Source organism: Pseudomonas sp. 43(2021) (assembly GCF_017490805.1).
GTDB lineage: Bacteria > Pseudomonadota > Gammaproteobacteria > Pseudomonadales > Pseudomonadaceae > Aquipseudomonas.
The window spans coordinates 171,792-229,462 of record NZ_JAFGYJ010000004.1 but is presented as its reverse complement, the minus strand read 5'-3'; the positions used below and the strand labels follow the sequence as shown (position 1 = coordinate 229,462).

Here is a 57,671-nt window from a genome sequence, read left to right as displayed (position 1 = left end):
TGGCAAGACCCGATCCCGAAAGTCGACCACCCGTTGGTGGGCGAGCAGGACATTGCCGCGCTCAAGGCCAAGGTGCTGGCGTCGGGCCTGAGCGTTGGCGAGCTGGTGGCCACTGCCTGGGCGGCGGCGTCGACTTTCCGCGGTTCGGACAAGCGTGGCGGGGCCAACGGTGGTCGCCTGCGCCTGGCGCCGCAGAAGGACTGGCCGGCGAACCAGGGCACGGGCAAGGTGCTGGCGGCCCTGGAGAAGATCCAGGCCGAGTTCAATGCCGGTGGCAAGAAAATCTCCCTGGCCGACCTGATCGTTCTCGCCGGCGCCGCCGCAGTGGAAAAGGCTGCCAAGGACGCCGGGCACGACGTCAGCGTGGCGTTCCGCCCGGGGCGTACCGATGCCTCTCAGGCGCAGACCGACGTCGAGTCGTTCGCCGTGCTGGAGCCGCTGGCCGATGGCTTCCGCAACTTCACCAAGGCCCGCTACAGCGTCAAGGCCGAGAAGCTGCTGCTGGACAAGGCCCAGTTGTTGACCCTCACCGCGCCTGAAATGACCGTGCTGATCGGCGGCCTGCGTGTGCTCGGCGCCAACCATGGCGGCAGCCAGCAGGGCGTGTTCACCGACAAGGTCGGTACCCTGAGCAACGACTTCTTCCGCAACCTGCTGGACATGGGCGTGGAATGGAAGCCGACCTCGGCGGATAACGAAACCTTCGAAGGCCGCGACCGCAAGACCGGGCAGGTGAAGTGGACCGGTAGCCGGGTTGACCTGGTGTTCGGTTCCCATGCCCAGTTGCGGGCGTTGAGCGAGGTGTATGGCAGCGCTGATGGCGGTGACAAGTTCGTGCGGGACTTTGTGGCAGCCTGGCAGAAAGTAATGGAGCTGGATCGGTTTGATTTGAAGTAGCGGTGTTTTCGGGGGCGCTCTACCCAGGTACAGCGCAGGTTTTGAGTGCATGCTGTACCTGTGGTGGCAGCGCTCATTTACCATGGCGGCTGTTTTTAGCCATTGCCAAGGAAACCTGCCATGAGCGCCCCTCAGTTCCGCACCCCCACAACCGCCGACGCCGAACGTTGCTACGCCATCGAAATCGGTGCCTATGAAGGCGATGAGGCGGCCACGCTGGAGAAGATCCGTACCCGCATCGCGCAGTATCCGCAAGGCTTCCTGGTGTTGGAGAGCGCGGGCGAGATCGTCGGTTTCATCAACAGCGGCTGTGCCCACGACGTGGTGATGTCCGACGAGGCATTCAAGGAGCTGGTCGGGCATGACCCGGCAGCGCCAAACGTGGTGATCATGTCGGTGGTGGTGGACCCGGCGCACCAGGGCAAAGGCTACGCCAAGCGGTTGATGGATGAATTCATCGCCCGCATGAAGGCGGCGGGCAAGCTGACCATTCACCTGATGTGCAAGGAACAGCATGTGGCGTTGTACCAGAAGCTGGGGTATCAGTACGTGAGACCGTCGCCGTCGGACCACGGCGGTATGGCCTGGCATGAAATGGTCATGGTCCTCTGATTTCGCAAGATTGCCTGGCCCTTTGGGCTGCGCTGTCGCGTAGCGAATTGAATTCTGTGTGAGCCGGCTTGCCGGCGATGGGCCGCAAGGCGGCCCGAATGGCTGCTTATTCGCCGCTGACCAACTGGCGGGCCAGCTGGTTGTGACGCTCCAGCACCCGTGGCAGGTCGACCGTGGCCAGCTGGCCGTCCTTCACTACCACACGGCCATTGATGACGCTGGTGTGTACCTGGGTCGGGGTGCAGAACACCAATGCTGCCAGCGGGTCGTGGTGACCACCGGCATAGGCCACGTGGCCGAGGTCGAAGGCAACGAAGTCGGCCACCATGCCTGGGGCCAGGGCGCCGATGTCATTGCGGTTGAGCACCTTCGCGCCGCCGAGCGTTGCAATTTCCAGCGCCTCGCGTGCGGTCATCGCGTCGGGGCCGAAGCCCACCCGTTGCAGCAACAGGGCCTGGCGCACTTCACCGATCATGCTGGCGCCGTCGTTGGATGCCGAACCGTCGACCCCCAGGCCCACCGGGACTCCATGGTCGCGCATCTTGCGCACCGGGGCGATGCCCGAGGCCAGGCGCATGTTCGAGCAGGGGCAGTGGGCGACACCGGTGCCGGTGCGGGCGAACAGCTCGATGCCATGCTGGTCGAGCTGCACGCAGTGGGCGTGCCACACGTCGTGGCCGACCCAGCCGAGGTCTTCGGCATATTCGGCAGGGGTCATGCCGAATTTTTCGCGGCTGTAGGCGATGTCGTTGACGTTCTCGGCCAGGTGGGTGTGCAACGACACCCCGTACTGGCGCGCCAGCATGGCTGCTTCGCGCATCAGGTCGCGGCTGACCGAGAACGGCGAGCAGGGCGCCACCACGATGCGGCGCATCGAGCCGTGGCTGGCATCGTGGTAGTCCTCGATCAGGCGCTGGGATTCCTTGAGGATGTCGGCTTCCTTCTCCACCACCGAATCAGGCGGCAGACCACCCTGGCTGCGGCCCACGCTCATGCTGCCGCGTGCGGCGTGGAAGCGCATGCCGATCTCGTCGGCGGCATGGATGCTGTCGTCGAGCTTGCAGCCGTTGGGGTAGATGTACAGGTGGTCGCTGGAGGTGGTGCAGCCGGACAGGATCAGTTCGGCCATGGCGGTCTGGGTCGACACCGCGATCATCTCGGGGGTCAGGCGCGCCCAGATCGGGTACAGGTTGGTCAGCCAGTTGAACAGCTCGCCATCCTGGGCCGCCGGCACCACGCGGGTGAGGCTCTGGTACATGTGGTGGTGGGTGTTGACCAGGCCAGGGATGACCACTTTGCCGGCCATGTCCAGCACCACGTCGGCGTGCTGCGGCAGGGTATCGCTGGGGCCGACCTGACGGATCAGGTTGCCTTCGATGAACATTCCGCCGTTCTTGATCTCGCGGCGTTCGCCGTCCATGGTGACCAGCAGTTCGGCGTTTTTGAGCAGTAGCGTTTTTGGAGCATTTGTAGATGACATGGCTTAAGCCTGTCGCAATACGCATCGGCGATTACCGATGTCATAGGCGCAGGGCATTGTAAGCAAGGTATTTGCAGATTGTATACAGGGCTGGTGATCCTGTACTGGCCTCTTCGCGGGTAAACCCGCTCCCACAGCTACTGCACAGCTCATGAATTCTGTGTAGTACCTGTGGGAGCGGGCGTGCCCGCGAAGAGGCCGGTGCAGGTTACCTCAACAGCAGATCACGCCGCCCCGCGGCTGGCGACACCATCCACCAACCGCGCAATCCCCAGCGGGTTGGCACTTTTCAACGCATCCGGCAGCAGCGCATCCGGGTAGTTCTGGAAGCACACCGGGCGCAGGAAGCGGTCGATGGCCAATGTGCCGACCGAAGTGCCACGGGCATCGGAGGTGGCCGGGTATGGCCCACCATGCACCATCGCATCGGCTACCTCGACGCCGGTCGGGTAGGCGTTTAGCAGCAGGCGCCCGGCCTTGCGCTCCAGCAGCGGCACCAGCGTGGCAAAGGCGCGCAGGTCGTCCGGCTCGGCAATCAGGGTGGCGGTCAACTGGCCTTGCAGGTGGCGCAGCGCTTCGACCAGTTGCTGGGCATCGGCCACCTCCACCAGCACGGTGGTTGGGCCGAACACTTCTTCCTGCAGCAGCGGGTCGCTGTTCAGCAGCAGGCTCACGTCCGCCTTGAACAGCTGCGGCTGGGCCTGGTTGCCGGTTTGTGGCTGCCCGGCCAGGTGCTGGATGCCCGGGTGCGCCAGCAGGTGCTGTACACCGTTCTGATAGCTGCGCAGGGTGCCAGCGTTGAGCATGGTCTGCGGCCCCTGGTCGGCCATGCGCGCCACCAGCGTGTGCACGAACCGTTCGAACTGCGGCGACTTGATGCCCACCACCAGGCCCGGGTTGGTACAGAACTGCCCGCAACCCAGCACTACCGAGGCGGCCAGCTCGCCGGCTACTTGCTCGCCACGGGCTTGCAGGGCCTGGGGCAGGACGATTACCGGGTTGATGCTGCTCATTTCGGCGAACACCGGGATCGGTTGCGGGCGTGCAGCAGCCATGTCGCACAGGGCGCGGCCACCACGCAGCGAACCGGTGAAGCCGACCGCCTGGATGGCCGGGTGCTTGACCAGTGCCTCGCCCACGCCGGCGCCATAGATCATGTTGAACACGCCTGCTGGCATGCCGCTGCCGGCCACCGCGCGGTCAATGGCCGTGGCCACGTGGGCGGCGGTCAGCATGTGCCCGCTGTGGGCCTTGAACACCACCGGACAGCCGGCGGCCAGCGCCGAGGCGGTGTCACCGCCGGCGGTGGAGAACGCCAGCGGGAAGTTGCTGGCGCCGAATACGGCCACCGGGCCGACGCCGATGCGATACTGGCGCAGGTCCGGGCGCGGCAGCGGGGTGCGCTCGGGCAGGGCACGGTCGATGCGCGCGCCGAGGAAGTCGCCACGGCGCACCACATCGGCGAACAGGCGCAGCTGGTTGCTGGTACGGGCGCGCTCACCGCGGATGCGTGCTTCGGGCAGCGCGGTTTCGCGCATCACATGCTGGACGAAGTCATCGCCCAGTGCGTCGAGTTCGTTGGCGATGGCGTCGAGGAAGGCGGCGCGCTGTGCCGGGCTGGTGCTGCGGTAGGCCGGGTAAGCGGCCTCGGCGGCCTGCACGGCGGCTTCGACTTCGTCGCCGGTCGCCTGATGGAAGGCGTATGGCAATGGCTCGCCGGTGTGGGCGTCGACGCTGTTCAGGAGCACGTCACCGTTGCCGCTGAGCTGGCCGGCGATGTGGTTCAGGCGATGTTCGATGGACATTTCGTTTCCCGTTGGCAATGACAGTCGTTGGGCTGGGACTGTAGGGGGCGAAATGCGTGCTGAATAATGATTAATGCGGATCAGGTGATAACGGATCGTTATCGCAACGGCCTTCTCCAAAAAGTTTCCATCGTATGCACGGCCCCCTGTGGGAGCGGGTTCACCCGCGAAGCAGGCGACTCGGTGTATGGCACCGGCTTCGGCGGTATTCGCGGGTAAACCCGCTCCCACAGGGACCGCGCAAATGCTACAGCGCGTGTGTCACTCGGCCATCTGCAACTCCGGCAGCTTCACCCGGAACGCCCGGGTCAGCCCCAGCAGCACCACAAGGCCCATGCCCATCCAGCACAAACCGATGGTGAACGACAGGCTGGTCAGGCTGCTCCACAGCCACAGCGTGCTGAGGAAGCCCAGGCCGGGAATGGCGCCATACAGCAGGTAGTTGCGAGCACCACGCAGCTTGTGGTCGATCAGGTAGTGTTTGACCACGGCCAGGTTCACCGCCGAGAAGGCGAACAGCGCGCCAAAGCTGATCATGTTGGCCACCGTGTCGAGGGTGATCACCAGGGCAATCAGCGACAGCAGGCTGACCAGCAGGATGGCCGTGGCCGGGACGCGCTTTTTCGTCACCAGTTGGCCGAACGCACGGGGCAACGCACCGTCGCGCCCCATGGCAAACAGCACCCGCGACACGCTGGCCTGGGACACCATGGCCGAGGCGAAGCAGCCGGCCACATAGGTGGCGGTGAAGGCGGTCACCAGCAACTCGCCGCCAACCCGGCGCATCACGTCCACCGACGCCGAGTCCGGGTCGGCGAAGCTGCCCCAGTCAGGGAACACCATCTGTGCGCAGTACGACACCACCAGGAACAACATGCCGCCGATCAGCGACACGGCAAGGATCGCCACAGGAATGCGGTAGGTCGGGTTGCTGGTTTCCTCGGCCATGGTCGAGACCGCATCGAAGCCCAGGAACGACAGGCACAGTACGGCGGCGCCGGTCATGATCAACGGCACGCTGAAGCCTTCGTGGTGGAAGGGCGCCAGCAGCGACACCGGCTGCGCCTGGCCGCTGAGGTTGTGGATGGACAGGGCGACGAACACGATGATGAACACCAGTTGCACCACCACCAGGATCCAGTTGACCCGGGTAATCGACTCGATGCCGATCAGGTTGAGGAAGGTGACCAGGGCAATGGAGCCCGCCACCCACACCCAGGCGTGGATGGCCGGGAAGTATTCCGACATGTAGATGCCGATCAGCAGGTAGCTGAGCAGCGGCAGGAAGATGTAGTCGAGCAGCAGGGTCCAGCCGGCGATGAAGCCGATGTGGCTGCCGAAGGCCTTGCGTGTGTAGGTGTAGACCGAGCCGGAGTAGGGGTGGGCCTGGACCATGCGTCCGTAGCTGTAGGCGGTCAGCAGCATGGCGGCGAGGGTCAGCAGGTAGGCGGTGGGCAGGTGCCCTTTGGTCATCTGGGTGACCAGTCCGTAGGTGGTGAATACTGCAAGGGGGACCATGTAGGCCAGGCCGAACAGCACCAGGGCGGTCATCCCCATGGACTTGCGGAAACGGCCGTTGCTGGCGGTGGGGTGCGACGGGGCATGCTCGGGGCTATTCGAAGGGCTATGTGCAGGGCTATGGGCTGTACTTGTTGTTGTATGCATTGCTAACTCCTGGAAAGGGATGCAGGACGCCGCGGTATGCGAGCGGGGCTCGATACCGGTGGGTGTTGTGCAAGGAGGTCGAGCGGTTGGCTCGCAGCGCTGGGGCGGGGTGATGCTCCCACACCCCGCAAGTAGCCGGAATCACCCTTTGGGGTGAGCCGGGAGGCGGCTGTACCTGCTCACCCCAAAGGGTGATTTCGGTGTTTGCAGTGCCATGGGAGTATCTGGCCAACAACGCACCGCACTGGCAGCGGAGCCTTTACTTGATACGGCAGGCCCACAGTGACTAATCAATTGCTTTCGCAACAGTGGTTCGAGCACCTGGCCAAGGTCACCGAGGCGATCGGCCGGCCGGGCTTTGCCGCCACCCTGTTTGCTGCACTTGGCGTGATCCGGCCGATCCAGGCGACCACGGTGTACCTGTACCCGCACGACGGCATGCCGTGCGCGCTGTTCGAGCAGGACGACAAGGCGCCCTGGCAGCCCGAGGGCAATGTCAGCCGCTACCTGTCCGGCTTCTACCTGCTCGACCCGTTCTACGGTGCCTGTGTGGAGCAGGTCGAGTCCGGTTGCTACGGCCTGTTCGAGGTGGCCCCCGACCATTTCGAGGTCAGCGAGTACTACCAGTCGTTCTATCGGCACTCGCACCTGGAGGATGAGCTCAACTACATCCTGCAGGTCGCACCTGGGCAGAGCCTGGCGGTATCGCTGGCGTTCACCGACAAGCTCGATGGTCAAACCCGCGCGTTGTTCGGGCGTATCACACCCTGGGTGCTGGCGGTGCTCAGCAAGCACTTTGCCGGGCTGGACAGCCGCGCCGGGCGCTTCGAGAACATCCTCGAGCAGCGCATCCACGCGGCCCTGAACAACTTCGGCAGCTCGCTGCTGACCGAGCGTGAATGCCGTATCGCCCAGCTGATCCTGCGTGGCCACTCGACCAAGTCGCTGGCCGAGCGCCTGGGGGTGTCGGAGGACACCATCAAGTCTCACCGCAAGAACGTCTACGCCAAGCTCGACATCGGCACCCAGTCCGAGCTGTTCTCCCTGTTCATCGACGCGCTGGCCAATGCCCAAGGCGTGCTGGGCAAGGACCCGCTGGAAAGCTACATGGGCAAGCTGCGCTGAATGCCAGCAGCCCTGCAACCCACCGCAAAGGAAAACCAACAATGAATGCGCCTTTCGCCCCGCAACGCCAGACCCGCGACTATCAGGCCTCCGATGCCGCGCACCACATCCATGCCTTCCTCGACCAGAAGGCGCTGAACGCCGAAGGGCCGCGGGTGATCGTCGGTGGCGAACGCCTGCACCTGTGGGACAGCGAGGGCAAGCGCTACCTGGACGGCATGTCCGGCCTGTGGTGCACCCAGCTCGGCTACGGCCGCCGCGACCTGACCGCTGCCGCTGCCGCGCAGATGGACCAGCTGGCCTACTACAACATGTTCTTCCACACCACCCACCCGGCGGTGATCGAACTGTCCGAGCTGCTGTTCAGCCTGCTGCCGGGGCACTACAGCCACGCGATCTACACCAACTCCGGCTCCGAGGCCAACGAGGTGCTGATCCGTACCGTGCGCCGCTACTGGCAGGTGGTCGGCCAGCCGAGCAAGAAGGTCATGATCGGCCGCTGGAACGGTTACCACGGCTCGACCCTGGCGGCCACGGCGTTGGGTGGCATGAAGTTCATGCACGAAATGGGCGGGCTGATCCCGGATGTGGCGCACATCGACGAACCTTACTGGTACGCCGAAGGCGGTGAGTTGACCCCGGCCGAGTTTGGCCGCCGCTGCGCCCTGCAATTGGAGGAAAAGATCCTCGAACTGGGTGCCGAGAACGTCGCCGGCTTTATCGCCGAGCCGTTCCAGGGCGCGGGTGGCATGATCTTCCCGCCGGAAAGCTACTGGCCCGAGATCCAGCGCATCTGCCGCCAGTACGACGTGCTGCTGTGTGCCGATGAAGTGATCGGCGGCTTTGGCCGCACTGGCGAATGGTTCGCCCACGAATACTTCGGCTTCGAGCCCGACACCCTGTCGATCGCCAAGGGCCTGACCAGCGGCTACGTGCCCATGGGCGGGCTGGTGCTGAGCAAGCGCATTGCCGAGGCGCTGGTGGAGCGGGGCGGGGTGTTCGCCCACGGCCTGACCTATTCCGGCCACCCGGTGGCGGCGGCGGTGGCCATCGCCAACCTGAAGGCGCTGCGTGACGAAGGTATCGTGCGCCAGGTGAAGGACGACACCGGGCCGTACCTGCAGCGCATCCTGCGCGAGGTGTTCGCCGACCACCCGTTGATCGGCCAGGTGCAGGGCGCCGGGCTGGTGGCGGCGCTGCAGTTTGCCGAGCACAAGCCGACGCGCAAGCGCTTCGCCAACGAGAACGACCTGGCCTGGCAGTGCCGCACCTTCGGTTTCGAGGAAGGGGTGATCATTCGCTCCACCCTGGGCCGGATGATCATGGCGCCGGCGCTGATCGCCAACCACAGCGAGCTGGATGAGCTGGTGGAGAAGACCCGCATTGCCGTGGACCGCACGGCGCGCCTGGTCGGCAAACTCTGAACCGCCGACAAGGGTAACGCATTTCCCTGTGGGAGCGGGCACGCCCGCGAACACCGGCGAAGCCGGTGCCATCCACCGTGTCGCCTGATTCGCGGGCACGCGCTCCCACAGGAACCGCATAGCCCCTATGAAAATTGCTCCAACAGCCACCAGGAGTACAAATGTACACCCTCGAATTCTGGCAACAACGTGCCTCGGACCTCTACCTCCCGGCCAATGCACTGATCGACGGCAAACCCGTCAACGCCCAGGACGGCGCCACCTTCGCCGCCATCAACCCCGCCACCAACGGCGTATTGGCCCAGGTCACCGCCTGCGGCCAGGCCGAGGTCGACCTGGCCGTCGCCAGCGCCCGCAAGGCCTTCGAGCATGGCCCGTGGCCGCGCATGGCCCCGGGCGAGCGCAAGAAAGTGCTGCTGCGCCTGGCCGAGCTGATCACGGCCCATCGCGAAGAACTGGCCCTGCTGGACTCGCTGAACATGGGCAAGCCGGTCATGGATGCCTACAACATCGACGTGCCAGGCTCGGCGCAGGTGTTCGCCTGGTATGGCGAGGCACTGGACAAGTTGTACGACCAGGTGGCGCCCACCGCGCCCAACGCGCTGGCCACCATCACCCGCGAAGCCCTGGGCGTGGTCGCCGCCGTAGTGCCGTGGAACTTCCCGCTCGACATGGCTGCCTGGAAGCTCGCCCCGGCGCTGGCTGCCGGCAACAGCGTGGTGCTCAAGCCCGCCGAGCAATCACCGTTCTCGGCCCTGCGCCTGGCCCAGCTGGCGCTGCAGGCCGGTGTGCCGGAAGGTGTGCTGAACGTGGTGCCGGGCCTGGGCGACCAGGCCGGGCAGGCGTTGGGCCTGCACCCGGACGTGGATTGCCTGGTGTTCACCGGCTCCACCCAGGTAGGCAAGTACTTCATGCAGTACTCGGCACAGTCCAACCTCAAGCAGGTATGGCTGGAGTGTGGTGGCAAGAGCCCCAACCTGGTGTTCGAAAACTGCCAGGACCTGGACCTGGCTGCGGAAAAGGCGGCATTCGGCATCTTCTTCAACCAGGGCGAGGTGTGCTCGGCCAACTCACGGCTGTACGTGCAACGCTCCATCCATGACGAGTTCATCGAGCGCCTGCAGGCCAAGGCCCGCCAGTGGCTGCCAGGCAACCCGCTGGACCCGGCGAGCCGGGCCGGTGCGATTGTCGATGCCGGGCAGACTGGCCGGATCGAAGCCGCCATCGCCCGTGCCGGGCAGGACGGGGCGCGGTTGGTGTGTGGTGGTCGGCGCCTGACTATCGACGGTTCGGACAATTACATCGAGCCGACCATTTTCGCCGGTGTCGATGGCCGAATGAGCCTGGCGCAGGAGGAGGTGTTCGGGCCGGTGCTGGCGGTCAGCGCCTTCGACAGTGAAGAGCAGGCCGTGCGCCTGGCCAACGACAGTATCTATGGGCTGGCGGCATCGGTGTGGAGCGATGACTTCAACCAGGTGCACCGCGTGGCGCGGGCGTTGAAGGCCGGTACCGTGTCGGTGAACACGGTCGATGCGCTGGACGTCACGGTGCCGTTCGGCGGTGGCAGGCAGTCGGGGTTTGGCCGTGACCTGTCGCTGCATTCGTTCGACAAGTATTCGCAGCTCAAGACCACCTGGTACCAGTTGCGCGCCTGATACATCCGATCTTGTACCGCGTCGCCTGTTTCGCGGGCTTGCCCGCTCCCACAGGTACTGCACTGCCTCAGGTGCTGCGCGGTCCCTGTGGGAGCGGGCAAGCCCGCGAAACAGGCGAGGCGGTAGCCGGATCATTCATGGCGTTCCGTTAATTTTCTTCGCCAACCCGGCAGAACGCTCGGGCCCGCTCTACACTGCTGCCAAGATGGGGCAGGGCTATGCGCTACCCGGCGTCCCATCTTGCTGCCTGCGAATGGCTTCGGCCTGCATGATCGTCCTGGCTGCCCCGTCAAACCGCCATGCATGGAGTACCTGGAATGGGCTGCGTGTCGAATGGTCGTGCTGCTGGCAACGCCGGACGTGGCATTTCGCTGCAGTGGCTGGTGGCGCTGGCCATCGTGCTGGGCATGCTGCTGCTCGGTGCCGCCTTGGCCTGGCAGGGCTATCGCGGCATTCGCCAGACCCTGGTGGCTGCGGCGGGTGATTCTGCCCAGCAAATTGGCAAGACCATCGACGAGCGCGCCCGGCGCCTGATCGATCCGGTGCACAGCAGCATCCGCCTGCTCGCCCACAACCCGGCCGCGCAAACCCCCGCGCAGCGCCTGGAGCGGCTGCCGCAACTGGTCGAGACGCTAGATGCCAACCGCATGCTCAGCGCTGCCTACATGGGTTACCCCAACGGTGAGTTCCTGCTGGTGCGCCGCTTGCGCGAGCCGCAGTTGCTGCAACGCTTCGCCGCGCCGCCGGGCACGGCGTTCCTGGTGCAGAGCGTCAGCCGTGAGGGCGGTGCGGTGCAGGGTGAGTGGCGCTTCTATGACCGCGCGCTGAACCTGCTGCAGGTCCAGGCCAGACCCAAGTACCGCTACGATCCGCGCACACGCCCGTGGTTTATCGAGGCCAGCGCCCAGCCCACCACCGTGCTGACCCACCCCTATGTGTTCTTCACTACCCGTGAGATCGGCCTGACCATGGCCCAGCGCAGCGTTGACGGTGGGGCGGTGATCGGCATGGACGTTTCGGTCGACGACCTGGCCAGCGAGACCCAGGACCTGCGCATGACCCCCGGCACCGAGATCGTCGTGGTCGACGACCAGGGCAATGTGGTGGGCTACCCGGACCCGCAGCGGATGATCGTGCACGAAGGGCAGGCCGTGCGCCTGTCGCGCATCGACGAACTGGGCATTCCCAGCCTGGAGCACCTTTACGCTGACTTGCCGCAAGGCACCCGGCCGCAGCCTTATCAGGTGGACGGCCAGACCTGGTATGGCATGCGTGTGCAACTGACCAACCTGGCCGGGCAGGACCTGCAGGTGCTGATTGCCGTGCCAGGCCACGAATTGCTGAGCGGCGCGCGCAATGTACTGTTCGAGCAGTTGCTCTGGACCGCAGCGCTGATGGCCGTGCTGCTGGTGCTCGGTGGTGTGCTCGGGCGGCGTATCGGCCGCCCGCTGCGGCTGCTGGCCGAACAGGTGCAAGGTCTGGCCGGCTTTGATTTCAGCCGAGACGTCGGGGTGCGCTCGCGGGTGTCCGAGGTGCGTGAATTGAGCCGCGTATTGCGCCGAATGTCCGGCACCATCCACAGCTTCCAGGCGATTACCCTCACACTCAGCCGCGAGCGCAACCTGGAGCGCATGCTCGACAGTGTGCTGACCCATCTGGTGGAGGCTGCCGGGGTCAATGCCGGCGTGGTGTACCTGTTCGATGCCGAGCACGCCTTGCTGCGCCTGGCCGCTGCCTGCCGCGGCGAGCAGTACCCGGGCGAGCTAGCCGTGGATGAGACGGCCCGGCAGCAGTTGGCTGCGGCGGTGATTCAGACCCTTGGCCTGGACGAGCGCAGCCTGGCCGTGGTGTTGAATGACCGTAGCCAGGCGCTGTTGGGCATCCTGGTTCTGCAACTGGACGATGAATATGCAAACGAGCAGGTGGGCCAACCGTTCCGGCGCTTTGTCGAGGAACTGTCCGGGGCGGCGGCGGTGGCTATCGAGACGCGTCAGCTGGCCGAAGCCCAGCAACACCTGCTGGATGCCATGATCAAGCTGCTGGCCGACGCCATCGATGCCAAGAGCCCCTATACCGGCGGCCACTGCGAGCGGGTGCCACAACTGGCGCAGATGCTGCTGGACCAGGCGGTGGCGGCCGAAACCGGCCCGTACGCCAGCTTCAGCATGAGTGCGGCTGAACGCTACGAGTTCCGCGTGGCGGCCTGGCTACACGATTGTGGCAAGGTCACCAGCCCCGAGTATGTGGTGGACAAGGCGACCAAGCTGGAAACCTTGTACAACCGTATCCACGAGGTACGCATGCGCTTCGAAGTGCTGTGGCGCGATGCCGAGCTGGCCTATTGGCAAGGCCTGGCCAGCGGTGCCGACCCGCAGGCGCTGCAAGCCACCCTGGCGCGCAGCCAGGCTCGGTTGCAGGACGACTTTGCCTTCGTGGCCCAGGCCAACATCGGCGGCGAGTTCATGCAGGACGCCGACATCGAGCGCCTGCGGCAGATTGGCCAGCAACGCTGGCAGCGCCACTTCGACAACCGCCTGGGCATTTCCCGCAACGAGGCGGAGCGTTTTGCCGACCTGCCAGCGCCTGCGCTGCCGGTTGACGAACCACTGCTGGCGGACCGGCCTGAGCATTGCGTGCCCTGGGGCCCCCGCAAGCCACCGGTGGCCAAGGACGACCCACGCAACCGCTGGGGCTTCGACATGCGCCTGCCGGCCTACGCCAGCAATTACGGCGAGCTGTACAACCTGGCGATCCGTCGCGGCACGCTGAATGATGAGGAGCGCTTCAAGATCAACGAACACATCGTGCAGACCATCATCATGCTCAGTTCCTTGCCGTTCCCGCGCCAGCTCAAGCGGGTTCCGGACATCGCCGGCAACCACCACGAGAAAATGGACGGCAGCGGCTACCCGCGCCGGCTGGGCGAGCAGGACCTGGGCATTGCCGAACGGGTGATGGCGATTGCCGACATCTTCGAGGCGCTGACCGCGGCCGACCGGCCTTACAAGGCGCCGAAGACTTTGTCCGAGTCGGTGAAGATCCTGGTGGGCATGGCCCGCGACGGGCACATCGACGGGCAGCTGCTGCAGCTGTTTCTCAGCAGCGGGGTGTATCGCCAGTATGCCGAGCGGTTCCTGCGTGCCGAGCAGATCGACGAGGTGGATGTGGCCTACTGGTTGGAACAGATGCGTTGCCCGGCCTGAACGAAAAATCAGATTTAGCCCCTTCCTTGTAGGCCGTTTCCGGCCTCTTCGCGGGTGAACCCGCTCCTACAGGTTCATCACAAGCTTCAAGACTTGCACAGTACCTGTGGGAGCGGGCTTGCCGCGCGGGCGGCGCGCGGTCCTACAGGCGCTGCATTCCTTTCGGCATACAGGACCAATCACTCATACTCCCGCACCCCGGCAATATGCCGCCCGGCCACATAGCCAAAGGTCAGCGCCGGGCCCAGGTTGATGCCACCCGACGGGTACCAGCCGCCAAACACGCTGGCCATGTCGGTACCCGCCGCATACAGGCCAGCAATCGGCTGCCCGGCCTCATCCAGCACCCGGGCACTGCCGTCGGTGCGCAACCCGGCAAAGGTGCCAAAGCAACCGGGCTGTACCTTCACCGCATAGAACGGCCCATGCTCGATGGGCGCCACACAAGGGTTGGGCCCTTTGTGCTGCGGGTCGCCCTGCTTGCGGTTGAACGGTGTGGAGCCACGGCCAAACGCCGGGTCCTGGCCGTTGCGGGCATGGCTGTTGAAGTCGCTGATCGTGGCGCGCAACCCTACTGGGTCGATGCCGCAGGCCAAGGCCAGCTGTTCCAGGGTGGCGCCTTGCTTGAGATAGCCGCTGCGCACGTGCGGCCACACCGGCAGCGGCGCCGGGCGGGCATGGCCCAGGCCATAGCGACGCAGGAAACGATGGTCGCAGATCAGCCACGAGCACACCTCTTCATTCTGTGGCACCGCTGCGATCATGGCTGACACATAGTCGTAGTAGCCGTGTGCTTCGTTGACGAAACGCTTGCCGTTGGCCAATACACCGATGATGCCCGGTTTGCCGCGTTCGATGATGTGCGGAAAGTGGCCAACACTGCCGTCGCGGTGCGGCACTTGCGAAACCGGCGCCCAGGCCACCGGTGACTTCAGGTCGGTGGCGACCACGCCGCCGGCCGATTCGCCCAGGCGCAGGCCGTCGCCCGAACAGCCCTTGGGGGGCAGGGCCAGGTTGTCATGGCCGCTGGCATCACGCGGGAACAGTTGCCGGCGCCGGGCGTTGTCGTTGGGGAAGCCACCCGCCGCGAGCACCACGGCCTTGGCACGGATCAGTTGCTCGCCCTGCGGCGTTGCTACCAGTGCCCCACGTACCTGGCCATTGTCGAGCAGCAGGCGTTTGGCCGGCGCCGATTCCTGCAGGCGCACGCCCAGGTCCTGGGCCGATTTGGCCAGGCGGGCCACCAGCGCCACACCGTTGACCAGGTGCATCGCCCGGCCATACCGGGCCAGGTGGTACAAGTGGCGGCCAAAGCGTTTGCACACATGCAGCAGGGCCGCGGGCGAACGGGTCATGTTGAGGAAGGCGGCAAGGTCGGCACCGGCCATGATCGGCATACCCATGAACGAAGTTTCGCGCAGGGTCTTGCGCAGGCGTGGCAACAGTGCGCCGACCTCACGGGCATCATAGGGGGCGGCGATCACCTGATGCCCGCCCTCGGCAGCGCCCGGTGTGTCGCCATGCATGTCGGGAATGCCGTTGCCGTCGGCAAACTGCAGCGCCGTGTGCTTTTCGAAAAACGCCACCATGTGCGGGCACGCTTCGAGAAAGGCGTCGACGCGTTCGGCGTTGTAATAGGCCCCCAGTTCATTGCGCAGGTAGCTGCGCGGCTGGTCGATGTCTTCCTCGATGCCGGCCCGGCGTGCCAGCGGATTGCGCGGCACCCAGGCCCAACCGCCGGACCAGGCGGTGGCACCGCCGAACACTGGCTCCTTCTCCACCACGATCACCTTCTGCCCATGCCAGGCAGCCGTCACCGCAGCAGCCAGCCCGGCGGCACCAGAGCCTATGACCAGTACATCGCATTCGGTTTCGAAGGGAGCGGAAGGCATTGCGGGATTCCTGTATTGTTATTGGAACAAGGTTCCATATTCTTATTGGCAGCGAATCGTCCCGCAAGGGTGTGGCGACCACGCCGGGCAAGTAATGGGCGATAACCGGACAGTTCGCGAAGCTGAGGCTGCGGCGTCTATCGGCGATGTGGAATCATCTTCTAGAATTCGCAAAAAATTTTCAGGGACCTGTGTCATGGCTGGTAGTCAGATCGAACGCGCCTTCAGTCTTGTAGAAAGCCTTACCGGCGAGCCACAGGGGCTGCCGTTGCAAACCCTGGCCGAGCGCCTGGACATCCCCAAAAGCGCCGCCCATCGCATGCTCACCGAGCTGGTGCGGCTGGGCTATGTGCGGCAGAACCGTGACAACAACCGCTACCAGCTGTCGGCCAAGCTGGTGGCGCTGGGCTTTCGTTACCTGGCCAGCAGCGGTGCCGACATCATCCAGCCGATACTCGACCGCCTGGCCCAGGACAGCGGCGAACTGGTGCGCCTTGGCGTAATCGACGGTACCCGCCAGACCTGGATCGCCAAGTCCCAGGGCGCTCGCTCCGGTTTGCGCTACGACCCGGACATGGGCCGCGACGCACCGCTGTTCTATACCGCGTCCGGGCATGCCTGGCTGGCCAGCCTGGACGATGAGCAGGCGCTGCAGATGGTGTTGCGCCAGGGCATTGCCGACCCGGCGCAGTTCGGCCCGAATGCGCCACGCTCCACCGACGAGCTGCTCACTTACCTGCACCGCGCCCGCGAGCGCGGCTATGCCTGGGTCGAGGAAACCTCGGCCATTGGCACCTCGGCCTTGGCTGCGGTGGTGCGCCGCCCGCAAAGTGACGAGGTGATCGGTGTACTGAGCATCGCCGGGCCCAGTGCCCGCCTGGCGCAAACCCGTCTGGCAGAGCTGGCGCCGCTGTTGCTGGCGGCGGCAGAAGAGCTGTCGGCGGCCAGTCGGGCCAGCGAGCTGTTCGCCTGACGGTGCATTTCCGGTCGATTACCGCACAGTCTGTTCTGCCGGTTCTTCTGAAAAGCTGAACATGGTTCTAAATTGTCGAGTGTGGATTGTGGAACCTCGTTTCAGAATTCATATGACAACAATGACAAGAGGACAGGCTGTTGAACGCACCCCTTCGTATTGCCTTGATCGGCGCCGGCAACATGGGCCGCCAGCATTACCAGCATCTGCTCAATGTGCCGCAGGCCCAGTTGTGCGCCGTGGCCGACCCGGGCCCGCAGGCCGAGGCCTTCGCGGCCGAATGCGGCGTGCCCTGTTTTGCCGACCACCGCCAGATGCTGGAGCACGTGCGCCCCGAGGCAGTGATCGTCGCCAACCCGAACAACCTGCATGTCGCCACCGCCCTGGATTGCGTCGAGGCGGGCGTACCGGTGCTGGTCGAAAAACCGGTGGGCGTGCATCTGGATGAAGTCCGCGCGCTGGTGGAGGCCTCGCGACGCCGGGGGGTACCTGTGCTGGTTGGCCACCACCGTCGGCACAACCCGCTTATCGCCAAGGCCCACCAGGTGATTGCCGACGGCAAGCTGGGCCGGCTGATCAACGTCACCGCGCTCTGGCAGTTGCAAAAGCCCGACAGCTATTTCGAAACCCCCTGGCGCCGCGAGCCGGGCGCTGGCTTCTTGCTGACCAACCTGATCCATGACCTCGACCTGCTGCGCCACCTGTGCGGCGAAGTGGTGCAGGTGCAGGCGTTCACCCGCAACGATGTGCGCGGTTTTGCCAACGAAGACAGCGCAGCGGTGCTACTGCAATTCGCCAATGGTGCATTGGGCAGCCTGACCGGCTCCGACGCGGTGGCCGCACCGTGGAGCTGGGAGCTGGATTCCGGCGAAAGCCCGGTGTACCCACGCCAGGATGGCCAGCCGTGCTACCTGCTGGCCGGCACCCAAGGGGCGCTGAGCATTCCGCAACTCAAGCGCTGGCACTATGCCGAGGCCGGATCGGGCTGGCACACGCCGTTGTTGCAGAGCGAGGAAAGCATCCCTGTCGGCGAAGCATTGACCTTGCAGCTGCAACACTTCGTGCGGGTTGCCCGGGGTGAACAGGCGCCGCTGATCGATGCCGCCGACGGTGGTCGTACCCTGGCGCTGATCGAGGCGATCCGCAAGGCAGCGGAAACTGGCCGGGCCTGTGCGCCCGAGCACATTGCTTAACGTGTTTGGTGACGATAATGACTGATCGAATTTTCTCCCTGGCAGCCCTGACGGTGCTCGAGCTGTCCCCGCCGGACATGGTCGAGGCAGCAGCCCGCGCCGGTTACAGCCATGTAGGCCTGCGCCTGGTGCCCGCCACCGAGCAGGAACAGCATTTCCCGCTGGTGGCCGATGCCGGCCTGCGCCGACAAACCCAGGCGCGCCTGCGCGACACCGGTATCAAGGTGCTCGACCTGGAAATCCTGCGGCTGAAGCCGGAAACCTGCGTGGCCGATTTCGAGCCGATTCTGGCGGTGGGTGCCGAGTTGGGCGGTACGGAGCTGCTGGTGGCTGGCAACGACCCGGATGAAGCGCGGCTGACCGAGCGCTTTGCCGCGTTGTGTGACCTGGCGATAGGGTTTGGCATTTATCCGCATCTGGAGTTCATGCCCTGGACCGAGGTGCGTGACCTGCGCCAGGCCATGCGGGTGGTGGCCAACGCCGACCGCGCCAATGGCTGTGTGCTGGTGGATGCCTTCCACTTCAACCGCTCCGGCGCCTCACTGGACGACCTGGCGCAACTGGCGCCGCAGCGCATGCGTTATGCCCAGTTGTGCGACGTTGCTGGCCCGGTACCGGCCGACATGGACGAGATCCTGCGCCAGGCGCGCAATGAACGGCGCTTCCCGGGCGAGGGCGATGCCGACCTGGTCGGCTTGCTGCGCGGCTTGCCGCCAAGTGTGCCGTTGAGTCTGGAGATCCCCACGCGGCAGTTGCTGGAGCAGGGCATAAGTGGCGAACAGCGTGCGCGCATGGCGTTGGAGAAGGCCATGGCAGTGCTGGCCAGAGTCTGATTGATAGAACGCGGCGCATGGCACGGGCTATCGCCCGTGTTTGCGGGCGCGCCCGCTCCCACAGGGTGGACTGCGCAAGCCGCTGCCCCTGTGGGAGCTGGCTTGCCGGCGATGTGGCCGAGGCAGGCAAGAATTGCTGTTTGCCGACTGGCCAAAAAAAGGGCCCGCAAGGGCCCCGTAGAGGAAAGTGGCTAGCGCGCTCAGGCGCGCTCGACCTTGCGCGGCGCCATGAAGTACATCCAAACCAGCGCCAGGAAGTACATCGCCGGTATCATGGTGAACAACACGGCATAGTTGTTATTGGTAGCGGTCAGTACGCTACCGACGATCTGCGTCATGAACATCCCGCCAATCGCCGCGCACATGCTGCCGAAACCGAACACGGTACTCACCAGGTGCTTGGGCGTGTAGTCCATCACCAGGCTCCAGATATTCGCCGTCCACGCCTGATGTGCACCCACTGCCAGCGAGATGGCCGCCACCGCGACCCACAGGCCACTGGCGTTGGCGGCAAGCGTGACGCTGACCATGGTGCAGGCGAAGATCAACATCGACACCAGCCGCGCCGTGGTGGCGCGCACGCCGCGGCCGATCAGCCAGGAAGACAGGATGCCGCCGCCGATGCTACCGAAGTCCGCCGTCAGCCAGATGATGATCAGCGGGATGCCCATCTGGGTCACGTTGATGCCCAGGCTGTACTGCTGGTTGAGGAACGGTGGTAGCCAGTACAGGTAGAACCAGAACACCGGCGCGGTTATCGCGTAAGCCACCGCGAACGCCCAGGTGCCACGCAGGCGCAGGATGCGGCTGAACGGGACGCGGGTCGGCTCGGGCTCGTCGTCCTGCTGGATGTATGCCACCTCGCTCTGGCGTACGCGTGGGTGATCTTCAGGGTTGTAGTACTTCAGCAGCCACAGCACCACCCACACCAGGCCAAGGCTGCCCATGGCGATGAACGCGGCCTGCCAGCCCCATACGGCCAGAATCAGCGGCAGCAGGGCCGGCGTGACCATGGCGCCGACGTTGGTGCCGGCATTGAACAGGCCGGTGGCGATGGCCCGCTCGCCAGCCGGGAACCACAGGCGCACGGTCTTCACGCAGGCCGGGTAGTTGGCGGCCTCGGTCAGGCCGAGGATGAAGCGGCAGACCATGAAGCCGGCGGCCGAAGTGGCCAGGCCATGGGCGCCGGTGGCCAGGCTCCACAGCAGCACGGCGAAGAAGAACGCGCGTTTTACCCCGACCTTGTCGATCAGCCGGCCCTGCAGCAGGAAGCCGACCGCATAGCCGACCTGGAACCAGAAGTTGATGTTGGCGTAGTCCATCGCCGTCCAGCTCATTTCCTTGGCCAGAACGGGCTGCATGATGCCGAGCGCGGCACGGTCGATGTAGTTCAGGGTGGTGGCGAAGAACACCAGGGCAAGCATGCCCCAACGGGTCTTGCCGACGCCGAAGGCGCCGCGAAGCTTGTCGCCGATCGAGCCCTGGGGCATCCGGGGGGCGGCGGGGGTGATCCTGGAGTGGTTCATAAACTGCTCGTTTCTTGAAATTGTATTCAGCTGCGGTGCTACGGGTGCGTGACCGGTTCCCAGGCAGGGGGACACGCAAGGCCGGTGCATGGTGAGCAGTGAAGGCGGCAGCGTCAATTCAAGGGAGGGGCTAGTGTTCGGTTATCGAACGGTTGCGTTGGCCTGCGGATGAGGCAACGGGTCAACGTATATTGAGGGTAGACGGCGTGGCCACTCGTTGCTCAATACCGCAGGCTGGTGAGGTGCTGGTGGGAGGGAAGGGCGGTCGTGTTCCAGGCTGGGCATGAACTGTTTCTGGAGCAATCAGAACCATACCGTTGCCCAGCGTTCGACCTCCGCGCGGCCATACTGCTGAATCCACATTTGAAGGGTTTTGTGCAAGGTGCTTTTCGCTTCTACCTTCTCGCCGGTGTACGGGTTTACGTAGTACTTGCTTTGCCGCGACCTGAAGTGTGGGAGTGGTGGAAGTGGTAACCACGGGTGTTGAGTCTTGTAGCTTTCACATTCACTAATGGCCAGGACATGAGATAAGTCGAATTGGTATTCATCAAGCAGCGCGTGGAGTTTGCTTTCGAATTCAAACTCGCGTTTTAGGTGGGGGTTGATTTTTATGAAGGAGAGCTCGGACTTTTTGGCAGCAAGAAGGCGCTCGAGCGCACGAAATTCAGCAAGTCTGGACATGTCGTTTCTCCATCGGTTGATGGATGTAGTGTTAGTGGGTATTAAGTGGGAATGCAAGCAATGAAATAATTTGTGAAATGTTTTTAGGTGCCTATGGTGGTGCTGCCGTTGTTGGGTCTGTTTGGTTTTTAGTTGCCAGTGTAAGTATATTCCTACCCGGCGATATTTTTTGAAATAGAGCAAGTTGGTATGGGCATGCTGGTGGGAGTTGGCTCGCCGGTGATGGGCCGCAGGGCGGCCCAGAAAGCTCGACTGTCAGGCTTCAGCCTATGGGCCTGTTTCTATCCGGGAATTGATTGCGGCTGTTCAACCGCTATCGTCGAAGTGGCTGGCTTATGCTTTCAATCAATGAGCCAGCCTGGATCTCCCTCAATCAGAGTCCCTCCGTGGCTGGTTGTGTCTCCTTCCCTGGCCGCTGGTTGTCCCTCGATGATCGTGCAGGCAGCGCCAGTTTCGATGACGGCACCGCAACTGATGCGATCACCCACACGTGCGACGGCCCTGCCATCGACGAATGTTGCGCTAGCACCGGTTTTCACGGTACCTACACCATGGATTGGGCAGCTATGACGATGACCTACGAGTACGATGGGTTTCATTTGCGCTTCCTTTTGCTTGGTCGGACAAGGGCCTCTTCGAAGGCTTCTGGGGGCGGTGGGGCTGCTCGGACGTTGAACAGCCGACAGACGCCGTACCAGCAGATGGCAACGGAGAGGTTGTAAGGGAACAGCACGGCCCAGAACGGCAGTTGCCAGTTCTTCTTGCCTTGCATTTCGCCGGGTTCGCCGGTTCGCCAGGGGGCGTAGTGGCGCCAGGCTTCTGCCGGGGTCAGGCAGATCGCGTGCAGTGGCTTGTGCCACCAGTTGGGTTCGCCGGGTGGGGGGAGTTTGTCCGGGCCGTGGTCCATGAAGTGGCGGAGGTATTCCCAGACTTCAGCGACGTGCTTGACGCCGGGTTCGGTGGGTTCGTTGCTGTCGACCCAGAGGCAATCCTTTTGGTGGAGGCTGCCGTCCTCTCGGCGAGGGGCGAAAGCGAGGGCATAGCTAGTGCTGAAAGAAGAGCCACCGAATTCGGTGCGTTTGAATACACCACCTCCAGTGTTATTCCAATCAAAGACTATGAGTTTATTTATTCGTTTGTAATAGATTTTCTTGGTGGATCTATTGAAGCATATGTCAGAAAGATTTTTTATGAAAAAGATTCGGTAGGCTAAGAATGGTGTAAAAATAAATGGCCCAAGTAGTTGTATTGCAATAAGTGCAGGTGCGCCTTCCAGTTCGTAATTGATCGGGTACTTCATGAATCCTACGTAGGATACAAGCGCTATGGTTAAAATTGTAGCGGTATACATCTTGGCCATAAAAACTGAATCGGAAATCCATGGGTTTCTCAATTGTGCTAGTGTGTCGGTTAAATTAGAAATCTGTCCGTGGATTTTTGGACTTATATCAGTTTTTTTGCGTGGGCTAAATAGCCATGTTGTTGTCATGGTGTTATATCTCGATATATAGGCTTGAGGTTGAATGAGCGTTGGGGGATAAGCCTTGATTTGGGTGGTACTTTATTGATAGTGTGGCGCTTTTTGTTTTGGTTCTATCGATCTTGTAATGTAAAATAAGTCCTGCGGTAGTTAAGTGGCAGGTCGGCTCCGCTTGTAATGGGATTGAAGTGTGTCCGAAGTCAAAGGCTTTCAAGGTGCCGCGCCATTGGCTTTGCCCTATAAGGAAGTCTTTCAGAAGTACGGTGAACTCTATAGTGGTCATGCCTTCGTTTACATGACTATGGATGATTGTTGCCCAATCAGGTGTTGGCCAGTGATTGTCTGAACTCAATTCTGTGGTAAGCCCTTCAAGATTCAGGAGTGCTGTTTGTTCAGCCGTCAGTGCAATGGGGGTGTAAACTTGAGCATGCCAGGATTCAAGCTCTTCATTGATAGTGGCGAAGCCTGGGAGAAAACCTTGGTAGTCTAACTTCATATCGGAGCGGACCTCTCCATCGTTTTCTTTTGTGCCAAAAATACTTCTGCTGGCCCATAGTTCTATCGGACTATGGAGGCGCTCATGCGCTTTGGAGTGTAGGTAACCCCCCCCGGCAAGCACGGTGGCACCGACAAGCACCAGGCTTGCTGCAGCCCAACCCGCAAAGGGAATTAAAAACGTTGGGCCAGCGATGGCGAGGCTAGCTTCTAACATAAGAGCGGCCCCTGCGGCAGATGTGAATCCACCAGCAGCAGTATAAGCACCTGATATGGCGCTGCCGTTTTGTGACTGTCGATATCCTTTTAATATGTCTGAAGTTAATCCTAGTATAATTGCGGGGTAGCCAGAGGTGCGTGCGAATATATTGCTTCCTAAGTGCCTTATAATTCCATTGCCAAACGCGAAGCCAGGAGCCGTAAAACTTAACTTCATTGTTGCGGCTTTTTGCGTTGCCCGCACGCTGACCAATGTCGCCGCCGCCGCACCGATCACCCCGAAAATCGATGAAGCGAACCCCATGGTGTATTCCGGTGCACCGCTCTGCTGCAGGCTATGGTAGGCGGTCTTGAGCGAGATCACGTTGAACCACAGCATTCCCGCATTCAATCCACCGCCGCCGCCCGATGTGAGTAACCCGAGAAAGTTGGGTTTTACTCGCGCGGTGGTGGTCAGTTCGATTGACACCGTCCGGCTTCCCGAGATGCGTAGCTCTTTCATCTCTTCAACTTGCGCCATGCCGTTCTTCAGGTACTTCTCCACCTCCTGACTGAAAGGATTGTCCCGAATGGCCTGCTCGGTGATCTGGTAACGCGCTGCCAGCAGTCCCAGCGCTTTCTCGGCATTGGCCTCGCTCGCCGCCAACAACACTTGCTGACGCAGGCCATGACTGGCATCCCAGCGGGTCTGCCCACGCAGGCGCTTGAGCACCACGGTGGTGACCGACTGGGCGGTAAGGTCGGTGATGTCGGCCATGGCCGGAAAGCGACCGGCCAACCCTTCGATCACGTTATCGCTGGTGCCGAACAGGCTGCCGATCGAATCCGCCTTGTCCTTGAACGGGTTGAATGGCGCCAGGGCGGTGTACAGCGGGCTGTCGTGCTGGTCCAGCCACTGTTCGAGACGTTTGAGCCGCGGGTCCAGTTCTTCAGTGCCGGGCGCTGGCTGGCCCATCGACTGAATCAGCAACGCCAAGGATATTTCCAGGCCGCGGGCGGAAGTGATTTCGTCGCGGTCGTAGCAGGCCAGGGCCGCAGCCAGGCTGTAGGGGTTATCGACATGCTCGGGTTCGGCGGTCCCGAGCCAGGCGTCATGGTCGTGGCTGGCCTGCAAGGCCTGGTTGCGCAACGCGATGATCCGTCGTTCCAGTTCATCGCGCTCGGTGAGGAAGTGCCGGTACTTGGCGAGGTCGAGACGCTGTGCCAGGCGGGCGCCGTTGGGTGAGTAGTCTTCATGGGTGAGGGCCTGAAAACGTGACTCGGACGGCGACAGGGCGGGGCCGCGGCGCTCGGTGCCAAGCCGGAATTCGGCCAGTTCCGGTGAAGGGGCATCCGCCGGGTACAGGCTTTCCAGCGTCTTGTTCAGCAGCATGGCCACCAGGTTGCGGTGGTGGAAATCGTGGCTTTGCACGCTCAGCTGTTCGGCATCCAGTTTGTAGCACGCCGGTACGCGCTCCTGCTCGGGCCCTTGTGCCGGCTTCATGTGCTCCAGCTGTTCGGCGGGCATCAGGTCGCGCAGTTGATGCTGATAGGCCGACACTGTCAGGCTCAGGTCCAGGGCCATGCCTTCGGCATCGGTGAGCGCTACCACTACCGGTACTTTCGGCTGGGTGTAGGGGTAGTGCCGGCCGATGGCAACGAGGTTGCCGATGGGCAAGGTTTCGGTGATCGGGTCGCTGCTCCAGGTCAGGGGCATGCGCCGCTCGGTGGGCTTGAAGTCTTCGACCCAGGTTTGCAGGGCACTGACCGGCAAGACATGGCGTTGGGTTGAGGGTGCCTGGTTGCCGGCTATCAGTTCGGCCATGTCCAGCTGGCGCATGTGCCGTTGGCGCAGGGCGGCTGAACTGGTGATGCGGGCGGTCATGGCGTTGGTCCACAGGTGCGGGCTGTAGCCGATCCACACTTCCCTGGCGGTATCGGGGCAGGTATCGGCCCACACCCAGCCCAGGGTGCGGCTGGACAGGTAGCGATCACGCCGGTGGTAGTCGTCCAGCCCGCGGTAGCGCAGTTCCTTGTAAAGGCCCGCGCCGACGTACTCGTGAATGACCAGTTTCTGGCCCAGGGCGCCTTGCATGAACACGTAGACATAGCCCGGGCGCAGCGCGCGCAGGGTGTAGGCAGAGTGTTGTAGTGGCCCGAAGCCTTGTTCGAGGTTGAAGCCTGCATCGGCATAGCGGCAGGCGGGCATATCGCCGGTGCGTGGCACGATGGCATAGCGCACCGGCAGGATGGGAATGCGTGCGCTACAGGCAGGGCCGGAGGTGGCGCTGCTGACACTGGCGTCATTCATGGACGGGCTCCTTGCTCTCGATCAATGCGTGCAGTTCGCGAAGGCGGCTCTGGGGTGACTCCTCGAGGTTGGTGTAGATCTTCCCTGCCTCATCGTTGCTCATGAGCCACATGTGCCTGGCAATCAGCCTGATGAACTGCCCGGCGACTTCCTCGTCACGAAAGTTGAGGGCTTTCAGTTGCGGCAGCAGGCTTTCAATCCAGTGCCTGATGTCGGCCAGTGTGTGGAGGTCGTGTTGTGGCAGGGCTAACACCTCGTGTGCCAACGTGAGCACGAAGTGTTCATGCATGCCTGCTTGCAGCCGCTCAAGTTCAAGCTTGCGCAGGGAGAGTGGGGCTTGCGCAAAAGAACGGGCAGTGGTCGGGCTGCGTTCAAGTGTTTTCCACTCGTGAGCCGGCCCCCAGTTGATTCGCCAGGCCAGCGAACACACAGGCCCAAGCCAGGTAGTCCGATGGTCGTCATCCAGCGCATCCAGCCAGGCTGCAAGGTGGTCTGGCCTGAACTGGAAAGTGGCCAGCCCCTGACCCGGAAGCGAGATCTGTACAAGGCTGGAGAAATGGTCTACCAGCTCGGTAAAGCCAATATCGGCATTCAGCGCGATGGCACCGCCAATGGGCATCCAGGTAGATATGGCATGGGCAAGCAGTTCGGGCGCGTCTGACACGTTTACCAGCAACGGCCCAAAGTCATGGCGGTCATCCACAGCACTACCCCGCCACAGCCACGCATGCTGGGTGTTGCGGCTGACTTCATTGATAAGTTCAAGTACCGAAGGGGCATAGGCCGGGACCAGCTCGCCATTCGGGAGTATCTGGGATATTGGCCGGTAGGCCGAGTGCTCGAGCACAATGGTCATGAGCAACAGAAAGCGCGCATTGCTCCCGAAATGCACGCTTGGCAGCGTGTTTGAGGGCGCTGTTTTCATCGACCTGGCCCTCTGGTGCAGCGGCAGTCGGGCAACGGGCAGGAACCATCGGGGCGGCGCCCGCACTGACGATCCAGCGGGTTGCCATTGACCGGCGCACCGCTGATGGAAAACAGGTTGGTTGCCCCATCTGCCGATTTCAGCATCTGGCCGTTGATGCGTATTGTCGGGCTGTCCAGGGTGATGCCTGTCTCATCGATCTGAATGGAGCCCCCAGGGCCCTGGATGATCACGGCTTCTGCTGTGCGAAGCTCATAGCGGCGGGTACGCCTGCGGATTTCGCCCCGGGCTTCAAGTTCGGCATGCCCCTCGACCCGCTGCTCGAGGTTGCCGCCGATACTGGTGTGGTGATTGGCTGCGATCTGGTCGTGGCGGTGATTGCCGATGGCTTCAATACGATCCTTGGCTATCTTGATTGTCTGGTTTCGACCGATGTCGAGAGCAGCGTCATGCCCAATGGTGACGCGCTCATCATTGCCAACCGTTTCAGTGCGGTCACGGCCAATCAGAATCGATTCGTCGTTATTGACCTGTTCCTTTCGGTCGTTGCCGACCTGTGTCGTCTCATCGTGCTTGACCACAATGTTCTGGTCTTTCTGTGCGTGGATGAAGACCTCTTCCTGGCCCAGTTCATCTTCAAAACGAAGTTCGTTGAAGCCATCGCCCTTATGCGTCTGGCTTTTGATCGTCATGCGTGTTTTGTGTCGGGGCAGGTCGTAGGGCGGCAACTGATTACCGCAGTAGGTGCGCCCGGTGATCATTGGCTGGTCGGGGTCGCCATTGACGTACTGGATGATCACGTCCTGACCAATACGTGGAATGGCCATCGAGCCCCAACTGCCACCGGCCCAGCCTTGGGATACCCGCACCCAGCAGGAGCTGAATTCGTTGTCCTGGCTTTCACGGTCCCAAGGGAAGCTGACCTTGACTCTGCCCCATTCATCGCAATAGATCTCTTCACCGCGCGGGCCCACGACGGTCGCCATGTGCGGCCCATCGACGCGAGGTTTATCCAGCGGAGCAGGGCGCCACTCCGTTCTGCCGGGGACGAGCTGTGCGATTTGCTCGTAGCGTGTGCTTTGGTCGACGCCGGCGGCTTCTTCTTGCAGGCTGGTGAACTGGCTACCTTCATGAGTGACCGCAGTTACTCGCCAATGCACGTTGAAGTCAGTGCGGGGGTGGCCCGCAAGTGTAAAACCGAGGCCGGGCTGCAGGCGTACATCATCACCCCCGACTTCGGCAACACGTACATCGTGTCGCAGTGCGGTAATGCGGTTTTCAGTGAACGGTTTGCCAACGGCATCGCGCTTGTAGCGGCCAGGGTAATCGAAGCATTCGTACTCGCTGGATTGATGTTCCAGGAAGGGGCCGGTGGCTCTGTGTTCCTGGCGATAGGCCGGGTTGGTGAAGGTGTAGTCGCGCTGAACCTGACGTGCCGTGCGCACCTGTTCGCTGTAGCGCAAGCGCCGCAGGCAGGGTTTCGCCTGGGCACCACCGCTATTGGCTTGATAGAGGACTGTATTGGGATCGAGCAGTCTATCCACTTCGAGAAAGCTCTCGTCTTCATCCTTGGCCTTTTTGACCCCATGGCTGATCAGGCCAAGCGATTGCAGCCGGTCAGTGATGATAAGTTTGTGAAGTTTTTCACTGTGCTCGAAGCGGTAGACGAAGCCTTCTTCAGCAGCCAGGCGAGCGATGAACTCAAGGTCTGTCTCGCCGGCCTGAACGCAGAATTCGCGAATCTGGTGGTCCATGCTTGCCCGCAGTTCGTACTGTGCGATGCCTTGGCGCTTGAGCATCAATTCAAGAATTTGCGGAACGGTCTTGTGTTGGAAAATACGCCAGTTCGAGCGCAGGTTGGCGCGCGCCAGTTGCGGTTCGACTACCGCGCTATAGCGTGTGCGATGAGGGCCACTATCGCCTTGGTTGAACCTGCTGATCAGACCATGGACATGTCGCAAAGGGCAGTTTGCACGGGAGATGGTGAACAGTGCAGGTTTGTCGAGCAATTGACCGAAGTCTAAATCGTTTTCATGGCTGATCAATTCAAGCTCTAATTGGAAATTAGTGCTAATACCTTCCTTGAGGGTAAAGGAAACTACCTCGAACTCTAATCGGCTAGCGAGAGGTCGAAAGCTATAATGCAGTCCAGATTGGCTAGGCATAAGAATTCCTTATCTGCCGTCTGATAGTTTGAGGGTGTCCAGGCAGCAAATCTGCCCGGAACACTCAATGCCTCAGTGGAGTGTTGGTGTTTCAAGTCTTTTGCCAGTCATCGGATCCTTCGGTACCGCAGACCTCATGGCATTCAGTGATTTTCCGGTAAGAGAACCAGACTTCAACCTCTTGGTGTCGGGGCGTCGGTGTGTCTTCTTGTGCGTGGGGCTGCTCGGTTCTCAGTTTGATGATGGTCGCGTCCGTAAGTGTGGTTCTGTAATACAGCTCATTTGGATCTTCGCTGGTTGCTCTGTATTGCGTGATTACAACTTCTGGGAGCAACTCGGCCTTGCAGATCGATTCCAGCAGCAAGGGCTTTGATTTGTTGGTTGTGAAGGTGACTTTGTAAGGGCCATGGACGCGCTTTCCCGAGGGCTGGCCGTTCTGTGGGTCGATTGGGGTGTTTATCTCGTGCTCGATTTTTTGCACCATGATCTCATCGGCGAACTCCGATTGATAAATATTACCAATCGACTCGGAAGTGCTGGCGCCCTCACTGATGTTGCCTTGTACCTTGCCGTTGATTTTTAAATAAGCTGGTGATGCCATGATGTGCTCCCAATTTCAGTAGGTGTACACGCCAATATTTATAAAGGCGTGGCCATCGGAAACGATGGACTTGTTAACGAGGCGGAGCCTCGCCATATCGTTGAAGTCAGGGGTTTCGAATTTCAGCTATTTACTGCTGTAAAATTCCGTTGAGTGATTCCAGCACCTCGGTAGTAATCAGGTGCAGGCGATAGCTATAGATTCCATAGGCCACGGCCATGGCAAGGACGGAAATCACCAAAGGGCTCCACCACGGAAATTGCCGGTTCATACGAAAGTTGCGCGGAGCCACATGGGTGTAGGGGTCACATACTTCTTCCGGGGTAGGCCCACGCAATTCACGTAGCATCCCGTGAAGTTGGTGGATGAGTGCGTTCAGCGTTTCTTCGCCCTTTGGCGCAATGGCGTACTTGCCCCTCAGGCCAAGGCACAACGCGAAGTACATGAACTCCAGTACGTCCTGGTAGCGAGCGGGCTCCTGCATCAGGCGGGACAGCACCGTAAAAAATTTCTCCCCGCCCCAGGTTTCGTCGTGGAAGATGCTGAGCAGTGGTTCCTGGCTCCAGCAGCTGTTCTTGCCCCAGGGCCGTTCCATCACCGCTTCATCGATGTACAGACACAGAGCGTACGAATACGCCAGCGTTTGGGCGGGCTCGTAGCCGTGTTGGCGCATTTCTTCCTGGATGTTCTCGATCTGCTTGCGCACTTTCTGGTGTACATCTTTGATGTTTGGCAATTCATCCAGTGTGCGCAGGCGTATGACCAGGCCGAACAGCGGTGCAGCTGCGTCCAGCATCAGATTGTCGTAGCCGCCCCGTAGCTGGAAGTCTGGATCAGCCGGGTAGCCTTCATGAACGGGCTCTGGCTCTGACTTTGGCTTCTGCTCGTCGGCTTCAGACGTTGTCGAGGTGGGTGGGTTACTGGGCAATGGCGTCTTGAGCCTCGAGTACAGCCGTGTGCCTTCGACATTTGTGGTTTCGATGGGGGCATTGCTTTTCTCTTCCATCTCATTCACTCCTGATTGCCCAAAATTGCAGTTCAAGGCCGGGGAAGTCCCCCGCAATGTGGATACCGAAGCCGCTCGCGGTCTTCATGCGTGCCCACGCCGGGTCACGCCGATCCAGTTCGAAATAGTTGAAGCCTGCATGGAAAGGCAGGTCGCGAGGCGCCACCGGTAATGGGGTCAACGGGATACCTGGTAGTTGCAATGGCACCAGCTCGTTCAGTGATTCGAGTGAAGTGACTTTGACTTTCTGCACGAACATCTGGCGCAACACCTGAGGGGGCAGGTGGGCGCGCACCGCAAGGATGAAGTCAGCCTCATCGATCAGCCGGCGATCCTCCAGCGTGGTCGTCATCACGCCATAGTCCAGTGTCTTCAGTGCTAACGACACGGCGCGCGGTTGCAGGACAGTACCTAGTGCTCGGCGTAACGTGTCTTCCAGCGGCTTGAACGAGGTGCGCAGTGCTGTGTGGTGATAGGCGGGGTATTCCTGTGGCAGCCGATTTTCATCGGTAAAGGTCACGAATTCGCCACAGGCCTGGCTCATGCTCAGGTAGAGCTGTTCGGGGTGTGTCTGGGCTTGCCTGGCCAGGTGCTGGAAGCAGGGCCACCAGCGGTTCATGGCTTGCAGCAGATTGAAGTCGCGAATATCGGCGATGCCAGACTGGCCTGCTCCGCCAATGCGTGCTGCGAGGTTGCGCCCCCGTTCGCGCATGGTGTTGGTAATTTCTTCAAGAAAACGTTGCAGCGCCGGTATTGCCCGCACTGCCACGCAGGTGGGGTAGAACGCTTCATCCAGCTGCAGGCTGCCATCGGGACGGCGCTCCAGAATGCGTGCCAAGGCCAGGCGGGTGTAGGCGTTGCTGTCTTCGGCCTTGCGTTTGAGCTGCAGGTTGGGGACGGCCAGGTCGACCTGCACCAGGTCGCCGTCAGCGCTATGGGTATCCTTGATTTCCTGTGCCTGGGCGATGTAACGGGAGTCGACGGTATTGTCTGGCCAGCTCACTTCACGGCCACCATCGGTGCGCAGGGGCAGGCATAGATACACTTCGCTGTCCTTCGAAGCGTCATCTTCGATTTCCAGCGGCGGTGGTGGTGGAAGATCCGCGGGGATATCGAACACCGTGCCGTCTGGCATGATACCCCGGGCCCGGGTAATGGCGATTTTGCCCAGGGTGAGGTACTCGTCATTAAGCTGAAGTTCGCTGAAACCGTAAAAGGCTGCATTTAGGCTACCAAGGCGTTGGTGCAAGGCTGCTTCGCTAGCCCGGGCCGCCTGCTGGAAATGCTGTGGTTTGACGAACAGGCCCTCAGGCCAAAGGACGGGATTACGTGAACTCATGTGCGCTCCATGTCAGCGTGAGTAAGCGAAAAGGACAGGACAAGTAGCGCCATCAGTCTTCTTCCTTGAGCAGGATCTGCGTGTCGTTGACCAACACCGACAGAATGATCTGGTGTCCGCGTGGAGGAATGCGCAGCACTTGGCGCCAGGTTGCGTTTTCCTGGCTTCGGTAGTCGCCAATTACCGCTACGAAGCGGGTCTCGGGCTCGATGGGCGCAAAGGGGATGAACTTGAACTGGCCAGGGCGCAGCAGGTAATCGTCATCACGAATGTAGGTGCTGCGCAGAACCTTGGCCGGGTCCTTGTCCAGCAGTTGATACACGCTGTTGCGTAGCAGAGAGTCGTCGCTTAACTGCAGGATCTTGATGGCAATGGGCGTAGCGACCGGCTCTGTGGGCAGGGTTGTAGTGCGCGGCAAGGTAAGCACCACTGTCGGGTCGTCGTAACTACCGGGTGTGCTTTCCTCCAGTGGCGAATAAGCCAGGTCATTGCTTTCGTCCTCGTCCATGACGACCGGCGATACAGCGGGAAATTGCTCCTGGAGATATTCGAACAACGTTCCTACTTTTTCGGTCAGTGCGTAGGGGTCTCCTGCACTCAGGCTCACGGCGTAGGGGCTAGGCTCCAGGACGCTTACATGTTCAGTTGCGATATCCAGGCTGTTCGGGTTGACATTGAGGGTAGGGCTGGCATTGATGCTGAACGCGACCTCGGTTGGGTGATCCTTGGGCGGTCCAATGGGCAGCGAAGGGTCCATGACCACTTGGCTCACTCTGCTCAGGGAAGTGCAGCCTGACAGCCCGATCAACATGGTCAACAGGGTGACTGCGAGCGGATGTCGCGTCATGAGTGTCCTCCTGCAATCAGGCGTTGCAGTGGGGTTTCGTGCGATAACCCCTTTACTGTCACTGCATCCAATGCCGCCAAGGGATCATTCCTCACGTCCAGCTCGAAGACCGAGCAGATCTCAGTGGTAGCCCGGGCAGTTGGAGGCTTTGGTTGCCAAGTCTCGGTCGGCATTTCGGCGATCAGCTGGTCGAGTACCCTATGGCCAGGGTTGAACAGATCCTCAAGTGAGCGCGCATCGGTTTGTGAGTACTGAACCAACAGCCGATAAGCGCCGACATGAAGCTGATCACCCTCAAGAAGCCGTCTCGCAGTTATCTCTCCCAGGCTGACGATGCTGTCGTTCAGATAGGTGCGATTGCAGTGATCGATCACACAGAAGCTGCCCTCGATCCAGCGGATTTCGCAGTGAATTGGTGCAACGGTCTGGTCACGGTCATTGATCAGCCAGGTGGCTGCCTTGCTGCCGATGGTGCCGCCCGTGCAATCGAACCGATACCGCGCGGTGACGGTGTGCTGCAATTGATCGAGATTGGTAATGTTCAAGGTCAATGTATTCATGAGCGCCCCCGGAACCGGACGACGGGGCTGATCTGGCCGTGGCGGTCATCGACAAAGCTGGTCCAGCCCAGATAGGCGCCTCGGCTGCGGTGCAGACAGAAAGATGACAGCGCGTTTTGCTTCAGGCGCAGTTCCAGGTCGTAGGCCAAGCCATCACGCAGTAAAAAGTCGATTAGCGCGCGCAAGCGGCCGAAGTTGATGCCGCTGGGGAGCAAGTCGCGCAATTGCGCTTGTTCCAGTTCGCTGATCACGATGGTGAACTTGCTGCTCCGGGTGCGCGTGCGGCTGCCGACCATGAACGTGCTGCCCAGCTCGCCGTTGCTGCGCCCGAGGCTTACAAGCTGTTTGGCAGTAGTGGGGACCGAGCGGGTTTCGAACTCGCGGATCTGCACATGCCTGAGGTCGAAACAGTGGGCAATGATGCCGGCCACGGTTCCCGGTGCACGGCTGCGGCTGGCAATGACACCGGCAAAACTGAGCAGCCGACTCCAGGGCAGTGCCGTGTCCCCTCGCAGCTGTTTGTCGTTCAAACCAAGCAGTGCAAAGACGTACTGTGAGAACCCATCGGTGGCTCCCGGCTGAAAGCGGATGTAGTAGCGATATTTACGCCAGATTCGATGCAGCAGGCTGAGCAGGTAGTGGTTGAAGAAATCGAAGAAAGCCGGCCGCACACCAATACCCTGTGCATGCTCGTATGCCACCTGTTCCAGGTAATAGGTGGGCAAAGGCGAGTCAGTACCGTGCAAACCCATGAAAGTGGCGCACACGCGATAGCGCTGTTCCTCGCCGGGCATCCGTTCGGCTTTGTATACGTCCGAAACGGGGAAGGTCAGCCGCGGGTCGCTGGCAAGGCGCACACGTAACCGGGTGGCCTCGCTCGGCCAGCGTGGTTCAAGGTCATCACCATGCAGCCCGTGCAAGCGCTCCAGCAACTGGAAGAAGTTGTACTGGTGCGCCTCGGCGAGCAGCTTGTCGGCTAGATCAGCGGTTGTTTGCCGGTCTGGATTGGCCATGTGTAGTGCTCGTTATTGGTGGTGTTGATTACTTCCAGTTGATGGAAGGAATTGATGCTGGCGTACAGCGCGAAGAACTGCGCGAGCACGCAACTGAACAGGTACAAGTCGCCTTCGCAGAGGAAGGCGGCCTGGTCCAGCTTCAGCCGGGTGTGCAGGCCACGAATGGGTTGCCCCTTGATAAGCCAATCCAAGGGTGTTGTGTGAACATCGCGGATGCCATCGAGGCGCTTGCGGGTGGTGCGTGTTTGCTGGATGTCGTGCAACGCGGCGAAGTCATAGGCGCGAATGACCGCTTTCAGTGGGTCGACCGAGAGCAGCGACAGGTAGTTGAGCGACATGTTGGAGATCAAGGCCCACTGCAACTGGCCATCCAGCACCGGCCTGTACGGGCGGGTGGGGGCGCAGATGTTGGTGTAGGTAGCCAGGGGTGGCGTGATTTCGGTGAGCACGTTGATGTCATCGATGCCCAACGCCAGTGGCAGGTCGCGATTGGTGCAGGTCAGGTCGATGGACGCCGTTTCCAGCTCGCCAATGTAGGTGTTGGCATCGGCGCGCACGAAAGCGATGCGATGCGTGACGCCATCGCCGCGCAGGGATTCTTCGAGCTGGTAGCGGTAATACAACGCCGTGCGCCCTTGTACATGCTCGATTTCATGGGCGAACGATTCGAATGGGCGGAAGGTTCTCAGGTGTTCGCCGGTACTGCCGTCAGTCGTGGTGCGGGTACTGATCACCTCATCGATGCTGAAGATCTCGTAAGCGTAGCGCTCTGCGCCTTTAGGCTTCAGCTCGACCTGAGCAACGTCGCTGGACAGGTCGATAGGTTCGGCGCTGTGCTTGAACAGGTTGACTGCAGTTGTGCAGAACAGCCTGAAGTCTGCCTTGCCGACACGCAGCGAGTCGGGAAGCTGGCGGGTGAAGTGCAGCTTGATACGTACCTTGGCGCTTTGTTCTGCGGGCCACAGGCGTTCCAGTCCGGTGACAGCGAAGAAGTGAAAGCGCTGTGGGAAGATGAAGTACTCCTGCAGGATCCGGTAGCCATCGAAGACGTTCTGCGGATAGGGCAGCAGGGCTTCATCAGGGTTGAAACCCGGAAAGGCGATGCTGCTGGCCGGCAATCGGCGAACCTCGCCATTGATGGTTACGCTGACATGTTCGAGGTATTGAGAGATCCATAAATAGAGCGTGCGGGCGGTGCGGTGATCACCGCTGAGGTGGAAATCGAGGCTGGCACAGCCCAAGGTATTCAACGGCCGCTTCACCAGGGTTTGAAGATCGATGTGAACCACGGAGTTGTCGAGGGTTTGGGTTGCGCCTACCGCGTCGATTTCGAACGGATGAATGTTTACAGCTGTGCAGGTGCGAAATTCACAGGCGACACCGTCCACGGGTTTTGAGAACAACCTTGAACCCTTGGGGATCTGTTGTGACTGGCTGAGCGATTGCTTGCGTGGCGTGAACTGGATGATCGTTACGCTGGGCAGCGGCCGAAGGTAGTTGGGCCACAGCAACTGCAGCATAGGGTGCGTCAGTTCTGGCAAGTCGTCTTCCAGCTTCAGTCGTAGCTTGGCCGTCAGGAACGCAAAGGCTTCCATCAGGCGTTCGACATCGGGGTCGCTACCGCCGTTGCCAAGCAGCCGAGCCAGCTGTGGGTTGTCCTTGGCGAAGTCGCTTCCCAACTCATGCAGGTAGCGCAGTTCTTCGTTGAATCGGTCCTTCAGTGACATGGGTCACCTCACTCGGGTATAGCGGTTGTGCCCGTTGACCAGCAGCTCCAGTTGCAACTGCTCCGTTTGGTCATTGACCTGTACCTGGCAGTCCAGCCTGAAATGCAACTCCAGCGGGGAGTAACAATCGGGCACTGCTTTGAGCGCATGCACCTGTATGCGTGGTTCAAAGCGCTGGATGGTGCGGCGAATATCAATGCTCACTTGCTCAAGCAGATCGCCGCTGCTCGTGTCGTGCCCGTTGAAGTCGCGCAGGCCCAGCTCAGGGCTGCTCTGGGAGCAACCTTGGCGGGCGTTGAGCAGTGTTTCGAGATGGCGCTTGATGGCGGAGAACTTGTGGGAGGCGTTCTCCTGCCGAGATGGCTCCCGATTGGCAGACTGATCCGCTATCAAGCGATCAAAAAAGCCTCTCATTGCCTGTCGAGCCGCCCGACCAGGGAGATTTCGAAGTTCGCACCCATGTATTTGAAGTGCGGGCGTACGGCGAGCGAGACCTGGTACCAGCCTGGATCACCGGCAACGTCTGAAACTTCAACGCTGGCAGCGCGTAGCGGCCGGCGGCTGCGCACATCGGCAGAAGGGTTCTCCTGATCGGCGACATACTGCTTGATCCATTTGTTGAGCTCGCACTCAAGGTCGCGCCGTTCTTTCCAGCTGCCGATCTGCTCGCGCTGCAGCACCTTGATGTAGTGGGCCAGCCGGTTGACGATGAACAGGTAGGGCAACTGAGTGCCGAGCTTGTAGTTGGTCTGGGCCTGCAGGCCTTCGGGTGTCTTGGGGAAGTTCTTCGGTTTCTGCACCGAATTGGCCGAGAAGAAAGCGGCGTTGTCGCTGTCCTTGCGCATGGTCAGGGCGATGAAGCCCTCTTCGGCCAGTTCGAACTCTTTTCGGTCGGAAATCAGCACCTCAGTAGGAATTTTGGCCTGCATCTGACCCAGGGATTCGTACAGATGCACCGGCAGATCTTCGACAGCGCCGCCTGACTGCGGGCCGATTATGTTCGGGCACCAGCGGTAGCGGGCAAAGCTGTCGTTGATGCAGCTGGCCAGCAGGAAGGCGGAGTTGCCCCACAAGTAGTTGTCATGCCGGCCGGCCATGTCCTCGTCGTAGTTGAAGCTCTCGATCGATTTCTCCTGGTGGTGGTAGGCGGAGCGGAGCATGAAGCGCGGCCCGGTCAGTGCAGTGTGACGGGCATCTTCACTTTCCCGGAAAGCACGCCATTTGGCATGCCGTGGGCCGGCGAAGATGTCCTTGATCTCCTTGAGGTTCGGCAACTCCTCAAAGCTGCTGAGGTTGAAGAACTCCGGCGAAGGTGCCGCCAGGAACGGCGCATGCGACATGGCCCCGACAGAGGCCATGTAGCTCAGTAGCTTGATGTCCGGGGAGGAAGGGCCGAAGTTGTAGTTGCCGACCATAGCTGCAACTGGTTCACCACCAAATTGGCCGTAGCCTGCGGTGTAGACGTGTTTGTAAATGCCACTGCAGGTGATGTCGGCCGCGTTCTCGAAGTCATCGAGCAGGTCTTCCTTGCAAACATGCAACACCTCAAGCTTTATGTTCTCGCGGAAGTCCGTGCGGTCCACCAGAAGTTTGAGGCTACGCCACGACGATTCAAGCTGTTGGAACTCGGGCTGATGAAGAATGGCATCCATCTGTTTGCTGAGTACCCGATCCAGCTCTGCAATCATCTGGTCGACGCGATGCTTGTTGATTAGTTGATCTGGGTCATTGCTCATGAGAATTTTGGCAATGAACGCAGATACACCCTGGCGAGCAACCTGATAGCCCTCTTGAGCGGGCACCAACTTGGTTCCTGCCATGATCTGGTCGAGCAAGGTGGTATTGCTCATTGTCTCGGTAGTTGCTTCAGCGGCGACGCTAGTGTTGCTTGGCTTTGGCATTGGGACGCTCCGTTGTCTCAGTCTTCTTTTGGCGCCTCGAGCACCAGGTCGAGTTCTTTCGCGAGTTGTTTGCGGGCTTGCTCGTTGTTCAACAGATGTTGCAGTTGCTTGCGGAAAGTTGGCACGTTGCCCAGCGGGCCTTTCAGGGCGACTAACGCCTCTCGCAGTTCAATCAGTTTGTTCAGCTCCGGCACCTGGCGAGCGATGCAATCGGGCCCGAAGTCGTTGATCGACTTGAACTGCAGATTGACCGCCAGTTCCGTATCCTGCGCTGCGCCGAGCATGGATGGCACCGACATATCCAGGCGCACCTCGGCATCGCTCAGCACATTGTTGAAGGTGTGTTTGTCAATACGCATGACCGCACGGTCTTCCAGGGCGCGGTTGTCATCCAGGCCGAAGTCGCCCAAAACAAGCATCTTGTGAGGTAGCTCTACTTCGGCTTGTTCCCCACTGGTGGCCGGTACGTATTTGATGTTGATGCGCTCTTGGGGCGCAACGGAGCCGGAGGACTTGCTCATTGACTGATATCCTTGAATGTTTCAGCTTATATGTAGGAAGTGTCCTACAAATTCGTGTGTAATAATAAACATGTGCCCTTGCTTAAGTCTGTTGGTGCATAAAAAACCATGCGCTTTGAGTGTGGCGGGAGTCGAGTGAAAAGATGTAAGAAAATATTTGTTTGTGTTATCTCTTGGTGATGTACTAGGCTCCGGTCGATATCGTTCGGTTTGGTGTTTTGCACTTTGTTCGGTGTGGTTGGCTGATTTTGTAGGAAAGTGCGACTTATCATGTGGGATGTGTTTACTATTTCAAAAAGAGAGTGGACTCAAGATGATTGCCCGCTATTCCTGTGGCATTGTTCTCTCGTTGATGTTTGGTCTGCCGCCGGTGTTGGCGAGCCCAGTGCGGGACTGCCCTAGAATTGTGTCTAACGTGGAGCGTCTGGCTTGCTTTGATGAAGCAGCGAATACGCCTGCATATGTAACAAAGCGGCAGTGGTCAGCACCCGAGCAAGAGGCACCCAGTGTGCTACGAGTAATGGCAAACGAAACCGCGCGAGGGCCAGATGACCTGACCTTCCTCGCAAGTACGGATGAGGGGGATTGGCGGTTGCACGGGCTGGTGATATCAGCACCGGCAATTGCATCGGCTGACCTACGCCCGTACCTGGCTATCAGCTGCGTGGAGGGCATCTCCAGGCTGCAGTTGATCAGCGCCCAGCCCCTGGACGCGAGATGGGTGAAGGTGCAGCTGCAGGGGATGCGTGGATCCACGGTTGCAAGGCCCTGGCAGGTGATGGAGAACGGCCAGGTGCTAGATGCGGGGCGGGGCCTGCCAGCCATCGAGCAGATCAAGAAGTTGATCGGGGCTGAACGCATACGGCTGCTCAGTGATAACCCCGAGGTTGATGGCCTTGTGTTCGATGCCCAGGGGCTGGACCCATTGATCAGCAAGGCGCGTAGCACATGTCGCTGGTAACTGGGTGGGGGGAAGAGCAACTTACCCGGTTGCTTATGCCGATCGATCCGGCAGTACCGGCTGGCCTGTTCGACATGGAGGACGAAACCTACCAGGCCATTGACCAGGAGATGGTCAAGCTGGGCGGGCTACAGGAGGCTTCAATCGACTGGAGCTACATCGAAGAGGCGTCCTGTCAGTATCTGGGCCAGCAGTGCAAGCACTTGCGGATCGTCGCACACCTGAGTGTCGTGTGGCTGCGCAGCGGTTGTTGGGAGCGCTGGAGCGTCACCTTGGCGTTACTTGCCGGGATGGTGGAGCGCTATTGGGAAGCCGCTCATCCAAAACCGGGGCCCAAAGGCTTCCTGGGCAAACGCAAGCTGGTTGGCCTTGTGCTTAATCGCTTGATCGAAGCGCTGCCGCGCCTCGACCGTTTCACGTACAGCCCTGCTCATGGAATGGCCGCACAGGATGCGTTGACGCGTTTGATGCAGCAACAAGACGGCGCACAACTGGATGCGGCTGTTCTGAGCAGGCTGGAGCGGCTGTTACTTGAACACACGGACCTTGCCAATGGTGTTGGCGAGGCTGCTGCGCCCATCTCCCCGATTGCAAGCAGCCAGCCAGCGTCGCTGGCCGATGTCATTGCAAGGCCAGTGCCCCGGGCTTCAATTGGCAACGAGCGCGAAATGCGGCGTGCCGTGTTGAATATGGCCGAGCTCATCAATCAACAGGATCCCTACGACCCGGTTGGCTACCAACTGCGTCGCTTCGGCTTATGGGCCCATATCCAGACCGCGCCTGCAGTCAAACAGCGGCACTGCACGGGACTGATAGCGGTACCGCCGGAAGTTGTCGCTGGTTACGAAAATGCTGCAGCTGGCACTTCGATTGATGTTGCGTTACTGCATCGGATCGAGAAAAGCATCACGGCGGCCCCTTACTGGATCCGCGGGAGCTTCCTGGCTGCGACTGTAGCGTCACAGTTGGCGATGACCGAGGTCAGCGAGGCCATTCGTAGCACGACCGCGCGGTTTGTACAGCGCCTTCCTTCGTTACAGCAACTGTGCTTCAGCGATGGCACGGTGTTCGTCGATGGCCAATGTCTGGCTTGGCTCAAAGGCAGAGAAAGAGTGGCTGACCAAGGCGCTGCCTTTCAAGAGTTCCGCAGTCTGCGGGAGGAACTCATCTCTCAGCTGGAGGGTATCGGTGTAGAGCAGGTTCTCTTGAGGCTGCAAGGGATGCAAGCAGATCTCCATTCCCCTCGTGAACGCTCCCACACCACGCTCATCGCCGCCGATTTGCTGACGACGCGAGGCGTTTCCTGGTTGGCCCGGGAATTGTGCGTCGGAGTAGCCCGGACGATGCAGCAAACCACTGCTGCTGCCTGGGAACCCGAGGTTTTCCAAGGGCTCCAGCACTATGCGACATCTTCAGCATTGGCAGATCAGAACAAGGATCCGGAGCCCTCATGAATACACTATGGAAACAACTCAAACGCTGGGGCTTGCCCCTGGTTACCCGCATTGGCCTGGCGATGCCGTTGCTACTCGGGCTTGGCGCCGTGCTGATGCTGATCGCCATCTGGTGGCTCGGGCCGCAATGGATGTGGGGTGAGCAACAGCCGCTAGCCGATGTGGCTCATCGCATCGTGGCGAGCCTGGTGCTTGTGGTGGTACCGCTACTTTGCGGGCTTATTGTATTAAGCATGCGCTTTCGTCAGCTGCAAGCGGAACGCAAGGAGGCGGTGGCCGTCGAACTGGATCGCGCGTTACCGCTTGTCCACGCCCAAGAGAAGGCATTGAACCAGGGGCTTGCGCGATATCTCGACAGTGCCGGCGGGCGCAGAGCCTTGTACCGGTTGCCGTGGTACCTGGTGTTGGGTGATGAACACTCCGGCAAGAGCAGCTTCGTTGAGCGTACCGACCAGAATTTTTCCCTGTCCCGCATCGACCGCGCCCAGGCGCGCGGCCACCAAGTTGAAGTGCTTGCCTACCCGGTAGGCTGGTGGGTCAGCAATGACGCGGTGATTATCGACCCACCTGGTGTTTTCATCCGCCAGGAAGCATCGGCAGGCTCGTTATCCGAGCACTCGAAAGCCCCTGAATCTTCCCTGCCGCCCGGAACTCCAGCCAAACTGTGGAACCACCTGCTGGAATGGCTATTGCAAAATCGAAGTCAGAGAGCCCTCAATGGATTAGTGCTGGTCATCGACCTGCCGGCACTGGTTCATGGCACGTCCGAGCAACGTATCGCTTTGGCCCATGTCCTGCGCGCACGTCTGTACGAGGTGAGTAGTCAGCTTGGTTCGCGCCTGCCATTGTATGTGGTGCTATCCAAATTCGATCTGCTGGATGGCTTCGACCAGCTCTATAGCAAGCTCTCGGTCTCCCGGCGGGAGAAACTGCTGGGGTTCACGTTCAAACTGGATGCGGTCGATTCGTTCGACGCCTGGTTGGACGAATACGATGAATGCTACGGTCGCTTGGTCAGGGGGCTGTTCGAGCAGGTATTTGACCAACTTGACGGTCTGGGCAGTGCACCGCTCCGGGCGCGGCTGTTCTCCTTGCATGCGCAACTGGTTGGCCTGCGCCCGATATTGCTGGGCTTCCTGCGGGAAACGTTGGCGAGCGATCGGTTCTCCACACCTGCATTGGTACGTGGCGTCTATTTTTCGTCGGTCGTGCAGCAAGGCGACATGCTCAATGCATTCGTTCGTGAGGCGGCACAACCCTACGAGACAAAGCTCCCCCTACGTGAAGGCAAGGCGCAAGGCAAGTCATTGGTCTACTTCATTCAGCAGTCCTTCCGAAGAGTCATCTACCAGGAGGCCGGCCTCGCTGGCGACAATGTCAGGGTGGCACGTAACAAGCGCCAGTTGTTATGGATGGGTTCCGGTGTAGGGGTCCTGGCGTTCTGTGTCGTCATTGCCACCTGGCAGCGCTATTTCGATATCAACGGCACCAAGGCAGCCAGCGTGCTTGCCAAGAGTCGGGAGTACAGCCGTCACCAGGTGGACCAGCGCCTGGACCCGACCGGGCGCAACTTGCTGGAGCCACTGGACCAGATCCGTGATGCAGTAGTGGTATTTGGCGATTATCGAGCGGCCTGGCCGGGTGTTGCTGAATTTGGCCTGTACCAGGGGCGCACCATTGGCCCCTCGATCGATGAGGCCTACCTGAGCTTGCTCTCCAAGCGCTTCTTGCCGGCCTTGGCCAGTGGCGTGATCGACGCCATGAACGCGGCTTCCCCAGGCAGTGAGCAGCAGATGGCCACGCTCAGGGTGTACCGGATGCTCGAAGATCGCCAGAACCGCCGGCCAGGATGGGTTGAGGACTGGATGGCCCGCCAGTGGCAACAGGCTTTCCCGGGCCAGGGGCAACTGCAGCGCAACCTCATGCAGCATCTGAAATACGCCTTGGCCTATGCCGATACCGATCTGCCACAGTACCGCCAGCGGGTCGCCGACGTGCAGCAGACCTTGCGCAAGGTGCCGCTGGCGGAGCGGGTCTATGCAAGCCTCAAACAACAGGCCCAGGAGCAGCTGCATACAGGCTTGGACCTGCGTCATCAGGTGGGGCCAGCATTCGATGTGGTCTATCAGCAGGCTTCTGGCTCCAGGCTGGGTGATGATGGTGTCTTGCTTGCGCCCATGCTCACTGCCAGAGGCTTCAAGGAATACTTTGAACCGCGTAGCCAGCGGTTCGCCGAGATGGCGATGATCGACCAGTGGGCGTTGGGCGAGCGAGGTCAGCTCGATTACTCGGACACCGACCGTGATGTGCTGACAGAACGCCTGCGCAGCCTGTACAGCACCGATTACATTGACAGCTGGCGGCGTGCCTTGAATGCCTTTTCGGTGGCTGATTTCCGTGATCTGGACCATGGTGTCGCCATCCTGGAGCAGTTGACCGGGCCCGCTGCTCCGCTGCATCGGCTACTGGATACGGTGAGGGACAACACTGCGCTTTCATTGCCAGTGGGGCTTGATATACCGAGCGAGGCAGAAGCGCTTCGACCAGCAAGCAGCAAGCCCGAGATGCAGCAAGCGTTGGCCATCCACCGGGCATTTTCGGGCCTGAGTGCCATGTTGCAGGCAGCAGGTGAAAAACCGAGCTACTACGATGAGACCCTAGCCGCCATCGTGGCCGTACATGACTACGCCAAGGCAGTGCAGGACAGCCCGGACCGAGGCAAGGCCGCTCTGCAAGCCGTGCATCAGCGCTTCTCGATGACAGGGCACGACCCGATCAGTACCTTGCAACGAGTGGCGACGGGCTTGCCGGAACCCGTCAACCACCAAGTCCGAAAGGTGGCGGATCAGACTGCGCAAGTGCTGAACGTTGAAGCGCTGCGCGAGTTGGAGCGCCGCTGGGATGCTGAGGTTTACAGTTTCTTCCAGCAGCGCCTGGCAGGCCGCTACCCCTTTGTGGTGAGGGCGCCCGATGCCTCCCTGGATGACTTTGAGGCATTCTTCGGGCCAAAGGGGCGTCTGCAACAGTTCAATGATCAGTACCTGAAGATCTTCCTGAAGGAAAACCTCGAAGCCCTGCAGTCCGGTCAGCACGGTCAGTCGCTGATTCGCGATGATGTGATCGAGCAGTTGGAGCTGGCTGAACGCATCCGCGAAACCTTCTTCGACCAGCGCGGCAACCTGAGCGTGCAGTTCAGTATTGAGCCGTTGGGGCTGAGTGCGAATCAACGCACCAGCTTGCTGGATCTGGATGGCCAGTTGATTTCCTACACTCATGGCCCAAGCCAGATCGCCGGTATCGTCTGGCCCAATACCCAAGGGCAGCAAGTGCGCAGCAACCTTACCTTGCTCAGGCAGAACGGCAATAGCAGCAGCCTGGAGTACCGCGGCCCTTGGTCGATGTTCCGCCTGCTCAGCCGTGGCTCGCTCAATGGGAGGACGGCAACCAGTGTGGATTTGAGCTTCAGAGCGGGTGACGGGGTGATGCGCTACCGGTTGAATGCCGAGAAAGCCTTTAACCCGATTACCCAGGAGCCTTTCAAGGGCTTCCGATTGCCACGAGGTTTGTTGCAACAGCCACCCAAGGTGGCGCAGGGGAGACAGTCGGATGAGGCGCTGTTATGAAGATCAGGGCCGGTACAAACTCAACGCTCTACCAGCCAGGTAACCGAACGTCATCCCCGGCCCCAAGGTAATACCGCCACTCGGGTAATACCCGCCCATCACGCTGTGCATGTCGTTGCCCACCGCATACAGCCCAGGAATCGGCTGCATTGCATGGTCCAGCACGCTGGCGGCACTGTCTGTTGCCAGGCCGGCAAAGGTACCCAGGCTGCCCGGCAACAGTTTCACGGCGTGATACGGCCCGTCCAGCAATGGTCGCAGCGATGGATTGGGTACCTGCAACGGCTCGCCCTGGGCCCGGTTGTAAGCCGATACGCCACGCTGGAAAAGCGGATCTTCACCCCGGGCTGCATGGCGGTTGAAACCGTCCACCGTGCGCTGCAACTGCTCGGCATCGATCCCGCAGCGCTGCGCCAGTTGCGCCAGTGTGCGACCGCTGTGCAGGTAACCGCAGCGCTGATAGTGGCGGGTGGAGAAAGGGAAGGGCTTGGCCCAGCCGATACCATAGCGACGTTGCGCGGCATGGTCGCAGATCAGCCAGGCTTCCGGCGCTTCCCCCTGCGGCGTGGCGGCGAACAGCGCGTTCATGAAGTCGTGGTAGCAATCGGCCTCGTTGACGAAGCGCCGGCCATCGCGGCGCACGGCGATGAAGCCGGGCTTGGCGCGGTCGATCAAGTGCGGGAAATGGCCGAAACTGCCATCGCTGCGCGGTACCCGTGACACAGGCGCCCAAGCACCCGCATGGGCCGTAGTCGCCTGGACCAGGCCACCAACCTGTTCGCCCAGGCGCAAGCCGTCACCGCTGTTTTCCCTGGGTGCTGCGGAGTAATGCTGGGTACCGTCCGGCGCATGGGGCATCACTTGCGCGATGCGCTGGCGATCATGCGCAAAGCCACCGCAGGCCAGCACCACACCGCGGCGGGCATGGATCACCTGGCCGTCGGCAAACTGCGCGCCACTGACCCGGCCTTCGCCCAGCAGGCGGCTGGCCGGCTTGTCGGTCAGTAGCGTCACGCCAAGGTCCAGGGCGCTGCGCAGCAGGCGTGCCACCAGCGCGTTGCCATTGACCAGTTGCAGCCCGCGCCGGTGCAGCAGCAGGTCGCGGGCATGGCGCAGCAGGCGCTTGCCCACATGCAGCGCCGCCTTGGGCGAGCGCGTGGCGTTGAAGAAGGCGGCCATGTCGGCGCCGCCGGCAATGCCCATGCCGGCCAGGCTGACGATGTCCAGCGGTGGGCGCAGCTTGTGCAGCCAGGGCCCGAGCAGGCGCCCGTCATATGGCAGTGCACACAGCGAACGGCCACCGCGTGCGCTGCCGTCGCCTTCGCGCATGTCGGGCATGCGGCTGCCGGACTGGAACTGGACGGCAGTGTGCTGCTGAAAGAACGCTACCATCTCCGGGCCGTGACGCAGGAAGGCGAGCTGGCGCGGGTCCAGGTCGCTGACGTGGGTTTGCGCGCGCAGGTAGCGCTCCGGGGCATCGTCGCGCTCGACGATGCCTTCGGCGATGGCCAACGGGTTGCGCGGTATCCACAGCCATCCCCCCGACCAGGCGCTGGTGCCGCCCAGCTGGCTGGCTTTTTCCGCGACGATCACCTGCAGGCCGTGATGTGCGGCAGTAACGGCGGCAGCCAGGCCAGAGGCGCCGGCGCCGATGACGAGTACGTCACATTCGAGGGGTTGCATGGTGGGGTTCCGCTCAGGTGTTGGAAGAAGGTTTTACTGCAGCGGTGAAAAACCGGTGGGCCGCAGCAGTCGCGACTGCAGGCGCAGCACCGCGCCCAGCTCGCGGTTACGCCGTGAGAACTCTGCCCAACGCGGGTCCGCTGCCATGGCTGTACGGCGTGCCATGCGCTCGTCGAGGCTGGCATAGCCCCAGATATGCACCACTTGGTTGACCTCGCCGAACTCGCTGGTGAAAAAGCCGACCAGGTTACCCAGGTGCTCGCTTTGCACCTCCAGCGCGTGGCTTTGATACAGGCTCAGCCAGTCGGCCATTTTCAGTGGGTCGAGGGTGTAGGTTCTCAGTTCGTAGTACATGCTGGGGTCTCCATGTGGGTGGTCGGCGCCTGCAGGCGCGCGGCGATGTGGTTGGCTGCGAGCCAGCCGAAGGTGAGGGCAGGGCCCAGGGTGATACCGGGTCCGGGGTAGGTGCCTTTCATCAATGAGTTCATGTCGTTGCCGACTGCATACAGCCCGGTAATGGGGTGACCGTTGCGGTTCAGCACATTGGCATCGGCATTGGTTACCAGCCCGCAAGCCGAGCCGAGGTCGCCGGTGTGGAGGCGGATGGCGTAGAACGGTCCGCGGGTCAGCGGCGCCAGGCAGGGGTTGGGCATGTGTTGTGGGTCGCCCATGTAGCGGTTGTAGCTGTTGCCGCCTTTGCCGAACGCGCGGTCGATGCCGTTACGGGCGTCGGTGTTGAACTGTTCCAGGGTCTGCATGAACACCTGTGGGTCCACGCCGATGGCCTGGGCCAGGGCCTGCGCGGTTGCGGCGCGGTGCAGGTAGCCAGCGTCGATCAATGCCTGGTTGTCCACCGGCTTTGGCCGCGCCAGGCCCAGGCCGTAGCGGTTCATTGCCTCGGCATCGCAGACCAGCCAGCAGCTGGCAATGCCGTTGGCGAACATGGTCTGCACGAAGTGGTGGTAGGAGTCGGACTCGTTGACGAAGCGTCGCCCGTCCGGGTTCACCGCGATCACGCCCGGTTTGGCGCGGTCGGTGACCAGGTGCGGGAAGCGCTCACGCTCGCCACTGGCATGGCGCAGTTCGGAAACCGGCGCCCAGAAGAAGTTGGCCGCCAGGCCCTCACCCTGGGCTGCGGCCACGGCTTGGCCAAGGCGCAGGGCAGCACCGTCATTGGTGGGCGGTGACATGCTCAGGTGCGGCGTCGGCTGGGCGGGCCGGTAGCTATCGGCGAGTGCGCCTGCAGCGAACCCGCCCATGGCGCACACCACACCGCCACGGGCCAGCACCCGTTCACGGCGCCCTTCGCGTTGCACCACCACGCCGGCGACCACGCCGCGTTCGACGATCAGCTCCACGGCTTCGCTGCGCAACCACAGCTGCGTGCCATGAGCGAAGGCGCTGCTGGCCAGGCGGGCGATCAAGGCGTTGCCGGTGGTAAGCCGCGTGCCGCGTGGGTGGTGCAAGCGGTCCCGTGCGTAACGCGCCATCAGCTTGAGGCAATGCCACAGCGACCTGGGCGAGCGGCGAATACTGAGAAAATGCTGGATATCCACGCGGTTGACCATCATGCCGCCGAACAGCAACATGCCGGGCGGCGGCATCTTCAGGTTCTTGAAGTGCGGGCCGAGCTGCTTGCCGTCGTACTCGACCATCTCCAGCGCCCGGCCAAACTGAGTGGCGCCAGGTGCGTCCGGGTAGTAGTCCGGCGAGTGCGGGCGCAGGGCGTAGCGCAGTTCGGTGTTCTGCTCCAGCCAGCGCAGCGCCTGGTGGCCATGCTCGATGAAGGCGTCGACCAGGGCGGGGTCGTAGCCGTCGCCAATGACCTGCTTGAGGTAGGTGCGGATGGCCTCGGGGGAGTCCACCGCACCTGCAGCGCGGGCTTGATCGGTACCATAGAGCCACACCGCCCCGCCGGAAATCGCCGAGGTGCCGCCAAAGTGCTCGGCCTTTTCCACCACCAGCACTTTCAACCCACGGCGGGCGGCCGTGGCGGCAGCGGCAAAGCCTCCGGCGCCGCTACCCAGCACGACCAGGTCAAAACTGTGTTGCGCGTGTTCAAGCGTCGGCATGGCTTCAGATCTCCAGCGGCGTGACGCCCATGAAGGCGCCCAGGTGGCCGAGTTGGGCGAAGGCCATTTCCGGGCCGGTCTGCACCGCGCAGCCAACCTGGCGTGCCCGGTTCAGCAGCGGGGTGATCTCGGGCGAGGTGACCACGTCGGCGACCAGGGTTTCGGCTTGCAAGGTGGCGAGCAGTGCGGCAGGCAGCGGCAGCTCCGCGCTGCCGCCCATGCCGACCGGGGAGGCGTTGACCAGCAGATCGAAGCCTTCCAGCCCGTCGACCCGGGTGGCGATTTCGACCGTGGGGAAGGCATTGCCGAGCAGTTCGCACACAGCGCCCATGCGCGCTGTGCTGGGGTCGCTGAGGGTGATGCTGGCGATGCCGGCCTCGCCCAGCGCATAGGCGATGGCACTGCCGACCCCGCCGCAACCGATCACCAATGCATGCTTGCCTGCCGGCTCGAAGCCATGTTTGCGCGCAGCACCGAGGAAGCCGGCGCCGTCCACGTTGTCGCCCATCAGGCGGCCGTCATGCTCACGGCGAATGACATTGACCGAGCCGAGGGCGGCTGCGCGCTCGCTCAGGCCGTCCAGGCGGCTGGCCAGGGCCTGCTTGTACGGCACGGTGACCACGCAACCGCGCAGGTTCTGCCAGCCGCGCAGGGTGCCGGCAAAGGTCTCCAGCGCGGCCTCCTGCAGGTCGATGGGCAGCATGGCGAGGTTGCAGTTGTTGTTGGCGAACCAGGTGTTGAAGTTTTCGGGGGACTTCACCTGGGCAATGGGCGAACCGACGATGGCGACCAGTTCAGTAGAACCACGAATCATGCTGACCTCCTTTTTGGCGTTGTTATGGAGGGCAAGGGTGAGGCAAGGGGGCATGGGCAACAATGCGCTGATCGGGTATTTAGTGCGATAATCGCATTGTTGATCCGGTTATCGCGTTAATCGGCTGAAATACCCCTGCTTGCGAGTCGAATAAATGAACACCCCCACTATCCACCCCCGTGACCTGATCGCCGGCTTGCAGAAAGGCCTGGCGCTGATGCAGCTGTTCAGCGCCGAGCAGCCGCGCCTGAGCGTGCCGCAGGCGGCCAGGTTGTCCGGCCTTACCCCCAGTGCCGCGCGGCGGTTTCTATTGACCTTGGTGCATGAGGGCTTTGCCGAAACCGATAGCCGTGAGTACTGGCTGACGCCCAAGGCGCTGCGCCTCGGCCAGGCGTATGTAGACTCGGCGCAGCTGCCGCGCATGCTGCGGCCGATCGTCGAGCAGGTGGCGCGGCAGACCCAGGAGCATGTGTCGGTGGGCACCCGTGATGGTGACGAGATCATCCACCTGGTGCGCAGCCGCTACAGCCATGTGGCCTCGTTGTCGATCAGGCCGGGATCGCGGGTGCCGATGTATTGCACCGCCGGCGGGCGTGTCTGGCTGGCCTGGCTGGATGAGGGGGAGCGGGATGGGTACTTTGCGCGTAACCCGCTGCGGGGGCTGACGCCTTATACGCAGACGGACCGGGTGCAGCTGGAGGCGGAGTTGCTGCGGGTGAAGGGGCAGGGGTTCTGTATCGTGGACCAGGAGTATGAAATCGGCATGCGCGTGCTGGGTGTGCCACTGCTGGACCGGGCTGGCCGGCTGAAAGCGACGTTGACCATCACCACCCATGCTTCGCGGTTGAGTGTGGATGAAATACGCTTGCGGTATCTGCCGACCCTGTACGAGGCGCAGGCGCTGTTGCGGCCGGTGCTGGATTGAGGCGTCAGGGTTTGGGGGCGTGTTGCCTTCTTCGCGGCTAAAGCCGCTCCCACAGGGTACGCGGACCGCTTGTGAATTCAGTTCTCTACCTGAAAGCGCAGCCCAAAGGGCTGGGCATCTCCCACAGGGAGCGCGCTTTGGTGCGGATATGCGCGGTACCTGTGGGAGCGGGCCAAGGGCCTCGGCTTATCTCTCGATCTGGCGATTCCAGCGGGCGTTCCATTCCGGGCGCTGGGTGTTGACCTGATCCCAGTCAATAGTCACGGCAGTCTGCAGGTAGGTCTGCATGGCCTCGACCTGGCCACGGGTCTTGTCGCTGGTTGGGGTGTTGGGGTTGGACGGGATCTGGTCACCCAGCTCCAGGGCCGGCGACTGCGCCTCGGGGCTGAGCAGGAACTCGGCGAGCTTCTGCGCAAGCTCCGGCTGGTCGTTGTTGGCCGTGACGCATTCTGCCTGGTTGAGCACCACGGCACCTTCCTTGGGCGCGGCGTACTCCACCGGGATGCCTTTGAGTTTCAGCGCCGTCACCTGGGTGGGGGTAAGCGGGAACAGCGCGGCTTCGTCGGTTTGCACCATTTCCGAGAGCTTGGCCGAGTTGGGGATGTACTCCAGCACGTTCGGGCCCACGTTCTTCTGCCAGGCCGTGAAGCCCGGGTTGACGTCGGTATCGCTGCCGCCGTGCAGGCGGTTGTACATCAGGAAACCATGCAGGCCGAAGGTGGACGATGCCATCGACTGGAACACCACCTTGTCCTTGAAGCGCGGGTCGGCCAGGTCGTTCCACGAGGTGGGCGCTGCCCAGCCTTTGGCCTTGAACAGGCGGCTGTTGTAGGCAAGCCCGGTCACGCCCAGGCTGACGGCCGCGGCCTTGTCCTTGATCAGGGCCTTTTCCGGCAACTGGGCCAAGGTCGGGTTGGGTTTGAGCGTGCTGCACAGGCCCATGCCGATGGCGCGGTACATGATGCCGTCATCCAGCACCATCACATGGATCGACGGCTTGTTCGGGGTGGCCTGGACCTTGGCCAGAATGTCGGCCGAGGTGCCGGGGACGATCACCACCTTTACCCCGTTGGCCTGCTCGAACCTTGGCAGGATGTCGTCGCTGAACAGCCGCTCCATGGTGCCGCCGTTCATGCCCAGGTACAGCGTGGGTTGGGCCATGGCGGGCAGGCAGGCGAACAGGCCGGGCACGGTGCAGAACAGGGCGAGCAAACGTTGCTTGTGCGTCATGACAGGTTTTCCTTGTGGTGGTGGGGCTGGAAACGCTTGATGGAAAAGGCCGCCAGGCTGAGTGCCGGCGCGCCGTGCAGGATGCATTGCGCCAATGCTTCACCAGCGGCCGGGCCAATCTGGAAGCCGGCACCGGCAAAGCCGAAGCCATGCAGCAGCCCGGGTTGGGACAGGCTGGGGCCGAGCACCGGTTCGTCATCGGGCAGGTAGCCCTCGGTGCCGCTCCAGGTGCGAATGGCCTGGGCGCCGGCCAATGCCGGGTACAGCTCGGTGGCATTGCGCAGGATGTCGAGTACTGCGGCCTGGCCTGGGCGTGCGGTGGTCGGGGTCAGGGCAAAACCGCGCCCGCCGCCCAGCACGCAGTTGCCACGCGTCACCTGGCGGGCGTAGATGCCGCCGCCTTCGACCCCGGTGCTGGCGGTCATGAACAGCGGCAGCGGCTCGGTGACCAGCATGGCCGGGTGGGCGGCGGTCAGCGGCACTGGCTCGCCGAACTGCTCGGCCAGTTGCGCCGACCAGGCACCGGCGCAATTCAACAGCCAGGGTGCCTTGAAACACTCGCCGCTGCTGGTGTGTACGCTGAAGCGGTGGCCGTCGTGGCCCACCTGCAGTACCTTGCACTGCTCATGCACCTGGGCGCCGTTGCGCCTGGCCGCCTGGGCGAAGGCCGGTGACACCAGCCGTGGGTTGGCATGGCCATCTTCGGGGCAGTACGAGGCGCCGACGGCGATATCGCCTACCCAGGGGAAGCGCTGGCGCAGTTCGTGTCGTTCAAGCAGTTGCAAGCGCAGGTCAAAAGCCTGGGTACGCCGCGCATAGGCCTTCAAGGCATCGAAGTCGGTTTCGCTGCGTGCCAGCTTCAGGTGGCCACTGCGGGCGTATTCGCCGTCGATGCCGATCCACGCGCGCAACTGCCCCCAGATGGCATGGGCACGCATCGACAACGGCAGCTGGGCCAACGAGCGGCCCTGGCGGCGCACGCCGCCGTAGTTCACCCCGCTGGAATGCGAGCCGCAGAAGTCGCGCTCCAGCAATGCCACTTGCTGGTCAGCGCGGGCCAGGGTCAAGGCCGCGCTGCTGCCGATGATGCCGCCGCCGACGATGATGGCGTCCACTTCGATCAGCTTCATGGTTTTATCTCCAGGCCGAAGGGCAGGGGTTTGACCGGTGCCTGGCCGCGCAGGCGCCCGACCTGGTCAATGGCCCGACCGCTTTCGCAAGCGATCAGCTCAGCGGCAGCGGCACCGCACATCCGCCCCTGGCAGCGGCCCATGCCGACCCGGCACATGGCCTTGACCCGGTTGATTTCCCAGTGCCCGGCACGCACGGTGGCGCGGATTTCCCCGGCGCTGATCTGCTCGCAGCGGCACACGGTGAGCTGGTCCGGGGCCTGCCGGGCCCATTGCTCGGGAAATGGAAAGGCCTGCTCCAGCCCCTGGCGGAAGCGCAGCAGGGTGGCCAGGCGCTTTTCCAGTTGCTGCTGGCGTTGCGGATTGCCGGGCTTGCCGAGGTCGGCCAGCAGTGTCAGGGCGGCCAGTTCACCGGTCATCTCGGCACCGTCGGCACCGAGGATGCCAGCACCGTCGCCCGCCAGGTACACCCCGGGGCTGCTGGCCCGGCCCTGGGCATCACGTACTGGCAGCCAGGCGCGGTTGAGCGCGCTCCAGGCGAACTGGCAACCCAGCAGGTCGGCCAGTTGGGTTTCACTGCGCAGGGCGTGGGCGAATGCCACGGCGTCGCACGCCAGTTCATGTTGCTGGCCATTGTGCGACCAGCGTATACCGCTGGCCCGTTGTTCGCCGTCGATACCCAGCAGGGCCACGCCCTGGTGCACCGGTACACCCTGGCGGGCCAGCCAGGCGCGGTAGTAAAGGCCCTTGGCAAAGGTGCCCGGTTGCAGAAGCAGGCGTGGCAGGGCACGTACCTGGGCGCTGAACGGCGAGGTGTCGAGCACCGCGCTGACCGTAGCGCCGGCCTTGGCGTACTGGTACGCCACCAGGTACAGCAGCGGGCCGCTGCCGGCCAGCACCACCCGTTCACCGATCGCGCAGCCCTGGAACTTCAGGGCGATTTGCGCAGCGCCCAAGGTATAGACCCCGGGCAGGGTCCAGCCGGGTATCGGCAACACCCGGTCGGTAGCACCAGTGGCGACGATCACCCGGTCGAACGCCAGGCGGTCGGCCAACTGCCCCTGCTGCAGGGTATCCAGCACCTGCTCCTCGGCGTTCCACACCAGGGTTTCGGGGCGGTAGTCGATCTGCTCGCGTAACTGTTCGAGGGTGCTGTGCAGGGCCTGGGCCTTGTCAGCCTCGAAGCCATACAAGGCTTTGGCCGGACGGCGAAAGTTGGCTGGCTGCTGGCGGTAGATCTGCCCGCCGCCACGGCTGGCCTCGTCCAGCAGTACCGGGCGTATGCCGTGGGCCACCAGGGTTTGCGCGGCGCGGATGCCGGCCGGGCCGGCGCCGATGATCACGATCGCACTCATGGCTGGCGCCCCGGGTCGCGGGTCACGCAATGGCCCGGTTCCAGGAAGGTCGAGCAGGCACGTACCCGACGGCCATCCTGCAGGCGTACCCAGCAGTCCTGGCAGGCGCCCATCAGGCAGAAGCCGGCGCGTGGTTCGGCGCTGAAGTCGCTGCCGCGCAGGTGCCCGGCATTGGTCAGGATCGCCGTCAGCAGGGTATCGCCGTTCATGCCGTTGGCCGGTTGGCCGTCGAGCAGGAAGGGCAGTGGCTCGCGGTCGTGTTCGGCCACGCGCTTGAACAGGGGCATAGGGGCATTCCTTGTCATTGCTTGCCCACCAGCACGCGGTCCAGGCCATATACCCGGTCCAGGGCGACCATGGTCAGGGCGGTGACGGCGATCACCAGCGCAGAGACGGCGGCCATCATCGGGTCGATGGATTCGGTGGCATATACGTACATGCGCACTGGCAGTGTCTGGGTGGCGGGCGAGGTGACGAAGATCGACAGGGTCACTTCGTCGAAGCTGTTGATGAACGCCAGCAGCCAGCCGCCGGCCACGCCGGGCAGGATCATCGGCAGGGTGACCTTGCAGAACAGCGTCACCCGGCCAGCCCCCAGGCTTTGCGCGGCCTGTTCGGCGCTGCGGTCGATGCCGATGGCTGCGGCCAGTACCAGGCGCAGTACGTAGGGGGTAATCACCACCACATGGGCGAACACCAGCCAGGCGAAGCTGCCATTGACCCCCAGCAGGGCGAACAGCCGCAGCAGGGCCACACCCAGCACCAGGTGCGGGATGATGATCGGCGACAGCAGCAGGCCGTTGAGGAAACCTTGGCCGGGGAAGCTGTAGCGGGTGATCGCCAGGCCCGCCGGTACGGCGATCAGGGTGGCCAACGAGGCAGCCAGGGCCGCGAGCTTCAGGCTGTTGTAGAACGCATCGAGGAAATCGGCACGCTCGAACACGGCGCTGAACCAGCGCAGCGAGAAGCCGGCGGTGGGCAGGCTCAGGGTGTTTTCCGGGGTGAATGCCACCAGGCACACCACCACCAGCGGGGCGAGCATGAACAGCATCACCAGGGCGTGAAAAGACAGGGCCAGCGGGCCGTTACGGGTCATGGGTTCAGACTCCAAGTGCGCGTTTGTAGCGGCGTTCAACCAGCCGGTTCCAGCTGAGCATCACCAGCAGGTTGATCAGCAGCAGGGCCACGGCGATGGTGGCACCCATCGGCCAGTTCAGTTCGGCCAGGTACTGGTCGTAGATCAGGGTGGCGACCATTTTCAGCCGGCGCCCGCCCAGCAGGCCGGGGATGGCGAACGAGCTGGCGGCCAGGCCGAACACGATCAGCGTGCCTGACAGCACACCGGGCATGATCTGTGGCAGCACGATGCGGCGGAACACCGTCCACTGGCTGGCGCCCAGCGACAGCGCGGCCTGCTCGGCGGCCGGGTCGAGCTTCTGCAGCGAGGTCCACACCGGGATGATCATGAACGGGAGCATCACGTGGACCAGGCCGATGATCACCGCAAAGGGCGTATACAGCAGCTTCACTGGCTGCCCGCCGAGGGCGGTGATGCCCTGGTTGACCAGACCATCGGCACCCAGCAGCAGGCTCCAGCCAAAGGCTCGCACCACCACCGAGATCAGCAGCGGCGTCAGTACCAGGATCAGGAAGATCGAGCGCCACGGCGCGCCCATGCGGCTGAGCACCAAGGCTTCGGGAATGCCGATCAGCACGCACAGCAGGGTGACCAGGGCGCTGACCCAGAAGGTGCGCAGAAAGATCTCGTAGTAGTAGGTGTCGGTCACCAGGCTCAGGTAATGGCCGAGGGTGTACTGGCCAGCCTGGATGCCGCTGCTGTAGTCGAACACGTTGAACGAAAGCAGCAGGGTCAGCCCCAGTGGCACCACCAGCAAGGCCAGGAACAACAGCAGGGCCGGGCTGCTCAGGCCGTAGCCCCAGGCGCTGCTGTGCAGCTTTGCCGCGCTCATGCCGCCACCTCGCCAGCGTTCAGCACCCGCAGCAGGGCATCGTTCCAGTCCAGGCCGACCTGTGTGCCTTCATCCAGCGGTGTGCTGCCGTCGTTGGCACGAACCACGGCCAGGTTGCCCAGGGCGGTGTCGACCCTGTACAGCCATTGGCTGCCGAGGAAGTAGCGGCAGCTGATGCGGCCTGCGAGCTTGCCGCTGCCGGCCGGGCCGAGGCTGATCTTCTCCGGGCGCAGGCTGAGGGTCAGTGGGCCCTGGGCATTCGCCTGTGGTTGCCCGCCGGGTCCGGTTACGCCGCGCAGGCGGTTGGCCTTGCCGACAAAGTCGGAAATGAAGGGTGTGCCTGGGTGTTCGTAGAGGCGGTAGGGGTCATCGACCTGGGTGATGCGCCCGGCCTCCATCACCACCACCCGGTCGCTGATCGACAAGGCCTCGGCCTGGTCGTGGGTGACCATCAAGGTCGTAATGCCGACTTCGTTCTGGATGCGGCAGATCTCGAACTGCATTTCTTCACGCAGGTGCGCGTCCAGGTTGGACAGCGGCTCGTCCAGTAGCAGCACCGGTGGTTCGATCACCAGTGCGCGGGCCAGGGCCACACGCTGGCGCTGGCCGCCGGAGAGCTCGCGTGGGTAGCGCTCGGCATGCTTGTCCAGGCGCACCAGCGCCAGGGCCTGGTCGACCCGGCGGGCGATGTCGGCGCTGGCCACCTTGCGCATGCGCAGGCCGAAGGCGACGTTGTCGCGCACGGTCATGTGCGGGAACAGTGCGTAGCTCTGGAACACCACGCCCAGGCCTCGGCTGGCCGGCTTGGCGTGGGTAATGTCGCGGCCGTCGAGGACGATGCGGCCGCTGGTGACCTCGACGAAGCCGGCAATCATTTGCAGGGTGGTGGTCTTGCCGCAGCCGGAAGGGCCTAGCAGGGAGACGAACTCGCCTTTTTCGATGGCGAGTGACGAGCTGGCCACTGCCTCCGTGGCGCCATAGCGCTTGCAAAGCTTGTCGATCAACAGAAAGGTCATGGCTGTGCTCCATCGCAAACGGAACCGGGGTCAACCGGCAGTTTCAGGGTGGGCAGAGCGCCAGCGGCGAAAAGCAAAGCTTTACGGACGTTGGCGCTCGCTGCTGTGGCGGCGGCCGATGTTGTGATATCGCCCTATGGACCGGAGAGTAGGGCAATGATTAGGATGTCGACAAAGGGTAATTTCACTCAGTGACAGCTATTTTGAAATTATTCCACTGACTGAAATTTGCAGGGGTTTAACGAAAAATGGATTCCGATAAACGAAACGAACAGGCCAGGGAAGTGGGTGTCAGTGCGGTGTCCCGTTTGTTCGCCGTGTTGCGAGCGCTGGGCGATTGCGGCGGCGAGGGTGAGAAGGTCAGCCAGCTGGCACAGCGGGTGGGCCTGGCGCAACCCACCACCCACCGTCTGTTGCGCAGCCTGATTGAAGAAGGCATGGTCGACCAGTGCGCGACCAGCAAGCGCTACCGCCTGAGCCTGGACTTCTTTGCCCTGGCGGCCAAGGCCGGGCAAGCGGGCAACCTGCGCGATGTGGTGCGCCCGAGCCTGCTGCGGCTGTCGGCCTCGCTGGGTGATTCGCTGTTCCTGCTGGCGCGTTCGGGGTTTGATGCGGTGTGCCTGGACCGTAGCGAAGGGCCATATCCGATCCGTACCTTCACTGGCGATATTGGCGGCCGTGTGGCCTTGGGCGTGGGGCAGGGCAGCCTGGCTATCCTGGCTTTCCTGCCAGAGGAGGAGCGTGACGAGGTGATCCGTTACAACCTGCCGCGGCTGAAGGATTTCCACCATTACGACGAAGTCATGTTGCGCGCCGAAATCGACAATGTGCGCAGCCTCGGCTATGCGGGGCGCAACACCGGTGTGCTCGATGGCATGGCCGGCCTGGCGGTGCCGATCCTCGATCGCAACGGCCATGCGGTGGCGGCCCTGAGCGTGGCGACCATCAGCGACCGCCTGGGGCCCAACCGCATGCCGACCGTGGTGGCGCTGCTCAAGCGTGAGGCGGCGGCGATTGGCGAGCGGATCAACCCGTTCGACCCGGTGCTGCGCCGGCCTTCGCATGTGTTTGGTTGAGGGCCATTTGGGTCAGGGCAGTTGTTTCTGCCGGTACGGGGCAGGCCCAGGGCCGGATGCTGTCCCTGTGAGAGCGGGTTCACCCGCGAAGCAGGCAACGTGGTGGATGGCACCGGCTTCGCCGGTGTTCGCGGGTGAACCCGCTCCCACACTGAACCGAGCAAACGTTCGAGGTGCTGGTCAGGGCAGTTGTTTCTGCCGGTACGGGGCAGGCCCAGGGCCGGATGCTGTCCCTGTGAGAGCGGGTTCACCCGCGAAGCAGGCAACGTGGTGGATGGCACCGGCTTCGCCGGTGTTCGCGGGTGC

At 62.2% G+C, this 57,671-nt stretch carries 46 protein-coding genes (1 of these 46 only partly in view); 14 read left to right on the top strand and 32 right to left on the bottom strand.

What is annotated here, in order from left to right; genetic code table 11:
- Both katG and J5M71_RS05345 read left to right on the top strand, forming a co-directional pair.
- On the top strand, window positions 1-897 hold the 3' end of the coding sequence (gene katG, locus J5M71_RS05350) for a catalase/peroxidase HPI (protein ID WP_207830545.1). Its footprint begins 1,350 nt before the window's first position; the window shows 897 of its 2,247 coding nt (coding positions 1,351-2,247); its start codon lies off the left edge, out of view; it ends in the stop codon at window positions 895-897.
- 120 nt (window positions 898-1,017) lie between these two features.
- Window positions 1,018-1,509, top strand: a complete 492-nt coding sequence (locus J5M71_RS05345) for a GNAT family N-acetyltransferase (protein ID WP_207830542.1) — start codon at window positions 1,018-1,020, stop codon at window positions 1,507-1,509.
- 106 nt (window positions 1,510-1,615) lie between these two features.
- Here J5M71_RS05345 and J5M71_RS05340 read toward each other — a convergent pair whose 3' ends face one another.
- The 3 genes from J5M71_RS05340 to J5M71_RS05330 all read right to left on the bottom strand — a co-directional run bounded on the left by J5M71_RS05340 (window position 1,616) and on the right by J5M71_RS05330 (window position 6,459).
- A complete protein-coding gene (locus tag J5M71_RS05340; protein ID WP_207830539.1) occupies window positions 1,616-2,989 on the bottom strand; it encodes an 8-oxoguanine deaminase in 1,374 nt (457 codons plus the stop codon).
- Window positions 2,990-3,213: 224 nt separating this feature from the next.
- A complete protein-coding gene (locus tag J5M71_RS05335) occupies window positions 3,214-4,794 on the bottom strand; it encodes an aldehyde dehydrogenase (NADP(+)) (protein ID WP_207830535.1) in 1,581 nt (526 codons plus the stop codon).
- 261 nt (window positions 4,795-5,055) lie between these two features.
- On the bottom strand, window positions 5,056-6,459 hold the full coding sequence (locus J5M71_RS05330; protein WP_207830533.1) for an APC family permease: 1,404 nt from the start codon (window positions 6,457-6,459) through the stop codon (window positions 5,056-5,058).
- A gap of 282 nt (window positions 6,460-6,741) precedes the next feature.
- On the opposite strand from J5M71_RS05330, the gene J5M71_RS05325 reads away from it, so the two are divergent.
- The 4 genes from J5M71_RS05325 to J5M71_RS05310 all read left to right on the top strand — a co-directional run bounded on the left by J5M71_RS05325 (window position 6,742) and on the right by J5M71_RS05310 (window position 13,866).
- Window positions 6,742-7,584, top strand: a complete 843-nt coding sequence (locus J5M71_RS05325) for a helix-turn-helix transcriptional regulator (RefSeq protein WP_207830531.1) — start codon at window positions 6,742-6,744, stop codon at window positions 7,582-7,584.
- 41 nt (window positions 7,585-7,625) lie between these two features.
- A complete protein-coding gene (locus J5M71_RS05320; protein ID WP_207830529.1) occupies window positions 7,626-9,008 on the top strand; it encodes an aspartate aminotransferase family protein in 1,383 nt (460 codons plus the stop codon).
- A gap of 161 nt (window positions 9,009-9,169) precedes the next feature.
- Window positions 9,170-10,663 carry an aldehyde dehydrogenase gene (locus tag J5M71_RS05315; protein WP_207830527.1) on the top strand — a complete coding sequence of 498 codons (1,494 nt, stop codon included), beginning with the start codon at window positions 9,170-9,172 and terminating at the stop codon, window positions 10,661-10,663.
- Between the two features lie 317 nt (window positions 10,664-10,980).
- Complete coding sequence (locus tag J5M71_RS05310) at window positions 10,981-13,866, top strand: HD domain-containing phosphohydrolase (RefSeq protein ID WP_207830525.1); 2,886 nt, start codon at window positions 10,981-10,983, stop codon at window positions 13,864-13,866.
- 179 nt (window positions 13,867-14,045) lie between these two features.
- Here J5M71_RS05310 and J5M71_RS05305 read toward each other — a convergent pair whose 3' ends face one another.
- Complete coding sequence (locus tag J5M71_RS05305; protein ID WP_207830523.1) at window positions 14,046-15,758, bottom strand: FAD-dependent oxidoreductase; 1,713 nt, start codon at window positions 15,756-15,758, stop codon at window positions 14,046-14,048.
- 196 nt (window positions 15,759-15,954) lie between these two features.
- On the opposite strand from J5M71_RS05305, the gene J5M71_RS05300 reads away from it, so the two are divergent.
- The 3 genes from J5M71_RS05300 (at window position 15,955) to J5M71_RS05290 (ending at window position 18,757) form a co-directional block, all read left to right on the top strand.
- Window positions 15,955-16,731, top strand: a complete 777-nt coding sequence (locus J5M71_RS05300; protein WP_063914978.1) for an IclR family transcriptional regulator — start codon at window positions 15,955-15,957, stop codon at window positions 16,729-16,731.
- Between the two features lie 140 nt (window positions 16,732-16,871).
- Window positions 16,872-17,924: a Gfo/Idh/MocA family oxidoreductase gene (locus tag J5M71_RS05295; RefSeq protein WP_207830520.1), complete on the top strand. Its 1,053-nt coding sequence runs from the start codon at window positions 16,872-16,874 to the stop codon at window positions 17,922-17,924.
- Between the two features lie 17 nt (window positions 17,925-17,941).
- Window positions 17,942-18,757, top strand: a complete 816-nt coding sequence (locus J5M71_RS05290; RefSeq protein WP_207830518.1) for a sugar phosphate isomerase/epimerase — start codon at window positions 17,942-17,944, stop codon at window positions 18,755-18,757.
- A gap of 200 nt (window positions 18,758-18,957) precedes the next feature.
- Here J5M71_RS05290 and J5M71_RS05285 read toward each other — a convergent pair whose 3' ends face one another.
- The 17 genes from J5M71_RS05285 to tssB all read right to left on the bottom strand — a co-directional run bounded on the left by J5M71_RS05285 (window position 18,958) and on the right by tssB (window position 38,056).
- Window positions 18,958-20,283, bottom strand: coding sequence for an MFS transporter (locus J5M71_RS05285; RefSeq protein WP_207830516.1), 1,326 nt, complete (start codon window positions 20,281-20,283; stop codon window positions 18,958-18,960).
- A 303-nt stretch (window positions 20,284-20,586) separates the two neighbouring features.
- On the bottom strand, window positions 20,587-20,964 hold the full coding sequence (locus tag J5M71_RS05280; RefSeq protein ID WP_207830514.1) for a histone-like nucleoid-structuring protein, MvaT/MvaU family: 378 nt from the start codon (window positions 20,962-20,964) through the stop codon (window positions 20,587-20,589).
- Window positions 20,965-21,305: 341 nt separating this feature from the next.
- Window positions 21,306-21,563: a PAAR domain-containing protein gene (locus tag J5M71_RS05275; protein ID WP_082888413.1), complete on the bottom strand. Its 258-nt coding sequence runs from the start codon at window positions 21,561-21,563 to the stop codon at window positions 21,306-21,308.
- The gene (locus J5M71_RS05270) at window positions 21,560-22,453 is read right to left on the bottom strand and encodes a DUF6708 domain-containing protein (protein WP_207830512.1); all 894 of its coding nucleotides are present in this window, start codon (window positions 22,451-22,453) and stop codon (window positions 21,560-21,562) included. The genes J5M71_RS05275 and J5M71_RS05270 overlap by 4 nt, the downstream gene beginning before the upstream one ends.
- Window positions 22,454-22,457: 4 nt before the next feature.
- On the bottom strand, window positions 22,458-25,448 hold the full coding sequence (locus J5M71_RS05265; protein ID WP_207830510.1) for a T6SS effector BTH_I2691 family protein: 2,991 nt from the start codon (window positions 25,446-25,448) through the stop codon (window positions 22,458-22,460).
- Window positions 25,441-26,373, bottom strand: a complete 933-nt coding sequence (locus tag J5M71_RS05260; protein ID WP_207830507.1) for a DUF4123 domain-containing protein — start codon at window positions 26,371-26,373, stop codon at window positions 25,441-25,443. Before J5M71_RS05260 ends, J5M71_RS05265 begins: the two co-directional genes overlap by 8 nt.
- The gene (gene tssI / locus J5M71_RS05255; protein WP_207830502.1) at window positions 26,370-28,538 is read right to left on the bottom strand and encodes a type VI secretion system tip protein TssI/VgrG; all 2,169 of its coding nucleotides are present in this window, start codon (window positions 28,536-28,538) and stop codon (window positions 26,370-26,372) included. The genes J5M71_RS05260 and tssI overlap by 4 nt, the downstream gene beginning before the upstream one ends.
- Before the next feature lie 91 nt (window positions 28,539-28,629).
- Window positions 28,630-29,139, bottom strand: a complete 510-nt coding sequence (locus tag J5M71_RS05250; RefSeq protein ID WP_087500852.1) for an Hcp family type VI secretion system effector — start codon at window positions 29,137-29,139, stop codon at window positions 28,630-28,632.
- A 130-nt stretch (window positions 29,140-29,269) separates the two neighbouring features.
- Window positions 29,270-30,145: a type IVB secretion system protein IcmH/DotU gene (icmH, locus tag J5M71_RS05245; protein WP_207830499.1), complete on the bottom strand. Its 876-nt coding sequence runs from the start codon at window positions 30,143-30,145 to the stop codon at window positions 29,270-29,272.
- A 1-nt stretch (window position 30,146) separates the two neighbouring features.
- The gene (gene tssK / locus J5M71_RS05240) at window positions 30,147-31,484 is read right to left on the bottom strand and encodes a type VI secretion system baseplate subunit TssK (RefSeq protein ID WP_207830495.1); all 1,338 of its coding nucleotides are present in this window, start codon (window positions 31,482-31,484) and stop codon (window positions 30,147-30,149) included.
- Between the two features lie 52 nt (window positions 31,485-31,536).
- A complete protein-coding gene (gene tssJ / locus J5M71_RS05235) occupies window positions 31,537-32,331 on the bottom strand; it encodes a type VI secretion system lipoprotein TssJ (RefSeq protein ID WP_207830491.1) in 795 nt (264 codons plus the stop codon).
- Window positions 32,328-32,891 carry an FHA domain-containing protein gene (locus J5M71_RS05230; protein WP_207830489.1) on the bottom strand — a complete coding sequence of 188 codons (564 nt, stop codon included), beginning with the start codon at window positions 32,889-32,891 and terminating at the stop codon, window positions 32,328-32,330. Before J5M71_RS05230 ends, tssJ begins: the two co-directional genes overlap by 4 nt.
- Window positions 32,888-33,904, bottom strand: a complete 1,017-nt coding sequence (gene tssG, locus J5M71_RS05225; protein WP_207830487.1) for a type VI secretion system baseplate subunit TssG — start codon at window positions 33,902-33,904, stop codon at window positions 32,888-32,890. The genes J5M71_RS05230 and tssG overlap by 4 nt, the downstream gene beginning before the upstream one ends.
- Window positions 33,868-35,634, bottom strand: coding sequence for a type VI secretion system baseplate subunit TssF (gene tssF / locus J5M71_RS05220; RefSeq protein WP_207830485.1), 1,767 nt, complete (start codon window positions 35,632-35,634; stop codon window positions 33,868-33,870). Before tssF ends, tssG begins: the two co-directional genes overlap by 37 nt.
- 3 nt (window positions 35,635-35,637) lie before the next feature.
- A complete protein-coding gene (tssE, locus tag J5M71_RS05215) occupies window positions 35,638-36,048 on the bottom strand; it encodes a type VI secretion system baseplate subunit TssE (protein ID WP_207830482.1) in 411 nt (136 codons plus the stop codon).
- Window positions 36,045-37,535, bottom strand: a complete 1,491-nt coding sequence (gene tssC, locus J5M71_RS05210; protein ID WP_207830480.1) for a type VI secretion system contractile sheath large subunit — start codon at window positions 37,533-37,535, stop codon at window positions 36,045-36,047. Before tssC ends, tssE begins: the two co-directional genes overlap by 4 nt.
- Window positions 37,536-37,552: 17 nt before the next feature.
- Window positions 37,553-38,056: a type VI secretion system contractile sheath small subunit gene (gene tssB, locus J5M71_RS05205; protein ID WP_207830477.1), complete on the bottom strand. Its 504-nt coding sequence runs from the start codon at window positions 38,054-38,056 to the stop codon at window positions 37,553-37,555.
- A 277-nt stretch (window positions 38,057-38,333) separates the two neighbouring features.
- On the opposite strand from tssB, the gene vasI reads away from it, so the two are divergent.
- The 3 genes from vasI to tssM are packed head-to-tail and all read left to right on the top strand — an operon-like array spanning window position 38,334 to window position 44,094.
- A complete protein-coding gene (gene vasI / locus J5M71_RS05200; protein WP_325176039.1) occupies window positions 38,334-39,017 on the top strand; it encodes a type VI secretion system-associated protein VasI in 684 nt (227 codons plus the stop codon).
- Window positions 39,005-40,471: a type VI secretion system protein TssA gene (gene tssA, locus J5M71_RS05195; RefSeq protein ID WP_207830472.1), complete on the top strand. Its 1,467-nt coding sequence runs from the start codon at window positions 39,005-39,007 to the stop codon at window positions 40,469-40,471. Before vasI ends, tssA begins: the two co-directional genes overlap by 13 nt.
- Complete coding sequence (gene tssM, locus J5M71_RS05190) at window positions 40,468-44,094, top strand: type VI secretion system membrane subunit TssM (RefSeq protein ID WP_207830471.1); 3,627 nt, start codon at window positions 40,468-40,470, stop codon at window positions 44,092-44,094. Before tssA ends, tssM begins: the two co-directional genes overlap by 4 nt.
- Window positions 44,095-44,097: 3 nt before the next feature.
- Here the strand turns inward: tssM and J5M71_RS05185 are convergent, their stop codons facing one another.
- The 4 genes from J5M71_RS05185 to J5M71_RS05170 are packed head-to-tail and all read right to left on the bottom strand — an operon-like array spanning window position 44,098 to window position 48,663.
- Window positions 44,098-45,777 carry an FAD-dependent oxidoreductase gene (locus tag J5M71_RS05185; protein ID WP_207830469.1) on the bottom strand — a complete coding sequence of 560 codons (1,680 nt, stop codon included), beginning with the start codon at window positions 45,775-45,777 and terminating at the stop codon, window positions 44,098-44,100.
- Window positions 45,778-45,810: 33 nt separating this feature from the next.
- Window positions 45,811-46,131, bottom strand: coding sequence for an NIPSNAP family protein (locus J5M71_RS05180; protein WP_063913626.1), 321 nt, complete (start codon window positions 46,129-46,131; stop codon window positions 45,811-45,813).
- The gene (locus tag J5M71_RS05175; RefSeq protein ID WP_207830467.1) at window positions 46,116-47,849 is read right to left on the bottom strand and encodes an FAD-dependent oxidoreductase; all 1,734 of its coding nucleotides are present in this window, start codon (window positions 47,847-47,849) and stop codon (window positions 46,116-46,118) included. Before J5M71_RS05175 ends, J5M71_RS05180 begins: the two co-directional genes overlap by 16 nt.
- 4 nt (window positions 47,850-47,853) lie before the next feature.
- The gene (locus J5M71_RS05170; protein ID WP_207830465.1) at window positions 47,854-48,663 is read right to left on the bottom strand and encodes a shikimate dehydrogenase; all 810 of its coding nucleotides are present in this window, start codon (window positions 48,661-48,663) and stop codon (window positions 47,854-47,856) included.
- A gap of 154 nt (window positions 48,664-48,817) precedes the next feature.
- Here J5M71_RS05170 and J5M71_RS05165 point away from each other — a divergent pair, with 154 nt between their 5' ends.
- The gene (locus J5M71_RS05165) at window positions 48,818-49,588 is read left to right on the top strand and encodes an IclR family transcriptional regulator (RefSeq protein ID WP_207830463.1); all 771 of its coding nucleotides are present in this window, start codon (window positions 48,818-48,820) and stop codon (window positions 49,586-49,588) included.
- Window positions 49,589-49,774: 186 nt separating this feature from the next.
- On the opposite strand, the gene J5M71_RS05160 is transcribed toward J5M71_RS05165, so the two are convergent.
- From J5M71_RS05160 to J5M71_RS05130, 7 genes are read right to left on the bottom strand one after another with little or no spacing between them, the layout of a single operon-like run.
- A complete protein-coding gene (locus J5M71_RS05160; protein ID WP_063913622.1) occupies window positions 49,775-50,818 on the bottom strand; it encodes an ABC transporter substrate-binding protein in 1,044 nt (347 codons plus the stop codon).
- On the bottom strand, window positions 50,815-51,948 hold the full coding sequence (locus tag J5M71_RS05155) for an FAD-dependent oxidoreductase (protein WP_207830459.1): 1,134 nt from the start codon (window positions 51,946-51,948) through the stop codon (window positions 50,815-50,817). Before J5M71_RS05155 ends, J5M71_RS05160 begins: the two co-directional genes overlap by 4 nt.
- Window positions 51,945-53,303, bottom strand: a complete 1,359-nt coding sequence (locus J5M71_RS05150) for an FAD/NAD(P)-binding oxidoreductase (protein ID WP_207830456.1) — start codon at window positions 53,301-53,303, stop codon at window positions 51,945-51,947. The genes J5M71_RS05155 and J5M71_RS05150 overlap by 4 nt, the downstream gene beginning before the upstream one ends.
- Window positions 53,300-53,590, bottom strand: coding sequence for a (2Fe-2S)-binding protein (locus J5M71_RS05145; RefSeq protein ID WP_207830453.1), 291 nt, complete (start codon window positions 53,588-53,590; stop codon window positions 53,300-53,302). Before J5M71_RS05145 ends, J5M71_RS05150 begins: the two co-directional genes overlap by 4 nt.
- Before the next feature lie 14 nt (window positions 53,591-53,604).
- Entirely contained in the window at window positions 53,605-54,399 is a 795-nt protein-coding gene (locus J5M71_RS05140) for an ABC transporter permease (RefSeq protein WP_025339622.1), read from the bottom strand.
- 4 nt (window positions 54,400-54,403) lie between these two features.
- Window positions 54,404-55,273, bottom strand: a complete 870-nt coding sequence (locus tag J5M71_RS05135; RefSeq protein ID WP_207830450.1) for an ABC transporter permease — start codon at window positions 55,271-55,273, stop codon at window positions 54,404-54,406.
- Window positions 55,270-56,289, bottom strand: coding sequence for an ABC transporter ATP-binding protein (locus J5M71_RS05130; protein WP_207830448.1), 1,020 nt, complete (start codon window positions 56,287-56,289; stop codon window positions 55,270-55,272). The genes J5M71_RS05135 and J5M71_RS05130 overlap by 4 nt, the downstream gene beginning before the upstream one ends.
- 248 nt (window positions 56,290-56,537) lie before the next feature.
- Here J5M71_RS05130 and J5M71_RS05125 point away from each other — a divergent pair, with 248 nt between their 5' ends.
- Window positions 56,538-57,365 carry an IclR family transcriptional regulator gene (locus J5M71_RS05125; protein WP_207830446.1) on the top strand — a complete coding sequence of 276 codons (828 nt, stop codon included), beginning with the start codon at window positions 56,538-56,540 and terminating at the stop codon, window positions 57,363-57,365.
- Window positions 57,366-57,671 lie beyond the last annotated feature (306 nt).

Bases quoted from the DNA above. Each gene is read 5' to 3' on its own strand.
- J5M71_RS05345 (WP_207830542.1), top strand. From the start codon at position 1,018: ATGAGCGCCCCTCAGTTCCGCACCCCCACAACCGCCGACGCCGAACGT.
- J5M71_RS05340 (WP_207830539.1), bottom strand. From the start codon at position 2,989: ATGTCATCTACAAATGCTCCAAAAACGCTACTGCTCAAAAACGCCGAA.
- J5M71_RS05335 (WP_207830535.1), bottom strand. From the start codon at position 4,794: ATGTCCATCGAACATCGCCTGAACCACATCGCCGGCCAGCTCAGCGGC.
- J5M71_RS05330 (WP_207830533.1), bottom strand. From the start codon at position 6,459: ATGCATACAACAACAAGTACAGCCCATAGCCCTGCACATAGCCCTTCG.
- J5M71_RS05320 (WP_207830529.1), top strand. From the start codon at position 7,626: ATGAATGCGCCTTTCGCCCCGCAACGCCAGACCCGCGACTATCAGGCC.
- J5M71_RS05315 (WP_207830527.1), top strand. From the start codon at position 9,170: ATGTACACCCTCGAATTCTGGCAACAACGTGCCTCGGACCTCTACCTC.
- J5M71_RS05310 (WP_207830525.1), top strand. From the start codon at position 10,981: ATGGGCTGCGTGTCGAATGGTCGTGCTGCTGGCAACGCCGGACGTGGC.
- J5M71_RS05305 (WP_207830523.1), bottom strand. From the start codon at position 15,758: ATGCCTTCCGCTCCCTTCGAAACCGAATGCGATGTACTGGTCATAGGC.
- J5M71_RS05300 (WP_063914978.1), top strand. From the start codon at position 15,955: ATGGCTGGTAGTCAGATCGAACGCGCCTTCAGTCTTGTAGAAAGCCTT.
- J5M71_RS05290 (WP_207830518.1), top strand. From the start codon at position 17,942: ATGACTGATCGAATTTTCTCCCTGGCAGCCCTGACGGTGCTCGAGCTG.
- J5M71_RS05285 (WP_207830516.1), bottom strand. From the start codon at position 20,283: ATGAACCACTCCAGGATCACCCCCGCCGCCCCCCGGATGCCCCAGGGC.
- J5M71_RS05280 (WP_207830514.1), bottom strand. From the start codon at position 20,964: ATGTCCAGACTTGCTGAATTTCGTGCGCTCGAGCGCCTTCTTGCTGCC.
- J5M71_RS05275 (WP_082888413.1), bottom strand. From the start codon at position 21,563: ATGAAACCCATCGTACTCGTAGGTCATCGTCATAGCTGCCCAATCCAT.
- J5M71_RS05270 (WP_207830512.1), bottom strand. From the start codon at position 22,453: ATGACAACAACATGGCTATTTAGCCCACGCAAAAAAACTGATATAAGT.
- J5M71_RS05265 (WP_207830510.1), bottom strand. From the start codon at position 25,448: ATGAATGACGCCAGTGTCAGCAGCGCCACCTCCGGCCCTGCCTGTAGC.
- J5M71_RS05260 (WP_207830507.1), bottom strand. From the start codon at position 26,373: ATGAAAACAGCGCCCTCAAACACGCTGCCAAGCGTGCATTTCGGGAGC.
- tssI (WP_207830502.1), bottom strand. From the start codon at position 28,538: ATGCCTAGCCAATCTGGACTGCATTATAGCTTTCGACCTCTCGCTAGC.
- J5M71_RS05250 (WP_087500852.1), bottom strand. From the start codon at position 29,139: ATGGCATCACCAGCTTATTTAAAAATCAACGGCAAGGTACAAGGCAAC.
- icmH (WP_207830499.1), bottom strand. From the start codon at position 30,145: ATGGAAGAGAAAAGCAATGCCCCCATCGAAACCACAAATGTCGAAGGC.
- tssK (WP_207830495.1), bottom strand. From the start codon at position 31,484: ATGAGTTCACGTAATCCCGTCCTTTGGCCTGAGGGCCTGTTCGTCAAA.
- tssJ (WP_207830491.1), bottom strand. From the start codon at position 32,331: ATGACGCGACATCCGCTCGCAGTCACCCTGTTGACCATGTTGATCGGG.
- J5M71_RS05230 (WP_207830489.1), bottom strand. From the start codon at position 32,891: ATGAATACATTGACCTTGAACATTACCAATCTCGATCAATTGCAGCAC.
- tssG (WP_207830487.1), bottom strand. From the start codon at position 33,904: ATGGCCAATCCAGACCGGCAAACAACCGCTGATCTAGCCGACAAGCTG.
- tssF (WP_207830485.1), bottom strand. From the start codon at position 35,634: ATGTCACTGAAGGACCGATTCAACGAAGAACTGCGCTACCTGCATGAG.
- tssE (WP_207830482.1), bottom strand. From the start codon at position 36,048: ATGAGAGGCTTTTTTGATCGCTTGATAGCGGATCAGTCTGCCAATCGG.
- tssC (WP_207830480.1), bottom strand. From the start codon at position 37,535: ATGCCAAAGCCAAGCAACACTAGCGTCGCCGCTGAAGCAACTACCGAG.
- tssB (WP_207830477.1), bottom strand. From the start codon at position 38,056: ATGAGCAAGTCCTCCGGCTCCGTTGCGCCCCAAGAGCGCATCAACATC.
- vasI (WP_325176039.1), top strand. From the start codon at position 38,334: ATGTGTTTACTATTTCAAAAAGAGAGTGGACTCAAGATGATTGCCCGC.
- tssA (WP_207830472.1), top strand. From the start codon at position 39,005: ATGTCGCTGGTAACTGGGTGGGGGGAAGAGCAACTTACCCGGTTGCTT.
- tssM (WP_207830471.1), top strand. From the start codon at position 40,468: ATGAATACACTATGGAAACAACTCAAACGCTGGGGCTTGCCCCTGGTT.
- J5M71_RS05185 (WP_207830469.1), bottom strand. From the start codon at position 45,777: ATGCAACCCCTCGAATGTGACGTACTCGTCATCGGCGCCGGCGCCTCT.
- J5M71_RS05180 (WP_063913626.1), bottom strand. From the start codon at position 46,131: ATGTACTACGAACTGAGAACCTACACCCTCGACCCACTGAAAATGGCC.
- J5M71_RS05175 (WP_207830467.1), bottom strand. From the start codon at position 47,849: ATGCCGACGCTTGAACACGCGCAACACAGTTTTGACCTGGTCGTGCTG.
- J5M71_RS05170 (WP_207830465.1), bottom strand. From the start codon at position 48,663: ATGATTCGTGGTTCTACTGAACTGGTCGCCATCGTCGGTTCGCCCATT.
- J5M71_RS05165 (WP_207830463.1), top strand. From the start codon at position 48,818: ATGAACACCCCCACTATCCACCCCCGTGACCTGATCGCCGGCTTGCAG.
- J5M71_RS05160 (WP_063913622.1), bottom strand. From the start codon at position 50,818: ATGACGCACAAGCAACGTTTGCTCGCCCTGTTCTGCACCGTGCCCGGC.
- J5M71_RS05155 (WP_207830459.1), bottom strand. From the start codon at position 51,948: ATGAAGCTGATCGAAGTGGACGCCATCATCGTCGGCGGCGGCATCATC.
- J5M71_RS05150 (WP_207830456.1), bottom strand. From the start codon at position 53,303: ATGAGTGCGATCGTGATCATCGGCGCCGGCCCGGCCGGCATCCGCGCC.
- J5M71_RS05145 (WP_207830453.1), bottom strand. From the start codon at position 53,590: ATGCCCCTGTTCAAGCGCGTGGCCGAACACGACCGCGAGCCACTGCCC.
- J5M71_RS05140 (WP_025339622.1), bottom strand. From the start codon at position 54,399: ATGACCCGTAACGGCCCGCTGGCCCTGTCTTTTCACGCCCTGGTGATG.
- J5M71_RS05135 (WP_207830450.1), bottom strand. From the start codon at position 55,273: ATGAGCGCGGCAAAGCTGCACAGCAGCGCCTGGGGCTACGGCCTGAGC.
- J5M71_RS05130 (WP_207830448.1), bottom strand. From the start codon at position 56,289: ATGACCTTTCTGTTGATCGACAAGCTTTGCAAGCGCTATGGCGCCACG.
- J5M71_RS05125 (WP_207830446.1), top strand. From the start codon at position 56,538: ATGGATTCCGATAAACGAAACGAACAGGCCAGGGAAGTGGGTGTCAGT.